Source organism: Chryseobacterium jejuense, assembly GCF_017877355.1.
Classification (GTDB): Bacteria; Bacteroidota; Bacteroidia; order Flavobacteriales; family Weeksellaceae; genus Chryseobacterium; species Chryseobacterium jejuense_A.
Window position 1 is genome coordinate 230,686 of record NZ_JAGIPR010000005.1, and the last position, 54,897, is coordinate 285,582.

Genomic DNA, 54,897 nt, shown 5'->3' on the forward strand with positions numbered 1-54,897 from the left:
AAGTTCGGCTATAGTTCCGCCAGTCAATACCTTTGTGTTTATTGGAGCCTTTATAAGCTTCGGAGTAGATAAAACAGAGGATGTGATTAATAATAACTTATAAAAACATAACTTCGAATAAACAATACACTAACTTTTAAAATTTGATATAATGAAAAAATACATTTTAAGTTTTGCTTTAGTTTTAATGAGCTTAACTGCTTTTGCTCAGACAGATTATGAGAAAATAATGACTGAGAAAGTCGCAAAAATTGAAACCTGCAAAACCCCGGAAGATTTTCAGACACTGTCTAATGACTTCCAGAGAATTGGAAGTAAGGAAAGCTCACAATGGCTTCCGCCATACTATGCTGCCTTGTCTCAGATTCAAAAAGGAAGAATCATGATGAGAAATGGAAACACTCAGGATCTGGATGGAGTTGCCGCACAGGCAGAAAAATATCTGGGAACTGCTCAAAATCTTGCCGGCGCGGATAATGCAGAGATTCATTTGTTGAAAAAAATGGCATATTCACTGAGAATGATGGTTAATCCGCAACAACGTTTTATGACAGACGGAGCGAGAGCATCTGAAGAACTTACTAGAGCTGAAAAGCTGGAGCCTGCCAATCCGAGAATTGCACTTATTAAAGCAGAAGACACTTATTTCACACCTGAACAGTATGGTGGGAGTAAAAGTAAAGGAATAGAAATGTTTAAAGAAGCGCTTTCAAAATTTAATGCTTATAAACCTAAAACAGCATTGGATCCGAATTGGGGCAGAGGAGAAGCTGAATATTTCTTAAGCTTGCCTGCAGAAAAGAAATAATAGAAATTAACCTTCACACAGTGGAGGTTTTTTTATGCTGTTAAACGCCATGATATTAAAAAAGAAAGAGTACCATATAAGAATAGTACTCTTTCAAAGTTTTTATCTTAAAGGCTGAATTTATTCACACAGGCTCCAGTCTTTTGTACAAAATCCTTGTTTGCTTCTGCACATATTCCAGGCACAGCCGTCATCATTTCCTGGTTCTCTAGGAATTGTATCTCCACCTGCAATATTCTTTTGTTCGTTTCTGGAAAGATGTTTTAACCCCCTCAGCTTGATTTGTTTTTTCATGTTTAATTTGTTTTTGATGAAGAATCTACTGAATTGTGTTGTTTTGGTATTGAGTTGTTAATTTTGTATATAATGCCTAAAGGAGACTTCATCCAATCCCATGTACCTATACTGCTCAGTAATAAAAACTAACCCTTCGGTAAGAAATAATTTTTGATACCTTTAATAAAAGCTAATTTTGAATCAAGAAAACGAATCATGAAACGTAAGGATATTATAACAATGTTTTGGATCTCATTCATAGTCTCTATGTTTTTCTTTTTTGCATTTACAGAAGAGAAAAATCTGGAAAACTTTGGATTAACCATACTCATTTCATTGATGTATACTTTTGTATTAGGAGGTGGAAACGGAATGTTGAACAGATTTCTCAATAAAAAATTTCCTTGGTCTGAAGAAACATCCAAAAGAGCGGTAATAAGTATTATTTCCGTTATTATTGTCAATATTATCTTGGTCTATTTTTGTAATTACATCAATTTTGTAATGATCCAAAAAGCGGCAACTACAGGAGAATATTTTTCGGGAAAATATAATTTTGCCAATTGGTTTACCATTAATATCGCATTGCTTATTTCTGCTTTTCTTCATGCAAAGAGTTTTATGCAGGAACTGAAAAAGACTTCCAGAAAAGAAGTAGTAGAGCAGAAACTCATCGCCAAGTCTGCCAATGCACAATTTGAAAGTTTAAAAAACCAGCTGGATCCTCATTTCCTTTTCAATTCTTTAAATGTTCTAAGCTCATTGATTGATGAAAATCCTCATCAGGCACAGAAATTTACCGCTTCAATGTCAAAGATTTACCGTTATGTACTTGAACAGAAAGATAAAGAGCTGGTAACGGTGGAAGATGAAATAGAATTTGCCAAAACCTATTGTGACCTTTTAAAAACAAGGTTCGAAGACAGCGTTGATTTTATTTTTGATGTTACGAAAGAAGACTATCGGAAATTTGTAGTGCCTTTGTCATTACAGCTTCTGTTGGAAAACTGTATCAAACACAATTTTGCCACCTCATCAAAGCCATTGGTCATCAGAATATTTTCAAAAGATGATATCCTTTGTATTGAGAATAATTTGCAGGTAAGAGAACAGCTCAAAGAAAGCTCCGGAATTGGATTGGCGAATATTGTACAACGTTATTCGCTGCTTACAAAAAGGAATGTTTTCATTGAAAAATCTGAAGATTATTTTAAAGTAAAACTTCCGATGCTGGTTAATAAACCTAATATTGTCAGCGAAAAACAGGATGATGATCTTAAAGCTTATAAGAAAGCCCAGAAGAGAATGAAGGAAATCAAAGATTTCTATATTAATCTCATTTCTTACTGTATTGTAATTCCCTTTCTGGTCTTTATCAATCTTTTTACCAAGAGCTCATTTCATTGGTTTTGGTTTCCGGTATTTGGATGGGGAATTGGGGTAGCTTCTCATGCTTTTCAGGTTTTTGGAGTTGGAGAATCCTGGCAGGAAAAGAAGATTCGTGAAATTATGAATAACCACAAAAATAATAACGATGGCAAGATTTAACGAAAATGATATTGAATATCAGAAAGCCAAAAGATATGTAGAGAAGTTAAGAGGTTTTTATGCTCATCTATTTGTCTATATTATTGTGAATGTAATGATTGTTTTTTACAATTATACCCATCTGAAACCTGGTGAAAGCTATTTCGAATTCAAGAATTTCTTTACACTCACATTCTGGGGTATTGGGTTATTGGCTCATGGAGCAACAGTTTTCCTGTCAAAAAGCGGCTACCTGCAGAATTGGGAAGAAAAAAAGATCCGGGAACTCATAGAAAAAGAGAAGAAAGATTTGTAGAATAAAAGAATCGTTAAAGAGAGCTGTTATTCAAAACTGACATTAAATTCCTTTATTTTCTTTGACTTTTTGCTTAAAAACACTTTAAATATCAATCAAAATGAGAACTTTACAGATTTTGTACGTAATATCAATGATTGTGTGGTTTCTCAGTGAGTTTCTTTATAAAAACATGCTGAAATCCGGTAAAGATGATAAAAAAGGGAAGGACAGGTCTACCCTTAATATTTTATGGTTTGCTATTCCTTTTTCAATTGCAGCAGCAGTAATGATTTCCAATCTATCTACGTTGCCCATTACCCATGGAAGGCGGATCATGTATGTGGGGGAATCGCTTATTCTTATTGGTATTATTTTCAGATTTATCACTATCAGGTTCTTGGGGAAATATTTTACGGTGGATGTTACCATTAAAGATGACCACAAGATCGAAAAGGAAGGCTTTTATAAATACTTGAGACATCCATCATATGCTTTTTCTCTGCTTACCTCAGTGGGGCTAGGATTATATCTCAATAACTGGCTGTCTTTGATTTTTGCTTTTGTACCTCCGTTTTTAGCTTTTGCTTATAGAATTAAAATTGAAGAACAGGCTCTTGTAGAACAATTCGGAGAGGAATATCTCGAATACAGAAAAACAACAAAGAAACTGATTCCATTTATCTACTAACTTTCCCTATATACAAGAATTTGCTTTATATAGCTATTCAAGTACAAATACAATTATTCGTGCATGAGTGGCAAAAAATCAGCATCAGGTAGCTGAAAATTTTGAATTTCTTGTGCCTTAAAACGTCACTTTGAGAAATTCTTTGCGTATTCCAACAATTTGTATTCAATTCCATCAAATTCATTACTCCTGTATTTTTACCATTCGGGAAGCATAATCTACCGTTCGGTCATATAAAATTGATTTGAGGGGCTTTTCCGCCATACATTTGATTCAAGAAAAGACAGATTAACCTTTAAAAATTAAAAATATGGAAACTTTTAACAAAGAAACAACCGCTTACGAAAGAGCTTCAAAAAGAGTAAAAGAATTAAAAGAGTTCTATGGAAACCTTACTTCTTACTGTATTGTGATTCCCTTCTTAGCTTTTCTGAATCTTATGACTGCGCCTGGTTATTTATGGTTCTTATGGCCAATGCTGGGATGGGGAATAGGAATTGCATTTCATGCAGTAAATGTATTTGGAATTGGGAAAAACTGGGAAGAGAGGAAGATTAAAGAACTGATGGAAGAAGAAAAAGGAAAAATAAAAACATTATAAGAACCTAAAAACAAGAAATCATGGATTATAACGGTGCATACAACAGAGTTAAGAAGCTGAAAAAATTCTATAAAAACCTGGTGTGGTTTGGAATTATATCAGTGATTATTATCGGGAATGATTGGTTTAATGATGAGCTGCGTTATCGAATTTTTGGAGGGCATTTATTTTTAGGGATTTGGGCATTAATACTGGTGATGAAGGCAACCTCTTTATTTATTTTTAATGATGAATGGGAAAAAGGAATCATCGAAAAAGAAGCTGAAAAAAATAAAAAAACGATAGATTTTTAAATCTGATTATTTTACCTAATTTTATTTCCAAATTTTAAAACTAAAACTACGAGCTCAATGATTAAGACTGTTGTTATCGAAGACGAAAAACCAGCTTCAAGGAAATTAGAGAGGATGTTAAGTAATTTTCCTGATATTGAGGTGGTTGCTAAAATAGAATCTGTAGAAGAGGGAGTCGCTTGGTTTTCTGAAAATGAACATCCACAGTTGATCTTTTCTGACATTGTTCTTGGAGATGGGCTGTCATTCGATATCTTTGAAAAAGTTCCTACCAAAGGATTTATCATTTATACAACAGCATTCGATCAGTATACCCTAAAAGCCTTTAAATTAAATAGTATAGATTATCTGTTGAAACCAATTCTTGAAGAAGATCTTTCAGGCGCTATTGAGAAATTTAAATCTTTTCTACCTTCCAATAATGACATTGGATCGCAGGATATCAAGCAGCTGATAAGAAAAGAAAAATCTATTCTTTCAAGGGTTCTGGTGAAAATAGGGTATAATCTGAAAATTGTTCAGACCCATGAAATAAGTTGTTTTTTCAGTGAGAATAAGATTGTATACCTTCAGACAGATGGTCGTTCTTATCCATCAGATTTTACATTGGATGAACTGGCAGAAATTCTGGACGAAAAAAGATTTTTCCGCGTGAACAGGCAGTTTATTATCAATTCTGATTACATCAAAAACATTCACACCTCACCTTATTACAAAGTAGACCTCGAATTTCAGCCTCAGGAAGAAATTACCGTAAGCCGGGACCGTGTCAAAGACTTTAAAGACTGGCTCGTAAGTTAAACCAGAAAATCATTTTCCACAAAGTCCCACATCCTAAAACTTGTAACTTGCATCCGTAGCTCGCATATCTAACCACCAAAAAAACATAATTATGGACCTCATTTTACTACTTTTCAGACTTCTCCTCTCCATTTTCTCAGCCTGATTACCGGGAATAAAAATCACTGGCAGATTTTGTAAACTGATGAAAAGCTTCCGTTATTTCGGTCTTGTGCTTATGCGTCAGTGGAAAAGGAACCATATGAGAATAATCAAAAGGGAAATCCTTTATTTCAACATCTACATTGATGTTTCTGTAGCCACCCTGTAGGGTATTTAAGGCTTCTATGGGAGGAGCAACGCTATCTTTCTCCAATACATAAGCCTTTATCTGAGACTGAATTTCATGAATTCGCTCCTCTCTTTCCTTTTGGAAATAATTGTAGCGGAGCATCTTTTTGAACCAGCTTTCATGTGGATGTAGTTCATCATCCTGATAATGTTTCAGTCTGTTATCAAATTTAAAGTCAGAACTTAATAACTCCGTAAAAACAGACTGCATTTTAACCGTAGCCTGAGAATCCATAATGTATTTGGAAATCGGAAACATCCTGTCAATGGTCATTCCGCCACAAAAGCAAAAAACTTTAGATTGGGTGAAAAAACCATGTGGATCAGCCATTTTAATAATCATGGAAAGAAATGAACCTATGGAATATCCAAACAGATCAAGGCTTGCATCCGGAGCAATGCTTTTAACCTTATGGGCTTTAATTTCCTTCACTACTTCAATGATATCTGAATAGGTTTGTAATCCTGACCAGAAAATTCGTTGTGGATGAGCTTCCAGCCTGGAACTTGTGGCGGCGTTTACATAAGAAAAATGAGTGTTTTCAGGATATCTTTCCTTTCTGAACTTAACAATTTCCGTCATTTGATGACGGTCGCTCCATATCGCTTCAGCACGATCCATATGAAAGGCAATCGGAAATAACATGACCGCTTTATGGGTTTTCTGAGCTAACTCATAGGCCCACGGAAGATATTTATCCCATTTCTTCTCATTCAATCCATGGAAAAAGATAATACATCCGTCAGCAGTTTCTACATCAGCTCTTTTGAGAATATGATACTCAAATCTTTTATTGCATTCGATATCAAAATCCTTGATATCTATTGAAGGCTGATGATATATCTGATAGGCAGTTTTATTGATTTTTAAGGGTTGATGATGTTTAGGACAATCCATATTATTGGAGCCATAAAGAAGGTCAGAAACCTTAGATTCAAAAGGAACAGACTCAATGGTTACGTTCAAATCCTTGATTTCCACAATCTCTTTTCTGGAATCAAAATGCCTTTTCAAAACTTCATACAATTCATAATATTCCATAGCAAGATCATTGAGGGTTCATATTTAGAACAATGAAATTAGATAATTATTGTAGTAAAGTGTTGGTTTTTAAAGGTTAAAAGTATTTCAGGCATAAGATCAATAAAAATACACCCGAAACAATTCTGCTTCGGGTGGATATGGTGAATAGATGTGGATGTTTTATATTTTCTTTTTTTCATCAGTTTTGGTTCCATACTTCTGAACCATTACCGAAGTAAGTGCTGCCAGAATAATACATATAAAAAGGTCTGATTTTTCCGGATGATAGATTTCCTGGTAAATATTATACCCTAAAAGCATAGAGACAACAAAGATCAAAGCACTGTTGGCTGATGCGTGCTGATTGTTGCAAGCAGAAGTTTTCATAATGATATTTTTTATTGTTGTTTACACAGTATGTATGACAATTCAGAATATGTTACAGAAAAATTTCAAAAAAATAAAAAATATCTTCCCATATCCAAAACCTGTACTTTGCATCCTGTAACTCGCCTTCTGCCTATCTGTAATCAATCCTGTTAGACTCAGTGTCTTCAAGCTGTTTAAGAATAGATTCCGGAATTTCATCACTATCAATAGGGAAGCTGATGGAATCCGAAATAAAACTTTTTCTGTCAGCCTTCCGGAAGATTTCAAACAGGGCAATAGGTTCTTGGTTAAAACTGATACATGTGCTGATAAAGTGAAGTTCATGCAGCTTATAGTCTGGGTTTTTAAGCTTTTCCTTGCTGTCTTTTATTCTGGATATAAAATGCCTTTGCCGGATAAAAGTATTGCTGTTCATGATGATAAAAACATAATCAGAGTAAGCCGTTACTTTTCCGAAATATTTATGATGATCTCCACCACTTCTTTCTATAAAATATTCTCCGGTGGTATCAGACTTGTAGATTTCCATAGCAGAACGCCAGATCCTATCTTCCCGGGCCTGTGTGGGATTTTCTGGGAGATTTCTGTTGTATGAATACCAACAGCCTACAAGACGGTCTAAAAGTGCCGTATTCTGATTCACATTATTCATATCAATCTTAAGATCATTAAAGTTGAAAGATTCCGTATTGGAATTGATAAAATCAATATAATTGGAGTATCCTAAAACCCTGACAATCAAACTTAGTTTCGCAAGATTCGGCCTGCTTACAATTGCATTTTCATTCTGGTTAAATTTTTTAAGTTTATTGATAATCAGATGTTCATAAAGATAATGGGTTCCCAGGAGATCAAGGGCTTTCTTTACTCCTTGTTCCGAATGTTCATTGGTAATAAGTTCATTAAGCTCAGCACAGATGTAAGACCATTCGGTTTTGGTAACATCTTCCCAATGATTTTTCTTTAAAAAATGTCTACTTAGGAAATTCATGAGCTTCTCAAGATGCAGAATATCTTCCTTTTTCATATTTAGATTTTGTAAGACTAATTTAAGATTTTTATCAAACCAAATACGATTTTTGAAAGACTTTTATATTATAGAATCCATTGAAATTTGAGTAGAAAAACAAAAGAAAAACAATGGAAACAAGAATGTTATTAAAAGATGAATCTCTTTGGAACAGAATTCAGGGATTCTCGCTGGATGCTTCCGATGCTGAATTCCCTTTTTCGAAAAAACTGGCCAAAGAAGAAAACTGGAGCCTGGATTTTACCATTAAAGCCATCGAAGAGTATAAAAAATTTGTTTATCTCTGCTGTATCCTTCCCAGTGGAGCTTCCCCAAGTGAAATAGTGGATAAAGTATGGCATCTGCATTTGATTTACACCCAAAATTATTGGGAAGTATTTTGCCCAGATATTTTAAAGAGGCCCTTGCATCACCATCCATCAAGAGGAGGGTTCAGTGAAAAGGTGAAACATCAGCATTGGTTTACAGACACATTAAAAAGCTATCAGGATATTTTCCAGTCTGAGGCCCCTCAGGATATTTGGCTGAATAGAAGTAATACTGAAAAAACAAAAAGTAAGCCGCGAATATGGAAGCTTATCCCATTCCTGATGCTGATCCTGCTGCTTACTTCCTGCCTTGGAGAGGTGATAACAACAATCAGTTCTATCTTCTTCTCCTTCGTAGGAATTATCATTTTTGGAGGAATCATCTCTTCCTTTAAAAAAGGTAAAGACAAGAATAACGGAAACTCCGATTCAAGTTGTGGAGGAAGTAGCTGTAGTGGGGGAAGTAGTTGTGGCGGAAGCTGCGGTGGAGGATGTGGTGGTTGCGGAGGTTGTGGTGGATAAAAATGAATAATCAAAAAAATATTGAATCATGAAAAAGTTATTCATTCATTGTATACCGGTTGTGATAAGTTTTATATGGCTTGTTGCTGAATGTAAGACATTTAATCCGATAATACTGAAAGGACCAGACTTCTTGAAATTCTATTTGATTCTGGTACTTGGATTTTATGTCTCAATCTTTATCGTAAAATCGGCAGGGGAAAGAGTTTCACCAACAATTTTTTATTTTCTAATGGGTATTGGCTGTTTGGGAATTGTCAAACTGATCCGGGGAATCATGTTGGGAAAACCAATTGGCTTCTTAGCTATGATATTAATTGCAGAGTTGGTTATTGCATTTTTATTGATGAGTTGGAAATTCAATGATAAACTCAAACAATAAAAAAACAAACCCGAAACAAAATGCTTCGGGCTTTATATAAGATAGTGGGATTAATTGTTCTCTTTGTCTTTTACTTGCTTATAACCGTATTTTCTGACCATAATGGAGGTAAGAACCACTAAAATAAGGCTAATGGCAATATTCGATTGGTCAGGATGTACAATTGCCTGATAAAGATTGTAGCCGAAAATGGCAGATACCAAAGCGATTAAAATACTGTTGGCAAAAGCATACTGATTTTTTGTAGTTGTTTTCATAATGGTATTTTTTATTGTTATTTACTCAGTAAGTATGACAATTCAAAATACGTTACAGAAAAATTTTAAAATTATTGCTTTTAGAAAAAGAAACCCGAAACAAAAATTGCTTCGGGTTTTATATATCATTAAGTATTGCTCTTAATTTTGTCTGGTTTCTGGTTCAATGAACAGATCAGTATTACGTATCTCACACCTCAAAACCATTACGAAATCACACCACTTCCAATCAGCTCTTCATCCAAATACCATGAAGCAAACTGTCCTTCAGCAATAGCAGACTGCGGCTCTTCAAACTCAACATAAAAAGCGTCTTCAAACTGATAAACAGTTGCTTTCTGTAAAGACTGTCTGTATCTGAATCTGGCCATTACTTCCATAGATTCTCCATTTTGAAGTCTCATATCCTCACGAACCCAGTGAAGCTCGGAATTGTCTATTTTCAAAGCTTTTTTGTAAAGTCCAGGGAAATGATTTCCTTCTCCCACAAAAAGGATATTGTTTTCCATGTCTCTGGATACTATGAAACAGCTTTCTTTATGTCCGCCAATTCCTAATCCTCTACTTTGTCCGATCGTAAAAAATTGAGCCCCTTGGTGCTTCCCGATAACTTTTCCGTCAGTTTTTTTATAATTGATTTTTCTTGATAAGAAGTTAAGTTCTTCCTCCTTATTAGAGAATTCAGGTGTTTCTTCAGCAAATAAAGGCGAGTCTTTGAAAATTTCTACAATTTCTCCTTCGTTTGGTTTAAGTTGTTGCTGTAAAAACTGTGGCAGGCTCACCTTTCCGATAAAACATAATCCCTGAGAATCTTTTTTATCAGCCGTTACCAAGCCAATTTCTTTTGCAATCTCTCTTACCTGAGGTTTGGTAAGCTCTCCGATAGGAAATAAAGCTTTTGATAACTGATCCTGATTTAGCTGGCAAAGGAAATAAGACTGATCTTTATTGTTATCCTTTCCTGCCAAAAGATGGAAAATTTCCTTTCCATTTTCATCAATAGTAGAATGTACTCTTGCATAATGCCCTGTTGCAACTTTATCGGCGCCTAAAGACATGGCAGTCTTCATAAAAACATCGAATTTTACTTCTCTGTTACACAATACATCAGGATTCGGAGTTCTCCCTCTTTGATATTCCTCGAACATATAATCTACAATACGTTCCTTGTAAAGTTCGCTCATATCGATTACCTGAAATGGAATTCCCAGCTTCTGGGCTACCATTAAAGCATCATTACTGTCTTCGATCCACGGACATTCATCTTCCAATGTTACCGAAGCATCATTCCAGTTTCTCATAAACAAAGCCACTACTTCATGACCTTGCTGTTGTAGCAAATATGCTGTAACACTCGAATCTACACCTCCTGAGAGGCCTACTACTATTTTCATTGTATTTCAATTTTACGAAACTCTTAACGGGAGTTCTTAGTTTGACGCGGCAAAAATACAACTAAATAAATTCGTAAAAAAACCATAATTTTAAACATTGATAAAAACGATAGGAATATCAAAGCCGCCAATCATGAAGTTTACAACATCCAAAAGCAGGTTGAATAAGGATGGTTTATAGATTTTAGAACAAAATAAAATATTTAAATATGAAAAAGTTTATTATTTCTACGGTGCTGGTCGTTTCCGGATCTGCATTTTCCCAGGTTTCAATAGGGACGCCAATACAGGAAAATAACAAATGGACCTTTGGGGGAGGAATAGGTCTTGGATTTGGAAGCAACAGTTCATTTTATCTGCAGGCTTCTCCAAGAGTAGGATATCGTCTTACTGAAGATCTTGAAGCGGGGGCTGTGGGAAGTGTTTCCTGGCAAACCTCAGATTATTATAGATCCACGATGTTTGGGATAGGGCCTTTTGCCAACTATTATATTGCCCGCTCATTTTATTTAAGTGCCAACTTTCAGCATTACTTCATCAATTATAAAGATAAATACTATGATTATAAGTACAACAGAGAGGAAAATGCATTATACCTTGGTGGTGGATACATGCAGAGAATTGGCAACAATTCTTTTATGCAGATTGGGTTAATGTATAATGTACTTTGGAAAGAGAATTCAAGTGTATTTTCAAATGGTCTGGTTCCGAATATTGGATTTGTGGTTGGACTTTAGGATCTGTCCAGATCTTTTCAAAAGTATAGGAAAGACTTTTGGGGTGATTCAATAGAAGAGAAGTAGCTTAGATTCTTCCTTCATCAGAATGACATTATGCTGTTTACACATAATCTCGGCAGATTTTCAAGATTACGCAGATGATTTCAAACATCACAATATAAATTCAACAGGGATGGGCTTTAACCAAAACCTATAAAAAGCAAAAAGCACCGGGAAAATCCCAGTGCTTTTTTATTAAAATTAAATTATTTATTTAAGATTGAGGCGAAGATTTTTCAGCCGCTGATTTCTTAGGCTTTGAAGTTTTTCCACCTACTAACCCGTCTTTTGCTTCGTTAAGCTCAAGAACTACAGTTTCACCTTCGTTCAGTTGTTTATTCACAAGCATTTCTGCTAATAAATCCTCAATGTACTTCTGGATGGCTCTCTTCAATGGTCTTGCACCGAAGTCCTTATCCCATCCTTTTTCAGAAATAAAGTCTTTTGCTTCCTCGGTTAATTCCACTTTATAACCTAACTTTTCAAGTCTGCCATAAAGCTTGTTAAGCTCGATATCAATGATTTTCTTGATGTCATCCTGTACAAGAGAGTTGAAGATCACAATGTCATCAATTCTGTTTAAGAATTCCGGAGCAAATGCTTTTTTAAGGGCATTTTCAATGGTACTTCTTGCTCTTGAATCTGTATTGGTTTTTTTAGCTGAAGTTCCGAAACCTACACCATCTCCGAAATCTTTAAGATCTCTTGTTCCAATATTGGACGTAAGAATGATGATTGTATTTCTGAAGTCGATTTTTCGACCTAAACTATCGGTAACGTGACCTTCATCCAGAATTTGCAACAGGATATTGAATACATCCGGGTGAGCTTTTTCAATCTCATCCAAAAGAACCACAGCATAAGGTTTTCTTCTTACCGCTTCAGTCAGCTGACCACCTTCTTCGTATCCAACGTATCCCGGAGGCGCACCTACTAATCTTGAAACAGCGAATTTTTCCATGTATTCACTCATATCAATTCGGATCAAAGACTCATCGGACTCAAAAAGCTCTCTCGCCATTACTTTGGCAAGCTCAGTTTTACCAACCCCTGTTGTTCCAAGGAAGATAAATGTACCAATCGGACGGTTTGGATCTTTAAGGCCTGCTCTGTTTCTTTGAATAGCTTTCACTACCTTTTTCACAGCATCTTCCTGACCGATAACTTTTCCGTTAAGTTTTTCATCCATTTGAGCCAGTTTATCAAGTTCGTTCTTACCAACTTTCGTTACTGGAACCCCACTCATCATAGAAACTACTTCCGCAACATTTTCTTCGCTTACGGTTTCTTTTTTCTCTTTTACATCCTTATCCCATTTGTCCTGGGCAGCATTTAGTTCCATCTGAAGACGTTCTTCTTCATCTTTAAGCTTTCTTGCCTCAAGATAATCCTGAGCTTTCACCGCTTTTTGTTTCAATTCCTTGATCTCTTCAATTTTCTTTTCAAAATCAATGATTTCCGTAGGAACTTTCATGTTCTTGATGTAAACTCTTGACCCTGCCTCATCCATCGCATCAATAGCTTTGTCCGGTAAGAAACGATCTGTAATATATCTCGATGTCAAATTGACACACGCTGTAATGGCTTCAGGCGTATAAATTACATTGTGATGCTCTTCATACTTATCCTTAATCTGGTTCAAAATCTGAATGGTTTCTTCAATAGAAGTAGGTTCCACCATTACTTTTTGGAATCTTCTTTCTAAAGCCCCGTCTTTTTCAATATATTGACGGTATTCATCCAGAGTAGTTGCTCCAATGCATTGAATCTCACCTCTAGCCAACGCGGGTTTGAACATGTTGGATGCATCTAAACTTCCTGTAGAACTTCCTGCACCTACAATGGTGTGAAGCTCATCAATAAATAAGATGACATCTCTGTTTTTTTCCAGCTCAGTCATAATGGCCTTCATTCTTTCTTCAAACTGACCACGATACTTAGTTCCTGCTACTAAACTAGCAAGGTCTAATGTGATAACACGTTTTCCGTAAAGAACTCGGGAAACTTTTTTCTGCTGAATTCTTAAAGCTAACCCTTCCGCAATTGCAGATTTACCAACTCCGGGCTCCCCAATAAGAAGCGGGTTGTTTTTCTTTCTACGGGATAAGATCTGAGATACTCGCTCAATTTCTTTCTCACGTCCGATTACTGGGTCTAATTTTCCATCCCTTGCTAGAGATGTTAAATCTCTACCAAAGTTGTCCAACGTAGGAGTTTTGCTTTTTGCAGAGCCTAGATTTCCTGTAGGCTTTCTCATTTGCTCAAATTCCTCTCTTTCATCATCGTCATCATAAGCACTCATTTGTGGTGACTGCCCGGAATTTTTAAGCATAGTCTGGTACTCTCTTGAAACACCTTCATAGTCGATGTCATAAGCTCCCAAAATATTTGAAGTAGGATCCTCATATTTATATAGAATACCTAAAAGCAGGTGAACGGTATTAATTTCATTGCTTTTGTATTGTCGGCATTCTAACTCCGCACGTTTAATAGCATGATCTGCCATTTTGGTGAAAGAAATATTGGTAACCTCCTCAGAAATAGGATTAAGACTTGCTGTATTTAGAGTTTCAATTTTTCTTCTGATTTGTGTTAAATCCGCATTGAGGTTTTGAAGGATTTCTTTTGCAGAGTTTTCCGTTTTTATAATACCTAAAAGTAGATGTTCTGTATTAAGAAATTCACTTTTCAGCCTCTTAGCTTCGCTTTTGCTTTGTTTGAACACCTGGCTCAAACCTTGTGAAAACTTATAATCCATAATATATCTCATTAGAATAAAAGCAACATTGCCATTTATTCATTATCTAAATTACAAATATTTTACCAAAAATCAATAAATGACTTTATGGCAGAAAAAATTTTATTATCTTATTGAAAATGATTAAGTTTGTTATCATTAAAAAATCTCAATGAATCCTGAAATTATCACTTACGTCGGATACTCAGCCTCAGTTTTTATCGTATTGAGTTTCATACTGAAAGATGTAAGAAAAATCAGAATTGTTAACATGATTGGCTGTGCCTGTTTTGTCATTTATGGTTTCTTTAGCGGACCTTTATGGCCGGTCATCATCCCGAACGGGCTTATTTGCTTTATTCAAATCTATCATTTATTGCTTGGAAAAAAAGCTTAATGAAGAAAAAAATCATCACATCCGCCTTCAGTAATTTGTATACAGACCAGCGTATTGAAAAGGTATGCCGGACTTTACATGAAAATGGGTATGATATTGAATTGATTGGAAATGATTGGAACGGAGCTGAAGAAATGCAGCGCCCTTATCCGTTCTCACGAATTCATTTGGCCTCCAAAAGTCTGAAAACGGCTTACTTTGAATTTAACTGGAAGCTCTACTATGAGCTCAAAAAAAAGGCAGATCAAAATACAATTCTTCATGCCAACGATATTGATGCGTTGTATCCCAACTATCTTATTGCTCAGAAATTAAATATTCCTTTGGTTTTTGACAGTCATGAAATTTTTTCGGAAATGCCTGTTGTTCAGGGCAAAATGTCACAAAAATTGTGGCGGTATGTCGAAAAGACTGTTATTCCAAAGTTGATATGGATGATTACAGCAAGCGGAAGTTACGGAAAATGGTTTGAAAAAAAATATGGCATAAGCCCGGTGATTGTTCAAAATTCGCCCAGAAGATTTGATTTTAATCTTGATATTCCTGAAAATAATCCTAAAATACTTTTGTATCAGGGAGCTATTAACCCTTTCAGGGGAATTGACAAAGTGATCCTTGCCATGCATCATATGGATCATGTACAATTGAAAATTGCAGGCGATGGTCCAAGAAAGAAAGAATATGAAGAGCTTGTAGTGAAAGAAAGCCTTCAGGATAAAGTTCAGTTCCTTGGAAAATTAAAACCCGAAGACTTAAGAAAGGTTACACTAACTGCTGACTGCGGAATGAGTATTGAAGAGAATGGGGGAGACAGTTACCTGTATTCTCTGCCAAATAAGGTTTTAGATTGTATTCAGGCAAGAGTTCCTGTGATTTTGTCAAACCTTCCCGAGCTTCAGAATATTAAAAATCAGTTTGATGTGGGTGAGTTAATTAAAGATCATCAGCCGAAAAACATTGCAGCTGCAGTAAAGAGAGTTTTAGCAAATGGAAGAATTAATTATCAGCCGGAACTGGAAAAAGCATCTAAAGTACTTTGTTGGGAGAATGAAGAAATAAAACTATTGCAGGTTTTTCAGAAAGCTTCTAATTCGTTAGGCTTTAAGCAATAGACTATTTTCATAGCATAATATTCCTGAAATTAGCTTGGGAACTAACACTTTAGGTCTAAAGCATAATTTACTATCTTTGCATAAAGAAATTTGATTTACAATGACCATTAAGGAAAAACAGCAGGAAATTATCGACGAATTTGCGTTTCTTGACGATTGGGAGCAGAAATATGAATACATCATTGATCTTGGAAAAGAACTGAAAGGGCTTTCGGCAGATAAGAAAACAGATGAAAATCTGATTAAAGGCTGCCAGAGTAAAGTTTGGATTGATGCTGAATTTAAAGAAGGTAAACTTTTCTTTGATGCAGATTCAGACGGAATTTTACCAAAAGGTATTGTTTCTCTTTTGGTGAGCATTTACAGTGGGCATTCTACTCAGGAAATTTTAGATTCTGACTTTGAATTTATCTCAGAAATCGGATTACAGGAATTCCTTTCACCATCCAGAGCTAATGGGTTGATGGCCATGACTAAACAAATTAAATTTTACGCAGTAGCTTACCAGCTGAAATCATAATCGTGACCAGAATTTTAGCATATCGTTTTTCTGCATTTGGAGATGTTGCCATGACGGTTCCTGTTTTTAAGGAATTTTTGGAGCAAAATCCCGGTGTGGAGATTGTAATGGTTTCAAGAAAGAACTTTGAAGCATTGTTTGCAGGTGTTCCTAATGTTATATTTAAAGGAATTAATGTAGATGATTATAAAGGGTTCTTTGGACTGAGAAGATTGGGAGATGAATTGATTAAAGAATTCAAACCGGATTATATTGCCAACCTTCATGATGTGATCAGAACCAAAATCTTGGATAAAATCTACAGGAGAAAAGGATTGAAGGTTTTCAAAATAAATAAAGGGAAAGAAGAAAAAGAACATCTTACTGATGTCTGGAATTTGGATAAAGTTCAATTAAAAAAAACAGTTGAACGTTATGCAGATGTTTTCCGTGAAATGGGTTTTAAGGTAGAGCTTTCACAAAAACTCAGACCGGTGTCGGAGCATAAATCAGGAATTGGGTTTGCTCCTTTTGCTCAACACAAAGGAAAAATGCTTCCACTGGAAAAATCATTTGAATTAGCCAGGCTTTTGGCTCAGAAACACACAGTATACTTCTTTGGAGGCGGAAAAAAAGAAACAGAAACCCTTGAATCCTGGGAAAGCAAGATTCCTAATACCAAAAGTCTTTCCGGAAAATTAAGCCTTAACGAAGAACTTCAGAAGATCTCAGAACTGGAAGTAATGATTTCTATGGACTCCGCGAATATGCATTTGGCAAGTCTTATGGGAACTCGATGTGTTTCTATATGGTGCGCAACACATCCTTACGCCGGATTTTTAGGATTCGGACAGAGTGAAGATGATGTGGTGCAGGTAAAAGATCTTTCCTGCAGACCATGCTCCGTTTTTGGAGATAAAGAATGTTATAGGGGAGATTGGGCATGTCTTGAAGAATTCAGTATCCAAAAAGTAGTTGAGAAAATCTGACATCATGAAGCTGTCAATCTGTATTCCTGTCTATAATTTTGATGTCCGTGAATTGGTTTTTGATTTAAAAAAAGAAATTGACAGCCAGGGATTAGACGCAGAAATTATATTGATAGATGATGCGTCTGATGCTGCTTTTAAATCAATCAACAAAGAACTTCAGAGCCAGGTGAAAAAACTGGTTTTCCTGGAAGAAAATATAGGGCGTTCCAGAATCCGTAATCTCTTTCTGCAATATTCTTCGGGGAACTATCTTTTATTCCTTGATTGTGACGTTAAAATAGCTGGGAAAACTTTTCTGTGGAATTATATATCCGAAATAAATAGACAGCCGAATTTAGAGCTTATTTACGGAAGCTTTACAATTGATCCCCAATATGCATCAACTCTTAGAAACAGGTATTCTGTGGAAAGAGAAATTTTTTTTGGCAGTAGGTCCTATGATTTTTCATTATTTAAAACCGTTAATTTTATTATCTCAAAAAAAGTTTTTGCAAAATTCCCTTTTAACGAAACGCTGACAGAATATGGATATGAAGATTTCGTTTTTGCCAAACTCCTTGAGCAAAATAAAATAAAATTCTTGGCTATGGCTAATCCTGTTATTCATGTTGATGATACCAGTAATGCTATTTTTATGGAGAAAGCGGAAATAGGGATGGGGTCTTTATTCAGGCTTTCAAAAAATCCTAAAAACAGTGCTTTTATTAAGGATATTAAGGTGTATAAAGCAGCAGTAATATTGAAACAGTTTGGGTGTATTCCATTGTTTCTCTCCATTTATAAAGTTTTTGAGAATAGGGTAAAAACGAATCTTCTTTCAAAGAGTCCCAATATACGGTATTTTGACTTTTATAAATTGGCTGTGTTGATAAGAAAGATGAAATAAAACGAACTCTCATGAATAGGAGAGAAGTATTAAAAATAAAAAAATCTCCCAGTTTCCTGAGAGATTTTGTGGGCCCTGAGGGATTCGAACCCCCGACCCTCTGGGTGTAAACCAGATGCTCTGAACCAACTGAGCTAAGAGCCCGAATTTTTTGAAAGGTTTCGTTTCCTTTTTTGTGGGTCCTGAGGGATTCGAACCCCCGACCCTCTGGGTGTAAACCAGATGCTCTGAACCAACTGAGCTAAGAACCCTCTAGACTTTGTTATTGTTTCCTCGTTTAGAGTGGTGCAAATATACAACTTATTCTTTAAACTCCAAATTTTTTTCTAAAAAATCTCCAACAACAAAGTTACTTCCGCCAATAAAAATCATTTCTTCGTTTGTACATCGTTCTTTTGCAGATAGATATGCTTCCTGTACGGAATTAAAAATTTTATAAAAAATTTTCGCCTCCTGAAGTAAGTTTTCATAATCCTCGGGGTGTCTTCCCCTGTTGATGGATGGTTTGGCAAAATAAAACTCAGAATTTTCAGGAAGTAAATTCATCACTTCATCTATTTTTTTATCATTTACAAACCCCAAAATGACATGCTTGTGCCTGTCAATTGAATTTAATTGTGAAAAAACATACTCCAAACCAGCCTGATTGTGTCCCGTATCACAAATAGTAAGCGGATTTTTTGAGAACTCAAACCAACGCCCAATGAAGTTTGTGTTTTGATGAACATTCAGTAATCCGTTCTCCAGATCCTTATCAGTAATATTGATGTGTTGTTTTCTTAGCTCTTCAATAATGGCCAAAACTACACGGATGTTCTTTTTCTGATAATTTCCTTTCAAATCAGAAGAAAGATCAGTATGAAGTAGAGTAGCATCTATAAAAGGAGCGTCTTCCTTCATTGCTTTTTCTCTGATGATTGTTTTTACAGTTTCATTTTCATCACCCGAGATAATTGGAGTGTTCATTTTAATGATTCCGGCTTTTTCAGCTGCTATTTCTTCAATAGTATCTCCTAATATATTCTGATGATCAAGTTGAACATTCGTAATAGCAGAAACCAAAGGCTTTATAATATTGGTAGAATCCAGTCTTCCCCCTAAGCCCACTTCAATGATTGCAAAATCTACCTGCTGCTGATAAAAATATTCAAAAGCCATGATGGTGGTAAACTCAAAGAATGATGGTTTGATGTCTTCCGGAATATTTTTAAGCTTCTGAATAAAATCAAAAACAAACTCTTTATGACAGTTTTTACCGTCCACTTTAATACGTTCTGTAAAATCAATAAGATGGGGAGAATTATATAAACCTACTTTGTAACCGGCTTCCTGAAGGACGGATGACAGCATATTACTTGAGGATCCCTTTCCATTGGTACCGCCAACGTGGATGCATTTTATTTTATCCTGTGGGTTTCCAAAGTAAGCACAAAGCTTAATGATATTGTCAAGTCCTGGTTTATAAGCCTTCTGTCCATCTATCTGATAGTTGGGCATCTGTACAAAAAGCCAGTCGATAGCTTCCTGATATTGTTCGTTTGTCATGATACAAAATTCTCAAAAGTTTTATTAAAATGAAACTATTTTTTTCAATCTGTAACTTTTTTATATTTACTTCGTCTAATAGGGAAAAATCTTAATATAAAATCGCTGGGGTTTGCTAGTATAAATACTGATGAAGATGACGCGATTCTATATGACCATTAAAAATAAATAAACATCTACATAATATGAAAAAAGTTTGGATTATCGTTTTTGGATTAAGTTGTCTGGGTTTAAGTGCTCAGAAGAAATGGTCCTTAAAAGAATGTGTAAGCTATGCAGTGGAGCATAATCTTCAGGTTATCCAAAATCAATATACCAAGCAAAACCAGGAATATAATCTTAAAGCAGCCAAAAAAGATTATTTGCCTTCTGTATCGGGGAGTGTGATGAATGGTGTGAGTTTTGGACAAGGATCATTAGGAGCAGGAAGTTATAGAAATGACAGATTCAATAACAGTATTGGGGTAAGTGCTGATGTTTTGGTTTACAATAATGGAAGATTAGAGAAGAATGTAAGAAAGCTTCAGTTTGATGTAGAAGCTAGTCAATATGATATAGAAGCCATCAAAAATGATATCTCTGTACAAATTGCCCAACAATATTTAACAGCTTTGCTGAACAAAGAAATTGTTAAGATTTCTCAAAGTGCTGTAGAAAATGCTAAAAAGCAGCATGACAGAGCGAAGATAACTACTCAGGTTGGCACTACCGCTCAGACTGTTTTAGCAGAAGCAGAAGCGGCATTGGCGAGAGAAAAGCAAAATCTTAAAACAGCAGAGGTTAATGTAGGAAGAGCTTTGTTCGCAATCGCTCAGCTTTTACAGCTTTCAGATTATAAAGATTTTGATGTAGAAAATGTAGATATTCCTGAAGCATTAGATTCACAGTTGGTAACTGCTGACGAGGTTCTTACAAAAGCTTATGATGTACAACCTCAGATAAAAGCTGCCGAAAGCAGAATAAGATCTGCCGAAGCACAAACAGAGGTAAGTAAAACAGCATTCTGGCCTACATTAACAGCTAGTGCTGGTCTTAATACTTTCTACAATAGATCATTTAATGTTCCTCCAGGTATTGTTCAGGGAACTTTTTTTGAACAATATAAAGATCAGTTTGGGCAAAATGTAGGGCTATCTCTTAATATCCCTATTTTCAATAAAGGGAAAACAAAACTACAGGTTGAGCAGTCTAAGCTGAATGAAAGCGTGAGTAAAATTACCCTTGAACAGCAGAAACAGACGGTAAGACAGAATATACAGAAAGCTCAGTTTGATGCTGATGCCAATTATGAATCATACCTTGCCGCATTAGAAGCTGAAAAAAGTTCCAAGTTGGCTCTTGATTTTGCAGATAAAAGCTATGCTGCAGGAAAAACAACCATTTACGACGTTAACGTTGCAAGAAATAATTATGCAAATGCACAGGGATCAGTAGCACAGGCGAAATATAATTATCTTTTCAGCCTTAAATTATTGAATTTCTATGCTGGAATTCCACTAAGTTTGTAAAATGTCTATCCAATCGTTAGAAAAATATTTACCACAAAATACACTTAATTATTTAAGAATTTGGTTTTCAGATTATTATATTCATATAAAAGTCACTAGAAACAGAAATTCTAAACTGGGAGATTACAGAAAACTTCCAGACAATTCTCATGAAATTACGGTAAACTCAACGCTTACCCCACAACTTTTTTTCTTTGTGCTTACCCACGAGCTGGCACACCTCATTGCTTTTGAAAAATACGGACGAAGAATCTCTCCGCATGGAAATGAATGGAAAGAAACCTTCAGAAATATGCTGCTTGAAAGCCTTGAGATTTATGATGAAGAGCTGAAACCTGTCATCGTAAAATTTTCAAAATCGCCCAAAGCTAATTTTATGGCGAGTCCTGATCTGGTTAGATATTTTCATACTGAGAAGCAGGATGATAGTCTCCATTTTATCGAACAGCTTCAAAAGGGTGAATTTTTTATATATCGTAACGAAAAGTATTTATTAGAGGGTCTGATTAAAAAAAACTATCTTTGTAAGAACCTGGCTACTGGAAGGAAGTATTCTTTCAAACCTTTAGCAAGGGTAGAAAAATGTAGCTAAGAATGTTAAAATCAGATAGATATTGTGTGATAATGGCTGGAGGGATCGGTAGCAGATTCTGGCCCATGAGTACACAGAAGTTTCCAAAACAGTTTCAGGATATTTTAGGAACGGGACGTACCATGATTCAGCAAACTTATGACAGAATCAGTAAAGTAATTCCTAAAGAACATATATTCGTTATTACCAATAAAGAATATGTTGCACTTTCCCATCAACAGCTTCCGGAAATTCCTGTAGAGAATATCGTGGGTGAACCTCTGATGAAAAATACAGCAGCCTGTAATCTTTACATGGCTAATAAAATTGCTGAAATCAATCCAAATGCGACTATGATTGTTCTTCCAGCTGATCATTTAATACTGAAAGAAGATGTATTTCTGGAAAAAGTAATACTGGCATTTGACCTTGCTTCTAAACATGACTATCTGGTAACATTGGGAATAACTCCTACAAGACCTGATACAGGATATGGATATATTCAGTTCGTAGAAAAGAAAAATGCAGAATATTTCAAAGTAAAAACATTTACAGAAAAACCGATTTTAGAAATTGCCCAAAGCTTTTTGGAGAGTGGTGACTTCCTTTGGAATGCTGGGATTTTTATATGGAATATCAAAAGTATTCATCATGCATTTGAAATCCACCTTCCTGAGATGACACAGCATTTTATGGCTTGTGAGTATAATTCAGATAAAGAAAATAGCTGTATAGAAACCATTTACCCGAAGGTTCAGAAAATTTCCATTGATAATGGAATTTTAGAGAAAGCTAAAAATGTATATGTTATTCCATCAGATTTAGGTTGGAGTGACCTCGGAACATGGACTTCTGTCTATGAAAATACAGAAAAAGATGAGGATGGAAATGCAGTGAAACTAAAGCATTTACTTGCTTATAATTCAAAAGGAAATATTATCCGGTTAAAAAATAATAACAAGGCGGTTATTATTGATGGCCTTGAAAACTATATTGTGGTAGATACAGACAAGGCTCTTCTTATTTGCCCTAGAGACAACGACCAATTAATTAAGGATTATGTCCTGGATCTGAAAAGTTTCAAGAAAGGAGATAAGTTTATGTAGTATTTGGTATCTTTTATGCTTATTTTAGGCTATGATTAAATTTACACTTCGATTCACGACTTTAGCACTTTTGCTTTTTACCATCCTGGGATATGCTCAGGAAAAGAAAAAGTTTTCAAGTATCCCTAATATGTTACAGAGAATTGAACCTGATGATAAGGTAGATTCTTGGGTTTTGGTTTACAATAGCTATGGAAAAGGAGAGGAGATCAAAATTTCTGGAAGTAAAATGAGCTATACTCCTCAGTTTTCCGGGTTTAATCTATTTCCTAACGAAGACAGTTTTTATTATATAGCCTACTCTTCGGGTGGGAAAATTAATTATATTCTTGATACAGAGGCGTTAAAAGCTTTTGTAGGAAAGGCAGACAATGCCCAGGAAGCCGCAATAATACTGGCTTCTGATGGCTATATGATGGATGAAGAATTCAAGGACCTTGCGGGCAATTATCATGAAGATCAAAAGAATTACTATCTGGACCTTGGAAAATTAACATCAAAAGAATGTCCTTATCAGAAAACACATTACACATTAACGGTTAATAAAACTACCGGGCTTGTAACGAATGTAAAAGATAACGGTACCTATATTGAACTTTACAATAAAAAATGTGCTAATAACCCAAGACTGTTAAAGGTCGAAAAAAAAGAAGAACCAAAGAAAGATGAGCCTCAAAAAACATCAAAGCGCAGATAATACCTATGAAACTGAGCGATTAATACTTCGCCCAATGTCTGCTGAAGACAGAGATTTTATTTTTGAACTTTATAATAGACCTAAATTTATTCAACATATCGGAAACCGAAATGTGAATACCGTTGAAGATGCTGAAAACTATATTCTGAATAGATTTGCTCCACAGATTGAAAGACTGGGATATGGAAACTACCTTTTAGTAACCAAAGATAGTAATGAAAAAATAGGCGCCGTTGGAATCTTTGAAAGAGAAGGTCTTGATGTTGTAGATATCGGATATTCATTATTGGAAGAGTTTGAAGGAAAAGGATATGCTTTTGAAGCTGCTCAAAAGGTGAAATCCATCGGGATGGAAGATTTTGGTTTGTCAAAAATATCTGCCATTATTTCAAAAGATAATGTTTCTTCACAAAAGCTAATTGAAAAGCTAGGGCTGAAGTTTAAAAAATATGTTACACTTCCCGGCGAAACGGAAGAATTAAATTATTACGAAACAGAATAAGATCAAACATTATAATACAAAAAATCCACAAAGACTAATATTTGTGGATTTTTTCTTTTTATCAGTACTGAAAATTACCCTTCTAAGATTTGCTCAGCAGCTGTTTTGGAAGTTACTTTTTCAATAACTCTGGTGCACACTCCATTTTCATCAAAAATAAATGTGGTTCTTACAATTCCCATGTACGTTTTACCAAACGTCTTTTTCTCCTGCCAAACCCCGAATTTTTCAATAATATCACGGTTTTCATCTGCAATAAGATCATAAGGAAAAGCAAATTTACTATGAAAGTTTTTCTGCTTTTTTACAGAATCTCCACTCACTCCCAATAGCTGATATCCTGCTTTTTCAAGTTTGGAATAATTATCACTTAGATTGCAGGCTTCCACAGTACATGTTGGAGTGCTAGCTTGAGGATAAAAGAAAACAACAAGTTTCTTTCCGATTAATTTTGATGAAGATATTGCTTCTCCATCCTGATTTGTTCCTTCAAATTGAGGTAATTTATCTCCAACTTTCAGCATAATGATTTATTTTTGTTCAAATTTAAGGGTAAAATGACAAAAAAGCAAAGAGCCGAGCTCGTTCAGATAGAACTGGATAAATTGTATCCTACAACGCCTATTCCTCTGGATCACACGGATCCTTATACTTTAATGGTTGCTGTTGCCCTTTCTGCGCAGACAACAGATAAAAAAGTAAATGAAGTTACCCCAAACCTTTTCGAGGTAGCCGGAACTCCACAGAGAATGGCAAAGCTGGAAGAGTTCCAGATCAAAGAATTAATTAAAGAAATAGGATTATCCAATACCAAAGCCAGGAACTTAAAAAGAATGGCTGAACTATTACTGGAAAGACACAATGGTATTGTTCCGCAGACTTATGAAGAATTAGAAGCGCTTCCGGGCGTAGGACACAAGACAGCATCTGTAGTGATGAGCCAAGGGTTTGGATTTCCTGCTTTTCCTGTAGATACCCATATTCATCGCTTGATGACACAGTGGAAACTTACTTCCGGTAAAAATGTAGTGGAAACAGAAAAGGATGCAAAGAAATTATTCCCGGAAGAAGTATGGAACAAACTCCATCTTCAAATCATTTTCTATGGTAGAGAATATTCTCCGGCAAGAGGAAAAGGGGAGAAGGACTTTATTACTAAAATGATGTTTGAGAAGTAAAAATCCTGATGTTGTACGAAGCAAAATTCCCCTTCTTTGAAGGGGTGGATTTTTGCTTAGCAAAAAGACGGGATAGTTTAAATGACTAAATATCCAATAACCTTCTATGGTAATTAATCTGTCCCAAATGATAATCCAGATGCGTAATAAGATGAATCAGAAAATAGCCGGTTGTCATGGGTTCCTCAAAAACGATCAGTGGATATTCTTTTTCCATTTCGGTCTCCGGAAGTTGGCTTAAAACTGAATCTATCATAATTGTCATGGATTCAATTTTTTCAATAAGTTCGCTTCTTGGAATGTCCTTTAGTGAAAATTCAAGTTCACGATGCCTTACATAGTCTGTATTTCCCAGCTGCGCTCCAATGAAATGATTAAGATTTCCTATAAGGTGTAAACACAGATTTCCTGCGGAATTGGAAATATTTTTATCAATCTTCCAGAGATTTTCTTCGTTTTGATAAGCTTCGATTTCTGCTTTTAATTTGTTTAGGTCTCTTTGATAAAGAGAGCGTAGAGGTGCTGTGATCATTGTGATTGGATTTAAATTAAAAAATGGGACATTTCTTAACTGTCCTGTTTGTGGATTATTTTTGTTTTTTTGCCCAAAGCTCCATCTTTCTGTTCAGAACATCCAATGGAAGGCATCCCTGACTTAATACTTCATCATGGAAGCTTGCCAGATTAAACTTGTTGCCAAGCTCTTTCTGATATTTTTCTCTCAGTTCACGGATTCTTAAAGACCCGATTTTATATCCTAAAGCCTGTCCCGGCATCGCCATATATCTTTCTACTTCAGCTACTGCAGCTCCTTCATCATAAGAAATATTGCTCAGGAAGTATTTAATAGCTTCTTCTCTGCTCATTTTTCCGGTGTGCAAGCCTGTATCTACTACCAATCTTACAGCTCTCAGCATCTGATCGCTTAAATAACCCATTTTCTGGTAAGGATCTGTATAAAGACCAAACTCAGGGCCTAACGTCTCACAATAGTGTGCCCATCCTTCACCATAGGCACCAAACCATCCAAATCTCATAAATTTCGGAAGCTTTGTATTCTCCTGTTGAAGAGAAACCTGATAATGGTGCCCCGGAATTGCCTCATGTAAAAACAGAGATTCCATTCCTGAAGTAACATTAAATTTAGTAGGATCAGGAAGTGGCACGTAGAAAATACCCGCTCTTTTTCCATCAGGAGTTCCCGGAATATATTCTGCACTTGCACTGGCTTCTCTGAATTTCTCTGTCTGTCTGATCTCAAACTTTGTTTTTGGAGTTACATTGAACATAGTCTTCAACTTGGGTGTAATCTTTGCCAGAATACTGTTGAATCCATCTAAAACCTCTTTAGAAGACTTATAAGTCATAGCTTTTGGATCCGTTTTCACAAAAGTGATAAATTCTTCCAGTGTTCCTGTAAAGCCAACCTGCTGTTTCACTTTTTCCATCTCTGCACGAAGCATAGCCACCTGCTGTTGCCCTATTTTGTTGATCTCTTCAGGAGATTTTTTCGTGGTAGTCCAGCTTTTTACATAATAACCATAAATTTCATTTCCGTTGGGAAGGCTGTTGTATCCATCTGTATCTCTACCTTTTGGTAAATATTCTTTTTCTAGAAATGTTCCCATTTTAGTATAGGCAGGAATAATTTTTTTAGTGATTACATCCTTATAAAGAGCTGAAAACTTATCTTTTTGAGCCTGAGTAAAATTCTTTGGGAAGTTTTTAATGGGACCGTAGAAAATATTCTTTTCCATATCCTGAGTCGTGATTTCCTCCGCTTTCATTTGAGGAATCATTTTAACAATCAGTTTTTTAGGAAGAACCACTTTATTGGTGATCCCATCACGGAAGTTGTCAGCTGCTGCATTCATCCATTCCGGGAATTTTTCCATTCTTTTGAGCCAGTCGCTGTAGTCTTTTTCTGTTTTGAAAGGCTGGCTTCCCTGTCCGCTACCATACAACGGGAAATTTAAAGGAAGGCCTCCAAACTGGGTAAATGGAATATATTCCGGATGATAGGCATGGGCTTCAATTTTATCTTTTAAAGTATAATCCAATACATCATATACTACTTTATCTTCATCAGAAAGAGCCTTGTAATCTACGTTATCCAGCTGCTTTTGTACAGAATTATAAAAAGCAACTTCTCCTGAGATGAAATCTTTATCAATATTAATGGGAAGTTGGTCATTATATCTTAGATCTCCCTGAGCTGTAGCATCTAAAGGATATAGTTTAAGATACTGTTCATAATAATTGGATGCAATAGAATCCAGATTGGTAGGAGTTACCTTCGTAAGGGGAGAATCGGTCTTTTTGCACGAGGCAACGCCGATCATCAACCCCAGTCCCAGAATACTTTTCGATAAAACACTTTTCATTTTCAGAATCTTTATAAAACAAAAGTAAGTATTATTGGGAGATTCAGACCCATTGAATGAATTGATTTTAAAAAATAATATTCAAAATCCTTTTCACATTAAATCAATTTTTTATCTTTGTCTAAAACGTTTAACAATCATATTATTACAGTTCTTTTTTAAGAAAAAATGAAAGGGATTTTAAAAATTTACCATCCGGACGAAACGCTAAAATACAATATTAGAAATACTTATTGTAAAGCAGTTTACAGCAACCAGCAACATTTTTTAGAGGTTGAAATTATTACGGATGACAGTTTGGATCACGTAGATGATGATTCATTACAGTACAACTTTCCGCAGCTTTCACTTGAGGTCTTCGATTTTCCTATCGACTCTGCGGAAATAGAAGGAAAAACATTCAAAATCAATGATTCTGACGAGGACTCCTATACAGAGGTAGATCTTTTCGATGATGAAGATGCCTATGTCTATGACAATGAGCTTCTCTTTGAGAAAAATGAAGAAGGAGAGCTTCAGGTGATATGGAAGGGAACCATTGTTGATTTCTATACCGGATCTGATACTCCGATTCCTTTTAGGCTAAAATGCGAGTTCAAACAGGATGATATAGAAGTAGACGAAGACTAAGCGCTGCTTATCATTCTTTTTAATACCAGATTTCTTTTCAAAATTTCTTTTTGGAAAGAAATTTGCTGTTTATAAATCATAACAAACTTTAAGTTGTTTTTAAGCAATTTTTAAGAGAGCAATTCATAATATTCCACTACATTTGTCGTTGAAACTTTAATAAAATTCATATTTAATGCTGTTAACGGAACTTTCTCAGATTTTATTTGCACAAATCACTACCCCTGCAGTTGCCGCAGACAATTTAGAATTTTCATTCTGGAAAATCATGTTTCATGGAGGAGCCTTCGCTAAAATAGTGATGGCAACTGTATTACTGTTGGGAATATTTTCTTTGTACCTGTTTTTTGAAAGATTTTTCTTTATTAAAAGAGTAACTTCTAAAACAGACTCCAACTTCATGAATAATATAGAAGACTTTATTAAGGAAGGAAAAATAGAAGCTGCCGCAGATTATTGTAAAACGCAGAACTCTCCGGAAGGAAGAATTCTTGAAAAAGGAATTTCAAGATTGGGACGTCCTGTTTCTGATATCGTAAGTGCTATGGAAGCTCAGGCTCAGGTAGAAGTTGCCAATATGGAGAAAAACCTGAATCTCTTAGCTGTAGTACCGAGTATTGCACCTATGTTAGGGCTTTTAGGAACGGTAATCGGGATGATTATTGCCTTTTTTAACTTATCACATGCAACCGGATCTTTCTCTCCGAAAACACTTTCGGAAGGTATTTATACAGCTTTAGGACAAACGGCAGTAGGTCTTGCAGTGGCAATCCCGGCAAACTTCTGTTACAATATTCTTTTGACAAGAATTGACAAGTTTGTACTGAAGGCTCAGAATATGTCCGGAGAATTTTTAGACCTTATCAACAAACCTTTATAAATCTTTCTTAAGATGAAAATTCAGAGAAGAAATAAAGCAAATCCGGAATTCAGTTTAGCCGCGATGACAGACGTTATCCTGTTGATGCTGATATTCTTTATGATTACCTCGTCTGCAGCCAATCAAAGTGCTATAGAGGTGAATCTGCCAAAAGCCGGAGCGGTTGAAGATAATATTCCCAATCCTGTTATCGTAAGTATTAAGCCGGACGGATCTTATTTTGTGGATGATAATCCTGTAAACAGAGGAGAATTGGAGCAGATCATTGCAGATAAACTAAACGGGCAGGCCAATAAATCTTTCACGATCAGGGCTGATGAAAACACGATGCATAAGGATGTTGTTTTTGTAATGGAAATCGCTGAAAAACATAAATTTAACATTGCTATTGCAACCGTTAAAGATAAATAAATGCTAAGAATCATTTTTTAAGATGAGAAGCTACATAGCAAACAAAAACGAGGAGAACCGAGATCGGGTAAAGAGCGCATTGCTTTCTATTCTGATTTGGGCTGCCATTCTGCTTTTTGTTTTTTACTATAAATTAAAGCCCGAACTGGATAAAGAGCCCGAAGTAGTAACCACCATGTTGGTAAACTTCGGAGATAACAGAAACGGAAACGGTGTTGAAGAGCCTGCTGAACAGCCGGGAAGCCTGGCTGCTGAGACAGAAGTTGTAACACCGGAGCCTGTAGAAGTTCCTGTTCCTGAAACAAAAACAGAAGTAAAGCCGGAACCTGTAGTAAAACCTGAGCCGAAGAAAGCTGAAGTGAAGGAAAAAGTTATTACTGGAAATAATTCAAAAAATACGGTTCCTAAAAAAGAGGAATCTAAAAAAGCAGAAAAAAAGGAGGCTACGAGCACAAGTACTGCTAAGAACACTAAAAAATCAGGGACTGCCAAAACCAATTCAAAAACCGGAAACGGTGACGGACAAGGAAATGCCGCGATTGGTAAGTTTCTAGGTGGAAAAGGACAGAAGCCAGGAGGGCAGGGAGACGGAAATGGTCCTGGGAACGCAGGAGATCCTTTAGGTGGAGAAGGAAATGGTGACAGTAAAGTAGGAATTGATAGAAAACTGGTAGGATATATTCCCGGAACTATGGGGAGAGGTGGAGCGCAACCGTCTCACAGCTGTACAGCCAGTGGTTCCATCACGGTTGCCTATACTGTAGATAAAGCCGGAAATGTGGTGTCTGCAAGAAGAGCAGGAGGAATTTCAGATCCTTGTGTATCATCTACATCCGTTGCCTGGGTGAAGAAATATGTAAAAGCGGAAAAAGCCAATGTTTCTTCCAGCGGAACTTATAAAATTACATTCTAAAAATACAAAAGCACTTTATTCAAGTGCTTTTTTTAATTCATTTATTCTGTTGATAATGGGAAGAGCAAAGATTCCGCTGGTCTGTAGATACTGCTCATAGAATGTTTTTGCCTTATCCTGAAAGTCTTTATTCTGATCTTCTCTGCTTTTGAAGTAGAAAAGGTTTCCCAGCATTTCATAATAGTCTTTACGATCTCTTTCCTGTCTTTCATTAACAAGGGCGATCATTTCTTGCTTAGTCATTGAAGATACTTCCGTAAAATTCATTTTGAAGATATCTCTCATCAAAGTATCAAAGTCCAGTTCTTTCTGGAGTAAACTTTCTTCCGGTTTATCCAGAATTAATTTTTCCAGAGCCTGTGTCAGCTGACGGATGAGTCTTAGTGTGAATTCTTTATCTGTAATCATTAGGTGGTTTAAGGTTTTGAGTTTAGTGTTTAAAGTTGTTTGATAAACGGGCAAGTAGTCTTAATTAAGCAAAAAACAAATACGCAAGCGCTATAGAAGTGATAATTCCTACTAAATCAGCCAAAAGCATTGCAATTACCGTATATCTTGTGTTCTTTATGGCTACGGCACCAAAGTAGACTGCAATCACATAAAACGTGGTATCTGAGCTTCCCTGAAGTACGGCTGCTAATTTCCCCTGAAAACTGTCTGCTCCAAAAGTTGCCATAGTATCAACCATCATTCCTCTGGCTCCGGAACCGGATAAAGGTTTGATTAATGCGGTTGGAAGCCCATCCACAAATCTTGGATCAAGATGAGCTACATTGGCTACCCATTTCATTCCGTCAATGATAACATCAAAAACTCCGGAAGTTCTTAATAAGGAAATAGCGATGAGCATTCCAACCAGGTAAGGAATAATCTTTACGCAGGTCGTAAACCCTTCTTTTGCACCTTCAATAAAGGCGTCAAAAACGTTAATCTTTTTATAAACGGCTCCAAGTACAATGGCAAGGAAAATAAAGAGAATAAGCCCATTACTTAATACTTTACTGAAATCATCAAGTTCGTCTTTACTCAATTGCACAAGATAGACAACCAATAACCCGATAATTGCTGAAATTCCGCCAACATAAGCGATAACTACCGGGCGAAGAAGATTGATCTTTTGATATAAAGAAACAATAATCATGGCTGCCAAGGTTGCGGCAAAGGTAGCAATCATACAAGGAAGGAAGATGTCAGTAGGTGTTTTGGATCCCATTGATGCTCTAATGGCAATAATTGATACCGGAATAAGCGTCATTCCTCCTGCGTGGAGGCATAGGAACATGATCTGTGAATTGCTGGCGGTATCTTTATTAGGATTTAAGGTCTGAAGACTCTCCATTGCTTTTAATCCGAACGGAGTGGCTGCATTATCCAGTCCCAGGAGATTGGCACTGAAATTCATCAGCATGTGCCCAAATGCAGGGTGATTTTTAGGGATATCAGGAAATAATTTAGAAAAGAATGGTTGAATAAACCTACTCAAAAGGTTGATTCCACCTGCTTTTTCTGCAATACTCATGAATCCCATAAAAAGAGTCATAATTCCAATCAATCCAATGCAAATTTTTACGGCAGTTTCTGAAGTTCCTATAACTCCATCAGCTTCCTGAACACGGTAAACCTTTACATTCTGCTTTAAAGAATCTGTTTTATAGTGAATTCTGCTGTCTGCAAAATCATTTTTCTTCATCAGGCTGTCCTTCACAATTGGTGAGAGCGTACTCATAGGCTGTGTTGCGATTTTCACAGTATCACCGCCTTTTCCAACCACCATATCATTGAAAATGGTTTTGTAATGACTTGACGAAATGTATTTTATACTGGCAATGGCAATGGCAATGATAATGAATGCCGACCAAATTCTGCTGAGAACCATTAGATTGATTTAATTGTTTAAACTTATCAAAAATACTTTAAACCACAAAAGTTACAAAAGAATTAAACAACTAAGTTTCTATAAAGTTTCTGTTGTAGGGCTGAAAAGGACATTTAAGTTTTTGGAAATCTTGGATTTCAACTTTTCTATGCTGATTTATTTTACCACAATGTTCGCAAAGAATCTTATTGGAAAATTTAAAATTTCCTTTCACAGCAGCGTTAGCACTTAGCAGAGAGTACTAATTAAAGCCCCTCGCTGAATGAAATGCCTTTACGGTCAAAAAATATGCATAATGTTTTATAATCTCTTTGCGTATTCTTTGCGTTTGAAATGAAAAATTACTCTTCCAGATAAACAAGGTGTCCTTCAAAATCGTCATCCAGGTTTTTCAGCACCTTGGCGTCGTCCATTTTTTTGACTAATCCATCAACAAAAAAGCTTTTTTCAAAGAACTGGCGGTGAATTCCTGGTAAAAGCTCCATAAAATAATCCATTCCTAACTTGTTGTTATGAAGATCCATTTTGGTTTCCAAAGGTTGGTTGGGAAACAATTCTTCGTGGAGATCTGTCATTCTTTTACAGAAATCCAGTGCTTTTTCAGGGGAAGAAATTTTGCTGCAATACATCATGATGAAACAACACCAAAGCGCATGTCTGAAGGCGTTTCCTATACCATTGTTAGAAGCCGTTTCAGGGAATTTTGCCTGTGCGATAGTGAATGCCTTAACCGTAGCATGAAAGCTGAGTATGGCAAAAAGAGGATGAGGGAGAATAAGAGCTAATAGACGCATGATCTTTTTAAAACTCATACTCCTGATGGTGTTGAAAAATATCTTAAAAGTCCTCATAAATAAAAATCTCTCCCCAATTAGAGAGAGATTGTATTGTTTTTGTTACAGAAACTATGCTTTTGCAGCTAATAAATTAACGGTTTTAGCAACAGTGTCCTGAATTTCAGTTCTTTTTACAATGAAGTCAACAAATCCTTTTTCCTGTAGGAATTCAGAGGTCTGGAATCCTTCCGGTAAATCTCTACCGATTGTTTCACGGATTACTCTTGGTCCTGCAAAACCGATAAGAGCTTTTGGTTCAGCCATAATGATATCAGCAGTCATTGCAAAAGATGCTGTAATCCCACCAAAAGTTGGGTCACACAGATAAGCGATATATAAAAGGCCTGCTTCTGAAAGCTGAGCCAATTTCGCCTGTACTTTAGCTAACTGCATCAAAGAATAGGTTGCTTCCTGCATTCTTGCTCCTCCGGACTGACAGATAATCATATACGGAAGTTTGTGCTTGATACAGTAGTCTACAGCTCTTCTGATCTTTTCACCCATTACAGAACCTAAAGATCCACCAATAAAAGCAAAATCCATACAAGAAACTACCATTTCAGTTCCTTTTACAGTTCCTACAGCGTTTCTGATAGAGTCTGTAAGTTTTGTTTTCGCTTTTACTTCTTTTAAACGGTCTTTATAGGCCTTTGTATCCTTAAAGTTTAAGATATCAATACTTTCAACATTGGCATCCAGTTCGGTAAATTTACCACCGTCAAAAAGGATGTCAAAAAATTCCGCACTTCCTATTCTTACATGAAACCCGTCTTCAGGAGAAACATAGTTATTTCTCTTTAATTCATCATGTTCCACAACTTTTCCAGATGGAGTCTGATGCCATAGACCTTTGGGAACGTCCTTTTTCTCATCAGTAGAGGTGGTAATGTTTTTTGCTTTTCTTTTAAACCAGTCGAATGCCATTTTTAATTGTATTAATGTATAAATGTAAAATGTATCAATGTAAATACACTCTTTTATGAATGCTTTTTACATTGATACAAATGTACAGTTCTTATTTTAAAGTATTTACGTTATTTAAATCTTCAAATGCTTGTACCAATCTTGTAGAGAAAGTATCCTCACCTTTTCTTACCCAAACTCTTGGGTCATAGAATTTTTTGTTAGGTTTTTCTTCTCCTTCAGGGTTTCCGATTTGAGTTCTTAAATAATCAACATTGTTAACCATATAATCTCTAATGCCTTCTGTATATGCAAACTGAAGGTCAGTATCAATATTCATTTTGATTACTCCATAGTCAATTGCCTCTCTGATTTCTTCCAAAGTAGATCCTGAACCTCCGTGGAATACAAAGTTAATTGGCTTATCAGCAGTTCCGAATTTTTCCTGAACATATTTCTGAGAGTTATCAAGAATTTTTGGAGTAAGAACCACGTTTCCTGGCTTGTAAACTCCATGTACGTTACCGAATGCTGCAGCAATAGTAAAGTTATCAGAAATAGCTTTTAATTTTTCATAAGTAAAAGCTACATCTTCAGGTTGAGTATATAATTTAGAGTTATCAACGTCTGAGTTGTCAACACCATCTTCTTCACCACCAGTTACTCCGATTTCTACTTCAAGAGTCATCTGAAGTTTCGCCATTCTTTCAAAATATTGAGCTGAAATCTCAAGATTTTCTTCTAAAGATTCTTCAGAAAGGTCTAGCATGTGAGATGAGTAAAGAGATTTTCCTGTCTGCTTGAAGAATTCTTCGTTAGCATCCATCAATCCATCAATCCAAGGTAATAATTTCTTTGCACAGTGGTCTGTGTGAAGAATTACTGTTGCTCCGTAAGCTTCTGCAAGAGTGTGAATGTGTTTTGCTCCAGCAATAGCTCCTAAGATGGCAGACTTTTGTCCGTCATTGCTTAATCCTTTCCCTGCATTGAAAGCAGCTCCTCCATTTGAAAACTGGATGATTACAGGAGAGTTTAATTTCGCTGCAGTTTCCATCGTAGCGTTTACGTTGCTGGATCCAATTACGTTTACTGCAGGTAATGCAAATTTGTTTTCTTTAGCATACTGAAAAATATCAGTAACTAACTGACCTGTGGCAACTCCTGCCGGAAAAATTCTGCTCATGTTTTACTTTTTATTATAAATTTATTAGGTGTTTAATTTCGGGTAAAGGTAATCATTTTTAAGCAATCACTAATTTCTTTTGTCGCGTCCCCAAAGTAGCTTCTGACGGATGGTTTCGTAAAAGCTCAAATTGTTGGGCTGTACCAGCAGAAGCTGAAAATCTGCTTTCCTGATGATGATTTCCTTATCGGTTTCAATATGAATCAGTCTGGAGTCTAAAGACAATGAGTATTGTGGTACTCTGCTTTCTACTCTGAACTTGATTTCCACTTTATCATTTACTACTAAAGGCCTTACATTCAGATTGTGAGGAGCAATGGGAGTGATGACAAAGTTTTCGTTATTCGGGGAAATGATAGGTCCACCACAGCTTAAAGAGTAGGCTGTAGATCCGGTAGGAGTGGAGATAATTACCCCATCACCCCAGAATACATTTAAAAATTCGTTATTAATATAAGAATCTACTGTAATCATGGATGTGGTCTCCTTTCTGGAAACGGTTACATCATTCAATGCATATGGGAAGAATCCTTCCAGATTGGGAGAAACTACTTCAATCACCGAACGACGGCTTGTTTTTACATCTCCTTTTAAAATAGAATCGAGTTCTTTAAAAGCTTCTTCTTTGGTGAAAAAGGCAAGAAATCCTAATCTTCCGGTATTTACACCTACTACTGGGATTTCAAGATCTTCAATGAAAGTCAGTGAATTTACAATAGTTCCGTCTCCACCGAAAGTGAAGAAAAGATCTACTTCCTTATCTAAAAGGTCCTGTTTATTGTTGAAAGTTTCGAAAATTTTCGAAAACTGAAGTGCTTCAGCCATTTCATCGTACAGAACAGATTTTACACCTCTGGTTTCAAGTTCAGAAATAAACTTGCTTAAATATAAAAAAGTATCAAGATCTTTTTTCTGAGAATATATGGCTACCTTCATGTTATATTTCTATAAATTTTTGAAAAAAACCGAATCGGTCTTTAAACAGATCGGATTTCTCATCAGAATAGTATTTTTCAACGATTCTGTAGTCGTACCGGTCAAAAGTTGAGTCTATCGAGGCTAGGTTTTCATTGCTGATCTTGATGGTAATGTGAATTACTTCATCAGACATAAAGCTAATGAACCCACCATAAAATTTCGAATTATTGCTTTCTACAATATTGGCAATTTCCGTCATTGAGTATTTTCTGGCAGGGATTTCTACCGTAAGAATAGCTCCTGATTCTGAAAATAATGGATAACGGGAAAGATCCTGAAAAATATCGTCACAGGTAATATAGCCTAAATACTTTTCATTCTTATTAATCACAGGGATTACATTAGAATTAAATGTATAAAACAGACGGATACTATCCATGATATTATTATCATCCAGAATGGCAAATCGTTCGATCTGATGCTCAAGTTCCTTCAAAGTTCCGGCATCTTCTTCGTATAAAAAGTCCTTGGCTAGGGCTCCGTAAAAGTGATGCGATTTTTTGATGAAAACATGAGAATATCCGAAGTCCTCCAATATATTTCTTGCAGACTCTATAGAGTCCGACAAGCTAAAACATGGGAAATCTTTTGAGATATAGTCCTTGATAAACATTGTGCTAATTTATAAAAAATTAAACGAAACTGTTTCTGAAAACACGACTTTTTTTAAGTTAAAACAAAAAAAGTGCCGTTAAAATTTGTTTGTAAAGAAAAAAAAAGTACCTTTGTCGCCTTTCATTTTTACTTTTTATTAGATTTATTTCAAACTGCACTGTCTACTAATGACATATGCAGTTTTTTTATTTTAGGGCTTTTGCAAACTCCCACATCACAATTCCGCCACATACACTTACATTAAGAGAATGCTTGGTTCCAAGCTGTGGAATTTCTAAGAATACGTCAATATTAGGCAGTACCTCATCACCGATTCCTTCTACTTCGTTTCCTAAAATTAAAGCATATTTTTTTGACTTATCAATAGTGAAATCTGTAATCATTTGACTGCCGGTAGTCTGTTCAATTCCTATGATTTCATATCCTTTGTTTTTCAGCTCTGAAATAGCATTGTTGGTATCTTCTTCATGAGACCAGTCTACACTTTCCGTAGCACCTAATGCCGCTTTGTGGATTTCACGGTGAGGCGGTTGCGGGGTAATTCCGCAAAGGATTATTTTTTCAATTAAAAAGGCATCTGCTGTTCTGAAGGCTGCACCTACATTGTGCATACTTCTGATATTATCTAAAATGATGACCAAAGGAATTTTTTCAACGTTCTTAAATGTTTCTACATCTATTCTGTTTAGTTCCTCCAGTTTTAGTTTCTGTACCAATTGTATTATTTTGTTGAGATTAATTTTCCGTCTTTATAGACCTCTGTTTTTTCAATGCTTCCGTCTTCACGGTAATGAACTCTGTTACCATTCCACTTGTCATTGATGAATTCTGTTTCACGTTGTAACTTGCCGGATGGATAAAATGCTTTCCATTTTCCAGTGGCAAGCCCATTTTCATACTGTCCTGTCTGTTTTACAGATTTTCCATCCTCATGAAAAAGTTTGGTTTCTCCGTGCAGTTTTGCAAATTTATAGTTGGAAACTTCTTCTGCAACTCCTTTTGGAGAATAAAAAGTGGCTGTAAAGCTATTGTCATAAACGTTTTTATCGCCGTTTCTATAGAGTTCTTTAGCGGTAAGAGCGCCGTTTTTATCATAGTAAATCCATTCTTTTACTTTGAAGTCTTTCTTGAATTCACCTTTTGCATTTACTTTTCCATTATCATGATAAAAAACAGCATCACCTTCTTTTTTTCCCTTCTTCCATTCAACCATATTTTTTACCTGTCCGTTGTCATAAAATTCTTTACAGCTTCCTTCCTGTAAACCGTCCTTATATCCACAAGGTTTCTGAGCCAGACCTATCATGGAAAAAGAAAAAAACAATAGAAAAATGTATTTCATAGCTATTTTTATTTCAAAAATAGTAAAATACTTATATTTGATTCAAAAATATACTATGAAAAAATTATTTACTTTATTCATACTGATGTTTGCTTTTCTGCATACACAGGCACAGAATACCTACTATCCGCAAGCTTTCTTCGATAAAAAAATGGCTCGTGATATGCTTGCCTTCGGAAACTCAACCATTGAAGGGGTGGCATCTACCAAACAAAAAAATAATTGGGGGATTAAACCGCTGCTTGGACAGAAACATTACGCTCCGAAAGGAACGGTTATCATGCTTTTCCCGGTAACTCCTTATTTTGAAGAGTTTTATAGTATGAGGAAGAAATACGAAAATAAAAAAACAACGGTTTACATGTCTGAAGAAGCTTTTAAATATAGAGTAGAAGCGTTAACGGATGACCACGGAAGATTTAAATTTGAAAAACTGAAGCCCGGTAAATATTATCTTGAAACCATTGTAAACTTTACGGCAACAGGAAGTTACCAGCAACAGACCGGAACAACAGATACTTATAATGGATTGGGAAATTATCTTTACTCATCACCCATTTATTCAACATTCTTTTATGGCTATGATGCTGCCAACAGGGAAAGTAAGTTTGTAGAGATCAAACAGGATGGAGAATTAAAAGAAATCAACCTTTAAAGGGTTGATTTTTTATTTTTTGCTTATAATCTGATGAACATTCTTCTCAATATTCTGGGCTATGGTTTCCATTGGAATATCATTCTCATCATTATTGAAAGGGTCTTCAATCTCTTCGGCAATCAGTTCTAGACTCATCAGTACATAATACACGAACACCGTAAGCGGGATCATGAAAAGTCCGATCGTAATAACGTAAGCAATAGGAAGTGCAAGTACGTAGAGGATAATAAACTTTTTGATAAATGAAGAATAGGAATAAGGAATAGGGGTATTCTTGATCCTTTCACATCCGCCACAGACCTCCAAAAATCCTGAAAGCTGGGGTTCCAGATACAGCATTTCAATCTCTGAAATTTTACCTTCTTTTTTTAGCTGGTTTAGTTTATGACTCAAAAGAATAATAATCTCACTTGGTCCGTGATTTTTTAATGTTTTTTCGATTTCTGAATAATCTTCATCCAATGCCAAACGGGTAGACTCTTTGGAAAGATGTTTGGCTAAAAAGTGTGGAAAATATTTTAAATATCTTGAAATCTGTTCAGCGTCCTGACGGTTATCTCCAAGGATGGTATTGATCTTTATCGCAAAGTTTCTGGTGTCATTCACCAGTTTTCCCCAGAGCTTTCTTCCTTCCCACCATCTGTCATACGCAGTATTGGTTCTGAAAACCAATAGAAGGGAAAGCACAAACCCCAATAAGGAATGAATCATCCCTACATTGCTGATTCCTGATTTTGTAGTAAGATGAAAGTATTCCACTTCTAAATATTGAATTCCCCAGGAGTATAATCCTACTATAATCATACTTGGGAAAAGAATTTTCAGGGTATCACTTTTGTGTAAACTGAAAAGGATCTTAAGGAAATGCTTCGTGTTGTAAACTCTCATAAATTCGCTTAATACCACAAATATAAATTTTTCATCTGAGCTCTGCTAATAAAGTAAGGAAGTCTGAAACTGTAAAAGGGAAGTTATTGATGTTGAAGAGGGAGTTTAAGTTTTCCATAACAACTTTTTATAGAATGACATATAGAGGTTTGCAGACGAATAATAATTTCTGGCATCCCTCTTCCAGCTTCCAGCCTTTTCATCTTAATTTTCGCAGTTTTCAAAAAAACACTATTTTTATTTCGCATTAAATACAAAATACATGATCCTCGAAAAGGTAGATATAGTCAATGATATCAGTAAAGAAGATTTTCAGAAGAATTATTTCAAAAAACAGAAGCCTCTTTTAATCAAGAATTTTGCAAGCCGTTGGGATGCTTTTGACAAATGGAATCTTGCCTATATCCGTGAAAAGGCAGGCGATCAGGATGTTCCCTTGTATGATAATAAGCCTGCTGATGCCGTTAAAAGCTCCGATGCACCGGTAGCCAATATGAAGATGAAGGATTATATTGATACCATAAAAAGTAAGGCTTCAGATCTTAGAATTTTCTTCTATATTATTACAGACAGGCTTCCTGAATTGCTTAAAAATTTCACTTATCCTGATTTGGGGATGAAGTTTTTTAAGAGACTTCCTACTTTGTTCTTTGGAGGGAGTGAAGCCCATGTGTTGATGCATTATGATGTGGATTTGGGTGATTTTATGCACATCCATTTCGAGGGGAAAAAGAGAATTCTGTTATTCGATCAGAAGCAGTCTCCGTTTTTATACAAAGTTCCATTATCCGTTCATACCATCTATGAGGTAGATTATGAGAATCCTGATTATGAAAAGTTTCCGGCATTGAAGTATGCAAAAGGCTACGAAATCTTTATGGAACATGGAGATGCCCTTTTTATTCCAGGAGCATTCTGGCATTTCAACAGGTATCTTGAACCTGGTTTTTCATTGTCATTAAGAGCACTTCCCAATAAGCCGAATGTTTTTGCCAATATGCTGTATCATGTCTTTATCATGAGATATACAGATAAAATTATGCGTAAGCTGTTTAAAGCTAAATGGGTGAATTACAAGCAGAAATGGGCGTATAAGAAAAGCTCAGAGGCTTTGGAAAAGCATTTGGGAAAGGGGGATTAATTTAAGCAAGACGGAACATGGAGACAGGAAGATGGAAGTTATAGATGACGAAAAAGTCAGTTTAAGTCTTCCATAAAAAATATTTGGATTTTATCTTACCCAATATTTTATAGAATGAAGGATAGAAGTTTACACGCAAATAGTAACTTCCAACTTCGTTCTTCTAGCTTCCAGCTTTTATTTATTAATCAGTCCGAAGATTTTAGCATCTACAAACTTTCCTTTTTCAAAAAAATAATCTCTAAGCGTTCCTTCTTCCTGAAAATTTACAGATGTCAGAAGTTTTTCGGAGGAAATATTGGCAGGATCAATAAAGGCATCCACACGATGTAATCTCATAGTCTCAAAACCATATGTAAGAATAGGAAGAATGGCTTCTTTCATATAAGATTGTCCCCAGAAAATAGGATTAAGCTCATATCCGATTTCTGCTCTGAAATGTTCTCTGTACCAGTTATGATAACCGCAGGTACCAATCACTTTACCATCAGATTTTAGCTGTAAAGCCCAGCGGAAGCCTTTTCCCTTCTCAAATTCACTGTTGAAATGCTGAATAATTTTTTGTGCATCTTCAATAGATTGGAAGGCTTCAAGATCATAATACTCCATCACTTCTTCCAGAGAAAAATATTCAAACAGATCTTGGGTATCATCAAGGGTAAGCTGGCGCAGAATAAGTCTTTCAGTTTCTAAAACAGGAAATTTCATGGAGGTGATTTTATGGTGAAAATACAATTAATTCCTGATAGGGAAAAGTTATTCGGGGATAACCATGAAACAATTCTGCAACCCTGGATTTATTTTTTTAAATTTGGGGCTCATTTTTTACTATGGCAAAAACGAAGAAGGAAACCCCGTTAATGACTCAATATAACACCATCAAGGGTAAATACCCTGATGCGCTTTTACTTTTTAGGGTAGGGGACTTTTATGAAACTTTTGGGCAGGATGCCGTGAAGACCTCACAGATATTGGGTATTGTTCTTACGAAAAGGAATAATGGAGAAGGAAGTGTAGAATTGGCCGGATTCCCACATCATTCAATAGATTCTTATCTTCCAAAATTGGTAAGAGCTGGAATGAGGGTTGCCATCTGCGATCAGCTGGAAGATCCTAAAATGGTGAAAGGGATTGTAAAAAGAGGAGTTACAGAACTGGTAACACCCGGGGTAACCTTCAATGATCAGGTTTTAAATTCCAAGAAAAATAACTTCCTGCTTTCTCTACACAAGGAAAAAGAGAAATATGGAATCGCTTTAGTAGACATTTCTACCGGAGAGTTTTTGGTAAGCGAGGGTAACCTTGAAAAGTTGCTGCATATTGTTAATACTTTCGATCCGAGTGAAATCATTTTCCAGAGAAGTGTACAGATTCCGGAGCAGATTAAGAATAAAAATGCCTTTAAACTGGAAGACTGGGCTTTTCAATATAATTTTGCCTACGAAAAATTAACCAGTCATTTTAAAACCAACTCTTTAAAAGGGTTTGGGGTAGAAAACCTTCCGTTAGCGATTACAGCAGCCGGAGCTATTTTTGCCTATCTGGTAGAAGATACTCATCATAACCTGCTTTCCCATATTACAAAACTTCAGATTATTCCACAGGAAGATTATCTGATGATGGATAATTTTACCTTAAGGAATCTGGAGATTGTTTATCCAAGTAACCCACAAGGGAAATCATTGTTGGATATTATTGATAAAACCTCCACTCCAATGGGAGGTAGATTACTGAGAAGAAGAATTATTCTTCCTTTAAAATCGGTAGATGAAATTTCCAGAAGACTTTCCCTGATTGATTTCTTGAACGAAAACGATCATCTTAAATATGAAATAGGACAACTGTTAAGGTCAATTTCTGATCTTGACCGATTGATGGGGAAACTGGCTGCAGAGAAAATATCCCCTAAAGAATTGGGCTATCTGCGTCAGAGTCTGATTAATATTCATAAAATCAAAGCGTTATTACATCCTCATGCAGATGTGTTGGCATGGTTAGAGCCTTTATTTGATCTTGAAGAACTGATTAAATTCTTACAAAATCATCTTAATGAAGAGCTTCCGGTAAGCATTGCCAAAGGAAATGTTATTAAGAATGGAGTTTCTGAAGAACTGGACAGACTGAGAAATCTTCAGAGCAAAGGCCGTGGATTCCTGGATGAAATGTGCCAGAGAGAAATCGAAAGAACAGGTATTACAAGCCTGAAAATTGATTTTAATAACGTTTTCGGATACTATATTGAAGTCCGAAATACCCATAAAGATAAAGTTCCGGATGAATGGGTGAGAAAACAGACCCTTGTGAATGCCGAGCGATATATCACGGAAGAATTAAAGGAATATGAAAACCAGATTCTGGGCGCTGAAGAAAAGATAAGTGTTCTGGAAACTCAGCTGTACAGAAATGTATGTGCTGAAACCATGGTGTATATTGATCAGATTCAGGGAAATTCCAATATTATTGCGCAGATTGATGTTGCTGCCGGATTATCTGAACTGGCCGTTTCAGAAAGCTATACCAGGCCTATTCTTAATGATGGTTATGCTATTGATCTGAAAGAAGCAAGGCACCCGATCATTGAAAATGCGCTTCCACTAGGAGAAAAATATATTCCGAATGATATATTCCTGGATAAAGATTCCCAGCAGATTATTATGGTGACAGGGCCTAACATGGCTGGTAAATCGGCAATTCTGCGTCAGACGGCTATTGTATGCCTTTTGGCTCAGATTGGAAGTTTTGTGCCTGCTAAACATGCGGAAATTGGACTGTTGGATAAAATCTTTACAAGGGTAGGAGCAACGGATAATATTTCTGCAGGAGAATCTACTTTCATGGTGGAAATGAATGAAGCTGCCAATATCCTGAATAATATCTCAGAACGAAGCCTTATCCTTCTGGATGAAATTGGACGTGGAACTTCTACGTATGACGGGGTTTCCATTGCATGGGCTATTGCCGAATATCTTCACCAGCATGCTACACAGGCGAAGACTTTATTTGCTACGCATTATCATGAACTGAATGAGATGACCGTGAATTTTGAAAGAGTGAAAAACTTCCACGTTTCCATTCAGGAAAATAAAGGAAATATTATCTTCATGAGAAAATTGGTTCCTGGTGGAAGTGAACATAGCTTCGGTATTCATGTGGCGAAACTGGCTGGTATGCCTGCTAAAGTAATTAACAGAGCCAATGAGATCCTTAAAACGCTTGAGGCAAGCAGAACTCAGGATGGAGGAACTTCGGAGAATATTAAAAGGGTAACTGAAGAAAACATGCAGCTTTCCTTTTTCCAGCTGGATGATCCGGTGCTGGAGAATATCAGGGAAGAGCTTACCAAAATAGATATCAATACCTTAACACCCATTGAGGCTTTAATGAAGCTCAACGCCATAAAAAAAATGATTGGAGGATAGTCCAATCATTTTTTCTTTTATAAGATTAAGAATTAACAGCAATATCCGTCCCTGCCTCTTGGCCCGATGATCATGAAATGGCTGCTTACTCCTCTAAGTTTACATAGATCTTCTGCACAGTTGGCTATAGCACCACCGCTGATCTCTTTAAGCTCAGCTTTGGTAAGCTTCTTTTTGTGAGTGACTGATTTTTTCATATTTTTTAATTTGTTTGGTTTTGATTAGTGGGTTTAATTCTGAATCGTATTAACAGCAAGGTCCATCCTGAATTCCATAAACTCCATATTGTTCTTCTCCGGTATTTCGGTTAAAACAACTGAATACCAGCGGGCAGACAGGTCCTGCACCGTTAATCGTTTTCATTTCTCTCTTAGTAAGCTTCTTCTTTTGAATGTTTGATTTTTTCATAATAATTTAGTTTGGTTGTATTCAAATATACAAAATTATCTAAATAAATCTACGGATTGTGAAAAAATGCTTTTATGTAAGATCATAAAAAAGAGAGTCTTAAGATTTCTGATTTCCAATTATTTATTACATTTGGATATGAAAAATATACTAAGAATCCTGATTGTTTTTCTCTTTTGTACACTATATAAAGCTCAGCAGGCAAATGTTTCTGTTCTGAAATACGAAGACCTGGAAAAGAAAATCAAATCAGAGAAAGATAAGTTTCTGGTTGTTAATTTTTGGGCTACCACCTGTGCTCCCTGTGTGAAAGAACTGCCTCACTTTATGGAAATCAATAATCAATATGCCGGTAACTCCAAGTTTAAGATGATTCTGGTTTCATTAGACAGACTGGTGGATAAAGAAAGGGTTTTAAAATTCATTAAAAATAAAAATCTGACTGCTGAAGTTGTGCTTTTAGATGATATTAAAAGAATGAATACCTGGATTCCAAGATTTGAAAAAGAATGGGACGGAAATATTCCGGTAACGATTTTTTATAAAAACGGAGCGAAATTACATTTTAATGATGGAGAAATGAGCAAGGAAGATTTGGAAACGACAATTACTGAAAATTTACAATAAATTATTGATTATGAAAAATATAAAAACTTTAATAGCAGCTTTCATTGCTGGACTAGGTTTGTTAAGTTTCACGGCTATGAACCATGATAAAAATGAGCCTCAAAAAGAGACCGTTTCAGCAGTAAAAGGTTATGAAGTGGGAGAAGCGGCCACGGATTTTAAACTTAAAAATATTGATGGGAAAATGGTTTCCCTGAGCGATTTTAAAACGGCCAAGGGATTCATCGTTATCTTTACATGTAATCATTGCCCATATGCCAAGAAATATGAAGACAGAATTATTGAGCTGGATAAGAAATATAAAAGTCAGGGATATCCGGTAATAGCCATTAATCCGAACGATCCGAATGTACAACCTGAAGATGGTTATCAGCAGATGATAGAAAGAGCAAAACAGAAAGGTTTTACTTTTCCGTATTTAGTGGATGAGGGGCAAAAAATTTATCCGCAATATGGGGCAACAAAAACACCACATGTTTTTATACTGCAAAAGGAAAACGGTAAGAACATTGTAAAATATATTGGAGCTATTGATAACAATTATGATAATCCGAGCGATGTTTCGGAATACTATGTTCAGGATGCTGTAAATGCTTTGTTAAAAGGAGAATCGGTAAAAATGGTAAAAACTGTTGCGATTGGGTGTACAATCAAAGTGAAGAAATAATATATTTGCCAGAATAAAGATCGGGGTTCTTTTGAATGCCGATTTTTTATGCCTAAACTTTAAAAAATATCAACATGAAATTCCAATTTAGCCTGAAATATCTTCTGATCTCCATTTTTATTTTCCTTATTGAGGTGCTGATCGCTACGAAACTGAAGGAGATTTTCTTTGTAAGAGCTTATCTTGGAGATGTTATTGTTGTCATACTTCTCTGTACCTTAGTAAAAAGCTTCTTCAGGGTAAACAATGAAAAACTTATTTTGGGAATTTTAGTCTTCTCCTGCTTTATAGAAGTTGCTCAGTATTTCAATATTGCAGAAAAACTAGGCTTCCGTCCTGGAAGCCTGATGTATATTGTGATTGGAAACTCTTTCTCGTGGATTGATATTCTGTGCTATGCCGTAGGTTGTTTATTACTCTATCTGTTTGTAAAGGTGACAAAAGAGGAAAGTTTAACCTCAACATCTAATTCCTAGCCCCTAACCCCGGCTATCTTCCAAAGCTGTCATACTTATCTTCAGCATATTTAATGAATCGGTTCAGTAGGGCTACATTATCCTTTTCCATAGGAGAAAGATCGTTATCTACATTATTGGAAACTGGAATATACCAATTTGTTTGCTCGAAAAAGTCTCGGTACGTTTCTTTTTTAAAGGAATAGCCATGTCTTGCAAATACTGAGTTTTTGATAATCTCCATATCCAGTTTTCTTAAATTCTTAAGGTCTTTTTCGTTGAGCTTTTGCTTAGAAGCGTTCAGTTTAAAGATTGCATCAGAAGCCACCCGGTTTTTGGATGTAGTGTAGCTTTCCGTTTTTCCATCGTCATCCGTATACTTCTCAACAAAATCTTTAGGATTGTTCCAGTCTACCAGATTGGAATCCGGATCAAGCATAAAGTTAGGGTTATAAACAAAGTCTTTTTTGATGAGTTTAAGAGATTTTAGAGGGGCTTTTACTGCTTTTTTATTAAAGGCATTCCATTTTCCGGTTAAACTGTCTCCGCTCAGCTTCACTTCAAATCTGCCATCTGTTTTATCGTTTCCGGGTTCATCCAGAACAAAAGACTTTGAGGTCTCATTAAAAACGCCTCTTACGGGACGTTGATTTCCGTTTACAATGCTTTGGCCATAAACACTGTCTTTGGTAATTCTGTTGATTTTTATAGAGATTTTTTTGTAGACATTCTCATCATATTCAGAGCCGTCTACATCATCAACTATTTTTTCCATGCCTGCAAAATCACCTGTGTAAACGCCATAATATTCTTTATGAACTTCAGGTATAACAACAGAATCTTTTTTTGCGGTTAGGGAATCTTTGTTTGATTCATTCGTTTTTCCGTCTTTTTTACAACTTAGCAGGGAAATTGTAAGCAGTGACATCAGTGTGTAATGTAAAGTTTTCATATCTGTTTTTTTGTAATTAAGTATTCAATGATAAGGATGTTGGGAATCCAGCCCAGCCATGCAATGATTTGGTAAACGTCCATAGGATTGGGATGAAATAAATATACAATAATAACTTTCCACATTCGCAATGTGATGGCTGATAATGTAAAAGCAAAACTCCGCCACATCCATTGCTTGTGCTCTTTAAATTTTTTTTGCCTGGCTAGCTGATAAGCTTTGAAAGTAGAAAACCACCATAAAAAGCCCAGCATAACAAATGAAACCTTTGAAAATAGACCTCCGTTGGCAAAAAATCCCATATAAAGACCTGAAGGTGCAGCCAAAAGTAAAATGAGAAAAATATATACCTTCCCTATATTTCTGTGGAAGTTTTTCAGCCTGAAGTCTTTCCGGATGATGGCTAGAAACCCTGAAAGAAGGACAAAAATACTGGTGTACACATGAGTGTAGAAAAAGTAGAGATATTCCGGCCTGTCTTCCACTTCAGTCTGTTTAATCATCAGGAAACTGATGTTGGGATCCAAGGGAATATACTCCATCGTTATTTTGAGCATCAGCCAAAAGAAATATACAAATCCTATAATGAGAAGGATTTTAACCAACGTGATATTTCTTTTGACTGATAGCATTTTGTTAATTAAAGTTGACAACCACGGGAACTCTATACCACGTTTCTACAGGAGTACCATTTTGTTCTCCGGGAATCCATTTTGTTTTCATAGATTTCAGTACTCTTTCCACTTCACTATTTAGATCTTGATTGTCTCCGGTTACTTCCACCTTTGCTATTTTACCATCAAGGCCTACTATGAATTTAGCATTGGACCGTATTTGTCCACTTCTCGCTCCTCTTATACGGCCTGTTTTAATTTCTTTGGAAATATCTTTTATTAACGTTCCAATTCCTCCAGGATATTCCGCGGCTTTACGTTCTTTTTTTTCCTGGAAAATACCGTGGGTAGGGAGAGGATCTTTTATTTTTATCTGAGAAAAAGCATAGGAGGATCCTAAAAGTAAGACTAATAATGATAATTTTTTCATAAAATAGATGCTGTTGATTAAAAAAATAAATCTACAATAATTAAGAGTGCCAAAAATATTTTAGCGATTCATTGTCATCGGAATTTGGTATGTTGATTTAATTGATTGCCCGTTTTTAGTTGCAGGTATCCATTTTGTCTTTAAAGATTTCATAACACGATCCATTTCTTTATTTAGAGTCCTACTATTTCCTGTTGTTGAAATAGAACTTATGCTTCCATCAGGGTTGACATCAAATTTTGTCATTGATTTGAATATTCCTGATGAATATTCAAATTTTGAAGAATCAAATAATTGGCTAATATCCTTTCTAAGGGCATTCATTCCACCAGGATAGTCAGCAGGAGTATCTGGAGTTTCACCTGGTTTAGATTCACTTTGATAGATTTCTGCTGATGGGTTAGGGCTTTGTTGATTTTCTTTTTGTCCAGTTTGAGAAAAAGCAAATTGAGCTGTAAATAGTAAAATTAGTAGTATTAGTTTTTTCATGGATTATAGTTTTTTATATTCTACAAGTTATTCAAATTCTGTGCAATCAGCCAGCCTTCACTCCAGCATGCCTGAAAATTAAAACCTCCTGTCACTGCATCTATGTTTAAAACCTCTCCGGCAATATAAAAATCAGGAAGGACTTTTGAGGACATGTTTTTGAAGTTAATTTCCTTTAAATCAATACCCCCTGCTGTTACGAACTCATCTTTAAATGTAGATTTTCCTGTCACCTGAAGCTTTTTCTTACAAAGGTTTTCAAGAATTTTTTGCATTTCTTTTCCTGAAATATTGGCAACCTGTTTGTTGAGGTCTACTTTTGAAATGTCCAGAATTTTCTGCCAGAACCTGTTCGTAATATCAAAGATTTTCGATTGGCCGATGGTCTTTTTAGGATTGCTTTGTTTGAATTTGTTGAAAATTTCTTCTGCATCTTCCAGTTCTATGGAAACAAAATTCACTTCAATTTCAAAATTGTATTTAAGTTTCGCAAGACTGATGGCTTCCCATGCTGAAATTTTCAGAACAGCAGGTCCGGAAAGTCCCCAATGAGTAATCAAAAGCGGCCCACTTTCCTCAGTTTTTAATTTAGGAATTGAAATCCCGGCATTTTCAAAACTGGTTCCCGGAAGATCTTTTAAAAGATCATCTTTAATATTAAACGTAAAAAGAGAAGGAACAAGGTCTATAATCTTATGTCCCAGATTTTCAATAATTTTCAACGATTTTGGAGAGCTTCCGGTAGTATAGACAATATAATCTGCCTCAAAATCCCCGGAATTGGTTTTTACAAGATATTTTTCATCCTGTTTTTCAATCTCTTTTACACTGCATTTTGTTTGTACCACCACGTTTTTCTTCTGAACCTCATTCAAAAAAGTGTTGATGATGGTTTGTGAAGAATTACTTTCAGGGAAAGTCCTGTTGTCATTTTCTATTTTCAATGGAACATTACGTTGATCGAACCATTCCATTGTGTCTCCCGGCTGGAATTTGGTGAAGACACTCAATAATTCCTTGTTTCCACGGGGATAGAATTGCACCAGCTCTCTTGGATCAAAGCAGGCGTGGGTAACATTGCATCGTCCGCCTCCGGAAATTTTAACTTTCTGAAGGACATCCGAGTTCTGTTCTAAAATCGTAATTTTGTATTTCTTTTCGTCAAGGTTGGATGCGCAGAAAAAGCCTGCAGCACCGCCTCCGATAATAATGATCTGTTTCATGTATGTGTAATCCTATGCTGAAGATTATTTTTTCAAAAGTACAATTTTTATAAACCATCTTATTTGAGTATTTTTGAAGATTATAATTTTAATTATACCCAAAACGATTTCAGTATGATTTTCTACCATAAATTTGAAGTGCGTTGGAGCGATCTTGATGCCAACAAACACTTAGCCAATTCATCATATGTACAATATTGTGCGCAAGCCAGAATGGCTTTTATGACCAAGGAAAAAATGGGGGTTACCCAATTAAGCAGATGGGGAATAGGTCCTGTTATTCTGCACGAAAGATATTCTTTCTTTAAAGAGATCTATGCAGATCAGATTGTGATTGTAAGTGTAGAAATTGACGGATGTTCTGATGATTCCTCTATCTACCGTTTCGTTCACAAATTCTATACTCCGGATGGTGTTCATTGTGCTACTTCTGAAGCAACAGGAGTTTGGATCGATATGATGCTGAGAAAAATGACCACTCCACCAGATGATGTAGTGGAAGCCATGAATAAATACAAAAGCCCGGAAACAGTGGTGTTATCAAAAGAAGACTTTAAAAAGCTTCCTTTCCATCCACACAATATTGATCCGGCAGAAATTAATATATAAATGATGGATGATGATTGATGTTCTGAGTAGTGTTAGAAATAAGGGTATCAATTATCACCTATCAGTTATCATTGATAAATAAAATTTTATGTTTGAAGATAAATCACAGGAGCTGACGCCCATTTCAAAATTAGGAGAATTCGGTCTTATTAAGCATTTGACTGAGCATTTTCCTCTATCCAATGAATCTTCGGAGCTTGGAGTAGGAGATGATGCGGCAGTGATTAATCCTGACAATAAAAAAGTAGTTCTTACCACAGATGTTCTGGCAGAAGGAGTACACTTTAATCTAGGCTATGTTCCGTTGAAGCATTTAGGCTATAAAGCGGTGGTCGTAAATCTAAGTGATATTGCAGCCATGAATGCTGTTCCTACACAAATTTTGGTTTCTTTAGCAGTTTCCAACCGTTTTCCGGTAGAAGCTTTGGAAGAAATTTATGCAGGAATTCAGGCTGCATGTACAAGATATAAAGTAGACCTGATTGGTGGAGACACCACAAGTTCTAACTCAGGCTTAGTAATGAGCATTACGGCTGTAGGGATTGAAGCTGATGAAAATATAGTCAAAAGAAGTGGTGCAAAACCCAATGATCTTCTTGTAGTAACAGGAGATTTAGGAGGAGCATATATGGGACTACAGGTTCTGGAAAGAGAACATGCTGTTTATCTTGCTGATCCGAATATGCAGCCGGAAATGGAAGGTTACGATTATATCCTGGAAAGACAGCTGAAACCGGAAGCAAGAACAGACGTTAAAAAGATTTTGGAGGAGCTGGATATTAAACCAACTTCCATGATTGATATTTCAGACGGTCTGGCTTCTGAAATTCTTCACCTTTCCGATCAGTCTAAGGTAGGATTCAGGCTATATGAAGAAAAGGTACCTATGGACAATCTTACCATTTCTACTGCGGATGAAATGAACTTAAACCCTGTAATGACAGCCTTAAGCGGTGGTGAAGACTATGAATTACTGTTCACAATTTCACCAAATGATTTTGATAAAATTAAAAATCATCCTGACTTTACCATTATAGGACATGCAGTTGAGAAAGAAGAAGGAAACTTTATGGTAGCAAGAGGTTCAAACCAGTTGGTAGCTCTTACTGCTCAGGGATGGGATGCCTTTTTAGGAAGCCAGAACGGATAAGATTTAATTTAATTTTAAATATTGTAGAAAACCGCAGCACTTTTTTTGCTGTGGTTTTTGTTTGTAATCTAATTATTTTTAAAATGCAGTGATGAATATACCAGAAAAAGAAATCCCGGTTCACCATCTTACTTCTGAAGAATTTCAAATGAGTACGTTGAGTGCAGCCGGTCCGGAGAATTTCCATGACGTACACCGGCACAACTTTTTTGAAATTATCTGGTTCAGAGAAGTGTATGAATACAGCCGTTTAGAATTGGATTTTGAAAGCCACAAGCTTGAGAACAATCAAATCTGTATTATAGCACCGGGACAGGCTTTCAATATGAAAATAGAAGGAGAGGAAGGATATGCAATGGCGATAAGCCGGGAAATTTTCAACGAAGCCTGTGATATAGAATCGGTACTCACGGGAGGAGAACTTCCGTTTTTTTTAGATCCTAAAAATGAAAAAACCTGCAGTACCATCCTATCATTAATTGAGCAAGAATATAAAGCAACAGCAAGAACTGAACTCTTAAAGGCATATCTGAAAGCATTTTGTATTATCATTGGAGAACAGATTAAACCTCAGGGGCCATTACTGAATGACCGTCAACGAGTTCAGGAACTGGTGGGACTCATTGAGAAGCACTATATAGTACAGAAAGAAACAAGCTTCTACGCTGAAAAGTTAAAGATAAGTACCCATCACCTTAATGATATTGTACGCCTTTTGAGGGGAACAACAGTAAAAAAAATGATTTTCCAACGTCTGATTCTGGAAGCCAAAAGAGAACTTAGCTTTGGAGCACTCACGGTAAAGGAGATTGCTTTCAAACTCGGCTTTAACGATGCTTCATATTTTTCCAGGTTTTTCAAGAAACATACCGGGCAAACCCCTGATTGTTTTAAGAATAATGAAAAAAGATAATCTTCAATATTTACAATCAAGATAGATTTAAATTGACCTTTTTTATTTGTATTCTTATTTAAATCTTCAATTTGTCCTATACTTCCTTCAGTTCTTTTATTGTAATCTGATGCTTTTTAAGGCAATTTTGCACCCTGAAAAAAATCGCCTGTGAAGGCTTACAATTTATGAAGAAGTTAAGTATTGTAGTGTTTATTTTAGCGCTACTCAACACGTTGGAATCTCTAAGTATAGATCTTTATCTTCCTGCTTTTCCGAGCATGGCTGAAATTTTTAAAACCGATATCGGGCACATCCAGATCTCTATCTCAGTTTTCTTTGCCGGATTTGCTTTCGGACAATTATTATGGGGACCTTTATCAGACAAGACAGGTCGTAAACCTATGCTGTATTGCGGTCTTCTCCTTTTTATCATAGGAGCAACGGCTATCTATTTTACCTCAGATATTCATGTTTTATGGGCGATGCGTTTCTTACAGGCATTTGGAGGAAGTGCAGGGATTGTAATAGGAAGAGCCATTATTATTGATCTTTATGATAAGCAGAAATCCGTAACCATTTTCGCACAGCAATCACAGATCAGTGGTATTGCGCCTATTGTAGCGCCTTTGATGGGAAGCATATTTCTGAAATATTGGGGTTGGAACAGTTCATTTGCTTTTCTGTGTATTATGGGACTGATTACATTCTTCATGGTATACAAATACGTTCCGGAAACCAATACGAGAATCAGTCAGCCCGATACTGTACCAATGGATGAAAAAGGATTAAAGGATCAACTGAAAATGATTATTTCCAACAAGGAATTCATCAACAGTACAATGGTTGGAAGTATTGCATTTGCCTCTTTGATTATCTACATTTCAAATGCTCCGTTCTTATTTATGGAAATTCATGGGTTTTCCAGTGAGACTTTCAGTTTTATATTTGCATTCAATTCATTAGCTTTAATTACAGCAGCTTATATTACGCCGAGACTAATCAGGAGAATAAGCAATTCAGCTCTTTTATTTGCTGCAACTTTAATGCTGTTAATAGTATGTACCCTTCATGTTTTTATAGCCGCGGGAAACCTTTCTATGGTATTAGAAATAGCCATGCTGTATTTATCATTGCTGGCCATCGGAATTCTGTTTCCTATTACCTCGGCTCATGCTTTATCTCCTTTTAAAGAAGGAAGAGGTACAGCTGCAGCACTATTGGGATTCATGCAGTTGATGGTAACCTTTTTAATATCAGGATTACTAGGTTTCTTAGAAGCAGATTCCATTATGCCTATGGTGGTGACCCGTTCCGGAATGGCTTTGGTGGCTGTATGGTTTGGATATCAGATCTTTAAGTGCAGAAAACCTGTACTGCAGGAATCTGTTGTGTAAATTGTAAGGAAGCCAGAAACTGGAGAAGGGAAGTTCTTAAAAGTTGAGGAACAAATAATGCTTAAAATTGTTAACCTAAGTATTATCTAAACTATAAGTTATTAAAACAGTCTAATAGTAACTTCCATCTCCCAGCCTCCATCTTCCATCTACTTTATCCTTCCATTGTTTCTATTGGTCATACCATTCGGACACTTAATCAAGTAATTTTTGTAAAAAATAATCAAAAGGTTCTCTTTGCATAAAATTTAGAATATGAAAAGAAACCTTTTGACGGCTTTTTGCTGTCTGCTGCCGTTAGGATATTGGGTAAACGCCCAAACGGGAATCTCTGCTGAACTTAAAACAGAGTATATTCCGGCCTCTAATTATATCCGTCCGGAAGACAGTACAAAAACCAATTCCAAAAGTGATTTTAAAAGAGTAGACCTTACGCTGAGTATTCCATTATCTGTAAAAAAAGATAAAGAAGGTAAGGTAAAAGCATGG

General features: G+C 35.9%; 66 protein-coding genes and 2 tRNA genes (2 of these 68 cut by a window edge). 37 read left to right on the top strand and 31 right to left on the bottom strand.

The window, feature by feature from the left end; all coding sequences use genetic code 11:
* Positions 1-103 carry the 3' portion of a TonB-dependent receptor gene (locus J2772_RS12085; RefSeq protein ID WP_209916965.1) on the top strand. 2,144 nt of this gene lie to the left of the window's left edge, so only the last 103 of its 2,247 coding nucleotides appear in the window; the start codon falls outside the window, past its left edge; the stop codon is at positions 101-103.
* 48 nt (positions 104-151) lie between these two features.
* On the top strand, positions 152-808 hold the full coding sequence (locus J2772_RS12090; protein WP_209916967.1) for a hypothetical protein: 657 nt from the start codon (positions 152-154) through the stop codon (positions 806-808).
* A 120-nt stretch (positions 809-928) separates the two neighbouring features.
* Here J2772_RS12090 and J2772_RS12095 read toward each other — a convergent pair whose 3' ends face one another.
* Positions 929-1,102 (bottom strand): hypothetical protein, encoded by a 174-nt coding sequence (locus J2772_RS12095; protein ID WP_209916968.1) that lies wholly within the window; start codon positions 1,100-1,102, stop codon positions 929-931.
* Between the two features lie 198 nt (positions 1,103-1,300).
* Between J2772_RS12095 and J2772_RS12100 the strand changes: the two genes are divergently transcribed.
* The 6 genes from J2772_RS12100 (at position 1,301) to J2772_RS12125 (ending at position 5,292) form a co-directional block, all read left to right on the top strand.
* The gene (locus J2772_RS12100) at positions 1,301-2,632 is read left to right on the top strand and encodes a 2TM domain-containing protein (protein WP_209916969.1); all 1,332 of its coding nucleotides are present in this window, start codon (positions 1,301-1,303) and stop codon (positions 2,630-2,632) included.
* Positions 2,619-2,927 (top strand): 2TM domain-containing protein, encoded by a 309-nt coding sequence (locus tag J2772_RS12105; RefSeq protein ID WP_209916971.1) that lies wholly within the window; start codon positions 2,619-2,621, stop codon positions 2,925-2,927. The genes J2772_RS12100 and J2772_RS12105 overlap by 14 nt, the downstream gene beginning before the upstream one ends.
* 100 nt (positions 2,928-3,027) lie before the next feature.
* Entirely contained in the window at positions 3,028-3,597 is a 570-nt protein-coding gene (locus J2772_RS12110) for a methyltransferase family protein (RefSeq protein ID WP_209916973.1), read from the top strand.
* Positions 3,598-3,907: 310 nt separating this feature from the next.
* The gene (locus tag J2772_RS12115; RefSeq protein WP_209916974.1) at positions 3,908-4,198 is read left to right on the top strand and encodes a 2TM domain-containing protein; all 291 of its coding nucleotides are present in this window, start codon (positions 3,908-3,910) and stop codon (positions 4,196-4,198) included.
* Between the two features lie 20 nt (positions 4,199-4,218).
* Entirely contained in the window at positions 4,219-4,491 is a 273-nt protein-coding gene (locus tag J2772_RS12120) for a 2TM domain-containing protein (RefSeq protein WP_209916976.1), read from the top strand.
* 57 nt (positions 4,492-4,548) lie between these two features.
* The gene (locus J2772_RS12125) at positions 4,549-5,292 is read left to right on the top strand and encodes a LytR/AlgR family response regulator transcription factor (RefSeq protein ID WP_209916977.1); all 744 of its coding nucleotides are present in this window, start codon (positions 4,549-4,551) and stop codon (positions 5,290-5,292) included.
* Positions 5,293-5,437: 145 nt separating this feature from the next.
* Here the strand turns inward: J2772_RS12125 and J2772_RS12130 are convergent, their stop codons facing one another.
* The 3 genes from J2772_RS12130 to J2772_RS12140 all read right to left on the bottom strand — a co-directional run bounded on the left by J2772_RS12130 (position 5,438) and on the right by J2772_RS12140 (position 8,063).
* Complete coding sequence (locus J2772_RS12130) at positions 5,438-6,664, bottom strand: DUF6051 family protein (protein ID WP_209916979.1); 1,227 nt, start codon at positions 6,662-6,664, stop codon at positions 5,438-5,440.
* Positions 6,665-6,826: 162 nt separating this feature from the next.
* The gene (locus tag J2772_RS12135; protein ID WP_209916980.1) at positions 6,827-7,033 is read right to left on the bottom strand and encodes a hypothetical protein; all 207 of its coding nucleotides are present in this window, start codon (positions 7,031-7,033) and stop codon (positions 6,827-6,829) included.
* Between the two features lie 133 nt (positions 7,034-7,166).
* Positions 7,167-8,063, bottom strand: coding sequence for a hypothetical protein (locus tag J2772_RS12140; protein WP_209916982.1), 897 nt, complete (start codon positions 8,061-8,063; stop codon positions 7,167-7,169).
* A 113-nt stretch (positions 8,064-8,176) separates the two neighbouring features.
* On the opposite strand from J2772_RS12140, the gene J2772_RS12145 reads away from it, so the two are divergent.
* The gene (locus tag J2772_RS12145) at positions 8,177-8,896 is read left to right on the top strand and encodes a glycine-rich domain-containing protein (RefSeq protein ID WP_209916983.1); all 720 of its coding nucleotides are present in this window, start codon (positions 8,177-8,179) and stop codon (positions 8,894-8,896) included.
* Between the two features lie 28 nt (positions 8,897-8,924).
* A complete protein-coding gene (locus J2772_RS12150; protein WP_209916985.1) occupies positions 8,925-9,278 on the top strand; it encodes a hypothetical protein in 354 nt (117 codons plus the stop codon).
* Between the two features lie 50 nt (positions 9,279-9,328).
* Here the strand turns inward: J2772_RS12150 and J2772_RS12155 are convergent, their stop codons facing one another.
* The gene (locus J2772_RS12155) at positions 9,329-9,535 is read right to left on the bottom strand and encodes a hypothetical protein (RefSeq protein ID WP_209916986.1); all 207 of its coding nucleotides are present in this window, start codon (positions 9,533-9,535) and stop codon (positions 9,329-9,331) included.
* 206 nt (positions 9,536-9,741) lie between these two features.
* Complete coding sequence (gene mnmA, locus J2772_RS12160; RefSeq protein ID WP_209916988.1) at positions 9,742-10,929, bottom strand: tRNA 2-thiouridine(34) synthase MnmA; 1,188 nt, start codon at positions 10,927-10,929, stop codon at positions 9,742-9,744.
* 209 nt (positions 10,930-11,138) lie between these two features.
* Here mnmA and J2772_RS12165 point away from each other — a divergent pair, with 209 nt between their 5' ends.
* A complete protein-coding gene (locus J2772_RS12165) occupies positions 11,139-11,666 on the top strand; it encodes a hypothetical protein (protein ID WP_209916990.1) in 528 nt (175 codons plus the stop codon).
* A 256-nt stretch (positions 11,667-11,922) separates the two neighbouring features.
* Here the strand turns inward: J2772_RS12165 and J2772_RS12170 are convergent, their stop codons facing one another.
* Positions 11,923-14,466 carry an ATP-dependent Clp protease ATP-binding subunit gene (locus tag J2772_RS12170; protein ID WP_209916992.1) on the bottom strand — a complete coding sequence of 848 codons (2,544 nt, stop codon included), beginning with the start codon at positions 14,464-14,466 and terminating at the stop codon, positions 11,923-11,925.
* A gap of 151 nt (positions 14,467-14,617) precedes the next feature.
* On the opposite strand from J2772_RS12170, the gene J2772_RS12175 reads away from it, so the two are divergent.
* From J2772_RS12175 to J2772_RS12195, 5 genes are all read left to right on the top strand, one after another.
* Entirely contained in the window at positions 14,618-14,842 is a 225-nt protein-coding gene (locus J2772_RS12175; protein ID WP_068941119.1) for a uroporphyrinogen decarboxylase, read from the top strand.
* On the top strand, positions 14,842-15,954 hold the full coding sequence (locus tag J2772_RS12180; protein WP_209916994.1) for a glycosyltransferase family 4 protein: 1,113 nt from the start codon (positions 14,842-14,844) through the stop codon (positions 15,952-15,954). The genes J2772_RS12175 and J2772_RS12180 overlap by 1 nt, the downstream gene beginning before the upstream one ends.
* Positions 15,955-16,054: 100 nt before the next feature.
* Entirely contained in the window at positions 16,055-16,474 is a 420-nt protein-coding gene (locus tag J2772_RS12185) for a SufE family protein (RefSeq protein ID WP_209916996.1), read from the top strand.
* Between the two features lie 2 nt (positions 16,475-16,476).
* Entirely contained in the window at positions 16,477-17,442 is a 966-nt protein-coding gene (locus J2772_RS12190; RefSeq protein WP_317194504.1) for a glycosyltransferase family 9 protein, read from the top strand.
* A gap of 4 nt (positions 17,443-17,446) precedes the next feature.
* Positions 17,447-18,331, top strand: coding sequence for a glycosyltransferase family 2 protein (locus J2772_RS12195; protein ID WP_209916998.1), 885 nt, complete (start codon positions 17,447-17,449; stop codon positions 18,329-18,331).
* Between the two features lie 69 nt (positions 18,332-18,400).
* Here J2772_RS12195 and J2772_RS12200 read toward each other — a convergent pair.
* The 3 genes from J2772_RS12200 to J2772_RS12210 all read right to left on the bottom strand — a co-directional run bounded on the left by J2772_RS12200 (position 18,401) and on the right by J2772_RS12210 (position 19,876).
* Positions 18,401-18,475 (bottom strand) — tRNA-Val (locus J2772_RS12200).
* A gap of 32 nt (positions 18,476-18,507) precedes the next feature.
* Positions 18,508-18,582: transfer RNA gene (locus tag J2772_RS12205), tRNA-Val, on the bottom strand.
* A 49-nt stretch (positions 18,583-18,631) separates the two neighbouring features.
* On the bottom strand, positions 18,632-19,876 hold the full coding sequence (locus J2772_RS12210) for a bifunctional folylpolyglutamate synthase/dihydrofolate synthase (protein WP_209917000.1): 1,245 nt from the start codon (positions 19,874-19,876) through the stop codon (positions 18,632-18,634).
* Between the two features lie 185 nt (positions 19,877-20,061).
* Here J2772_RS12210 and J2772_RS12215 point away from each other — a divergent pair, with 185 nt between their 5' ends.
* Genes J2772_RS12215 through J2772_RS12235 form a run of 5 tightly spaced genes read left to right on the top strand, consistent with a single transcriptional unit; the run spans position 20,062 to position 24,260 of the window.
* Positions 20,062-21,384 (top strand): TolC family protein, encoded by a 1,323-nt coding sequence (locus J2772_RS12215; RefSeq protein ID WP_209917002.1) that lies wholly within the window; start codon positions 20,062-20,064, stop codon positions 21,382-21,384.
* A gap of 1 nt (position 21,385) precedes the next feature.
* Positions 21,386-21,976 carry a SprT-like domain-containing protein gene (locus J2772_RS12220; protein WP_089735322.1) on the top strand — a complete coding sequence of 197 codons (591 nt, stop codon included), beginning with the start codon at positions 21,386-21,388 and terminating at the stop codon, positions 21,974-21,976.
* A 2-nt stretch (positions 21,977-21,978) separates the two neighbouring features.
* Positions 21,979-23,061, top strand: coding sequence for a mannose-1-phosphate guanylyltransferase (locus tag J2772_RS12225; RefSeq protein ID WP_245365212.1), 1,083 nt, complete (start codon positions 21,979-21,981; stop codon positions 23,059-23,061).
* A 31-nt stretch (positions 23,062-23,092) separates the two neighbouring features.
* On the top strand, positions 23,093-23,758 hold the full coding sequence (locus J2772_RS12230) for a hypothetical protein (protein WP_209917004.1): 666 nt from the start codon (positions 23,093-23,095) through the stop codon (positions 23,756-23,758).
* Positions 23,727-24,260, top strand: a complete 534-nt coding sequence (locus tag J2772_RS12235; protein WP_209917006.1) for a GNAT family N-acetyltransferase — start codon at positions 23,727-23,729, stop codon at positions 24,258-24,260. Before J2772_RS12230 ends, J2772_RS12235 begins: the two co-directional genes overlap by 32 nt.
* 74 nt (positions 24,261-24,334) lie before the next feature.
* Here J2772_RS12235 and bcp read toward each other — a convergent pair whose 3' ends face one another.
* Entirely contained in the window at positions 24,335-24,784 is a 450-nt protein-coding gene (gene bcp, locus J2772_RS12240; protein ID WP_209917008.1) for a thioredoxin-dependent thiol peroxidase, read from the bottom strand.
* Positions 24,785-24,817: 33 nt separating this feature from the next.
* Here bcp and J2772_RS12245 point away from each other — a divergent pair, with 33 nt between their 5' ends.
* Entirely contained in the window at positions 24,818-25,438 is a 621-nt protein-coding gene (locus J2772_RS12245) for an endonuclease III domain-containing protein (RefSeq protein ID WP_209917010.1), read from the top strand.
* An 85-nt stretch (positions 25,439-25,523) separates the two neighbouring features.
* On the opposite strand, the gene J2772_RS12250 is transcribed toward J2772_RS12245, so the two are convergent.
* Together J2772_RS12250 and J2772_RS12255 are read right to left on the bottom strand one after the other, a co-directional pair.
* Positions 25,524-25,970 (bottom strand): DinB family protein, encoded by a 447-nt coding sequence (locus J2772_RS12250; RefSeq protein WP_209917012.1) that lies wholly within the window; start codon positions 25,968-25,970, stop codon positions 25,524-25,526.
* A 55-nt stretch (positions 25,971-26,025) separates the two neighbouring features.
* Positions 26,026-27,822 carry a DUF885 domain-containing protein gene (locus J2772_RS12255; RefSeq protein ID WP_209917014.1) on the bottom strand — a complete coding sequence of 599 codons (1,797 nt, stop codon included), beginning with the start codon at positions 27,820-27,822 and terminating at the stop codon, positions 26,026-26,028.
* Positions 27,823-27,990: 168 nt separating this feature from the next.
* On the opposite strand from J2772_RS12255, the gene J2772_RS12260 reads away from it, so the two are divergent.
* From J2772_RS12260 to J2772_RS12275, 4 genes are all read left to right on the top strand, one after another.
* Complete coding sequence (locus tag J2772_RS12260; protein ID WP_209917016.1) at positions 27,991-28,452, top strand: hypothetical protein; 462 nt, start codon at positions 27,991-27,993, stop codon at positions 28,450-28,452.
* A 175-nt stretch (positions 28,453-28,627) separates the two neighbouring features.
* Positions 28,628-29,332 carry a MotA/TolQ/ExbB proton channel family protein gene (locus tag J2772_RS12265; protein WP_209917018.1) on the top strand — a complete coding sequence of 235 codons (705 nt, stop codon included), beginning with the start codon at positions 28,628-28,630 and terminating at the stop codon, positions 29,330-29,332.
* A gap of 12 nt (positions 29,333-29,344) precedes the next feature.
* A complete protein-coding gene (locus tag J2772_RS12270) occupies positions 29,345-29,743 on the top strand; it encodes an ExbD/TolR family protein (RefSeq protein ID WP_209917020.1) in 399 nt (132 codons plus the stop codon).
* A 22-nt stretch (positions 29,744-29,765) separates the two neighbouring features.
* A complete protein-coding gene (locus J2772_RS12275) occupies positions 29,766-30,656 on the top strand; it encodes a ferric siderophore ABC transporter substrate-binding protein (RefSeq protein WP_209917022.1) in 891 nt (296 codons plus the stop codon).
* A gap of 15 nt (positions 30,657-30,671) precedes the next feature.
* Here the strand turns inward: J2772_RS12275 and J2772_RS12280 are convergent, their stop codons facing one another.
* The 9 genes from J2772_RS12280 to J2772_RS12320 form a co-directional block, all read right to left on the bottom strand.
* Positions 30,672-31,064 (bottom strand): hypothetical protein, encoded by a 393-nt coding sequence (locus J2772_RS12280; RefSeq protein ID WP_209917023.1) that lies wholly within the window; start codon positions 31,062-31,064, stop codon positions 30,672-30,674.
* A gap of 64 nt (positions 31,065-31,128) precedes the next feature.
* The gene (locus J2772_RS12285; protein ID WP_209917025.1) at positions 31,129-32,532 is read right to left on the bottom strand and encodes a nucleoside recognition domain-containing protein; all 1,404 of its coding nucleotides are present in this window, start codon (positions 32,530-32,532) and stop codon (positions 31,129-31,131) included.
* Between the two features lie 341 nt (positions 32,533-32,873).
* Positions 32,874-33,383, bottom strand: a complete 510-nt coding sequence (locus J2772_RS12290) for a DUF6973 domain-containing protein (protein WP_209917027.1) — start codon at positions 33,381-33,383, stop codon at positions 32,874-32,876.
* 54 nt (positions 33,384-33,437) lie between these two features.
* The gene (gene accD / locus J2772_RS12295) at positions 33,438-34,292 is read right to left on the bottom strand and encodes an acetyl-CoA carboxylase, carboxyltransferase subunit beta (protein WP_209917029.1); all 855 of its coding nucleotides are present in this window, start codon (positions 34,290-34,292) and stop codon (positions 33,438-33,440) included.
* A 91-nt stretch (positions 34,293-34,383) separates the two neighbouring features.
* Positions 34,384-35,454 (bottom strand): class II fructose-bisphosphate aldolase, encoded by a 1,071-nt coding sequence (gene fbaA, locus J2772_RS12300; protein ID WP_209917032.1) that lies wholly within the window; start codon positions 35,452-35,454, stop codon positions 34,384-34,386.
* 69 nt (positions 35,455-35,523) lie between these two features.
* Positions 35,524-36,390 carry an NAD kinase gene (locus J2772_RS12305; RefSeq protein WP_209917034.1) on the bottom strand — a complete coding sequence of 289 codons (867 nt, stop codon included), beginning with the start codon at positions 36,388-36,390 and terminating at the stop codon, positions 35,524-35,526.
* Between the two features lies 1 nt (position 36,391).
* Positions 36,392-37,045, bottom strand: coding sequence for a CBS domain-containing protein (locus J2772_RS12310; protein WP_209917039.1), 654 nt, complete (start codon positions 37,043-37,045; stop codon positions 36,392-36,394).
* Positions 37,046-37,232: 187 nt separating this feature from the next.
* Complete coding sequence (locus J2772_RS12315) at positions 37,233-37,763, bottom strand: RNA methyltransferase (RefSeq protein WP_209917040.1); 531 nt, start codon at positions 37,761-37,763, stop codon at positions 37,233-37,235.
* A gap of 5 nt (positions 37,764-37,768) precedes the next feature.
* The gene (locus J2772_RS12320) at positions 37,769-38,389 is read right to left on the bottom strand and encodes a toxin-antitoxin system YwqK family antitoxin (protein WP_209917041.1); all 621 of its coding nucleotides are present in this window, start codon (positions 38,387-38,389) and stop codon (positions 37,769-37,771) included.
* 55 nt (positions 38,390-38,444) lie between these two features.
* On the opposite strand from J2772_RS12320, the gene J2772_RS12325 reads away from it, so the two are divergent.
* Entirely contained in the window at positions 38,445-39,044 is a 600-nt protein-coding gene (locus J2772_RS12325; RefSeq protein WP_245365213.1) for a hypothetical protein, read from the top strand.
* 12 nt (positions 39,045-39,056) lie between these two features.
* Here the strand turns inward: J2772_RS12325 and J2772_RS12330 are convergent, their stop codons facing one another.
* On the bottom strand, positions 39,057-39,935 hold the full coding sequence (locus J2772_RS12330) for a bestrophin family protein (RefSeq protein WP_209917044.1): 879 nt from the start codon (positions 39,933-39,935) through the stop codon (positions 39,057-39,059).
* A 262-nt stretch (positions 39,936-40,197) separates the two neighbouring features.
* Here J2772_RS12330 and J2772_RS12335 point away from each other — a divergent pair, with 262 nt between their 5' ends.
* Positions 40,198-41,076 (top strand): cupin-like domain-containing protein, encoded by an 879-nt coding sequence (locus J2772_RS12335; protein WP_209917047.1) that lies wholly within the window; start codon positions 40,198-40,200, stop codon positions 41,074-41,076.
* A 177-nt stretch (positions 41,077-41,253) separates the two neighbouring features.
* Here the strand turns inward: J2772_RS12335 and J2772_RS12340 are convergent, their stop codons facing one another.
* Entirely contained in the window at positions 41,254-41,784 is a 531-nt protein-coding gene (locus tag J2772_RS12340; RefSeq protein ID WP_209917048.1) for a GNAT family N-acetyltransferase, read from the bottom strand.
* A gap of 122 nt (positions 41,785-41,906) precedes the next feature.
* On the opposite strand from J2772_RS12340, the gene mutS reads away from it, so the two are divergent.
* Positions 41,907-44,495, top strand: coding sequence for a DNA mismatch repair protein MutS (mutS, locus tag J2772_RS12345; protein ID WP_209917049.1), 2,589 nt, complete (start codon positions 41,907-41,909; stop codon positions 44,493-44,495).
* A gap of 32 nt (positions 44,496-44,527) precedes the next feature.
* Here mutS and J2772_RS12350 read toward each other — a convergent pair whose 3' ends face one another.
* Positions 44,528-44,692, bottom strand: a complete 165-nt coding sequence (locus J2772_RS12350) for a bacteriocin (protein ID WP_209917051.1) — start codon at positions 44,690-44,692, stop codon at positions 44,528-44,530.
* A gap of 49 nt (positions 44,693-44,741) precedes the next feature.
* Complete coding sequence (locus tag J2772_RS12355) at positions 44,742-44,903, bottom strand: hypothetical protein (protein WP_209917053.1); 162 nt, start codon at positions 44,901-44,903, stop codon at positions 44,742-44,744.
* A 138-nt stretch (positions 44,904-45,041) separates the two neighbouring features.
* Here J2772_RS12355 and J2772_RS12360 point away from each other — a divergent pair, with 138 nt between their 5' ends.
* The 3 genes from J2772_RS12360 to J2772_RS12370 all read left to right on the top strand — a co-directional run bounded on the left by J2772_RS12360 (position 45,042) and on the right by J2772_RS12370 (position 46,673).
* Positions 45,042-45,530: a TlpA family protein disulfide reductase gene (locus J2772_RS12360; protein ID WP_209917055.1), complete on the top strand. Its 489-nt coding sequence runs from the start codon at positions 45,042-45,044 to the stop codon at positions 45,528-45,530.
* A gap of 10 nt (positions 45,531-45,540) precedes the next feature.
* On the top strand, positions 45,541-46,197 hold the full coding sequence (locus J2772_RS12365; protein WP_209917057.1) for a thioredoxin family protein: 657 nt from the start codon (positions 45,541-45,543) through the stop codon (positions 46,195-46,197).
* A 74-nt stretch (positions 46,198-46,271) separates the two neighbouring features.
* The gene (locus J2772_RS12370; RefSeq protein ID WP_209917059.1) at positions 46,272-46,673 is read left to right on the top strand and encodes a DUF2809 domain-containing protein; all 402 of its coding nucleotides are present in this window, start codon (positions 46,272-46,274) and stop codon (positions 46,671-46,673) included.
* 13 nt (positions 46,674-46,686) lie between these two features.
* Here the strand turns inward: J2772_RS12370 and J2772_RS12375 are convergent, their stop codons facing one another.
* From J2772_RS12375 to J2772_RS12395, 5 genes are read right to left on the bottom strand one after another with little or no spacing between them, the layout of a single operon-like run.
* Positions 46,687-47,604: a YARHG domain-containing protein gene (locus J2772_RS12375; protein ID WP_209917061.1), complete on the bottom strand. Its 918-nt coding sequence runs from the start codon at positions 47,602-47,604 to the stop codon at positions 46,687-46,689.
* Entirely contained in the window at positions 47,601-48,236 is a 636-nt protein-coding gene (locus tag J2772_RS12380) for a DUF2306 domain-containing protein (protein WP_209917063.1), read from the bottom strand. Before J2772_RS12380 ends, J2772_RS12375 begins: the two co-directional genes overlap by 4 nt.
* Positions 48,237-48,240: 4 nt before the next feature.
* On the bottom strand, positions 48,241-48,648 hold the full coding sequence (locus J2772_RS12385) for an energy transducer TonB (protein WP_209917065.1): 408 nt from the start codon (positions 48,646-48,648) through the stop codon (positions 48,241-48,243).
* 60 nt (positions 48,649-48,708) lie between these two features.
* Positions 48,709-49,137, bottom strand: a complete 429-nt coding sequence (locus tag J2772_RS12390) for a hypothetical protein (protein WP_209917066.1) — start codon at positions 49,135-49,137, stop codon at positions 48,709-48,711.
* Between the two features lie 20 nt (positions 49,138-49,157).
* The gene (locus J2772_RS12395) at positions 49,158-50,360 is read right to left on the bottom strand and encodes an NAD(P)/FAD-dependent oxidoreductase (RefSeq protein WP_209917068.1); all 1,203 of its coding nucleotides are present in this window, start codon (positions 50,358-50,360) and stop codon (positions 49,158-49,160) included.
* 114 nt (positions 50,361-50,474) lie between these two features.
* Between J2772_RS12395 and J2772_RS12400 the strand changes: the two genes are divergently transcribed.
* From J2772_RS12400 to J2772_RS12420, 5 genes are all read left to right on the top strand, one after another.
* Positions 50,475-50,969, top strand: coding sequence for an acyl-CoA thioesterase (locus tag J2772_RS12400; protein WP_209917333.1), 495 nt, complete (start codon positions 50,475-50,477; stop codon positions 50,967-50,969).
* A gap of 88 nt (positions 50,970-51,057) precedes the next feature.
* A complete protein-coding gene (gene thiL, locus J2772_RS12405) occupies positions 51,058-52,119 on the top strand; it encodes a thiamine-phosphate kinase (protein WP_209917070.1) in 1,062 nt (353 codons plus the stop codon).
* Positions 52,120-52,210: 91 nt separating this feature from the next.
* The gene (locus tag J2772_RS12410; protein WP_209917072.1) at positions 52,211-53,032 is read left to right on the top strand and encodes a helix-turn-helix domain-containing protein; all 822 of its coding nucleotides are present in this window, start codon (positions 52,211-52,213) and stop codon (positions 53,030-53,032) included.
* Between the two features lie 167 nt (positions 53,033-53,199).
* Positions 53,200-54,408, top strand: a complete 1,209-nt coding sequence (locus J2772_RS12415; protein ID WP_209917074.1) for a multidrug effflux MFS transporter — start codon at positions 53,200-53,202, stop codon at positions 54,406-54,408.
* 255 nt (positions 54,409-54,663) lie between these two features.
* On the top strand, positions 54,664-54,897 hold the 5' end (the start) of the coding sequence (locus J2772_RS12420) for a DUF6268 family outer membrane beta-barrel protein (protein WP_209917076.1). The gene runs 675 nt beyond the window's last position; the window shows 234 of its 909 coding nt (coding positions 1-234); it begins with the start codon at positions 54,664-54,666; its stop codon lies off the right edge, out of view.

Excerpts from the sequence above, each read along its gene's own strand:
- J2772_RS12245 (WP_209917010.1), top strand. The coding sequence starts at position 24,818 with ATGACAAAAAAGCAAAGAGCCGAGCTCGTTCAGATAGAACTGGATAAA.
- J2772_RS12280 (WP_209917023.1), bottom strand. The coding sequence starts at position 31,064 with ATGATTACAGATAAAGAATTCACACTAAGACTCATCCGTCAGCTGACA.
- J2772_RS12400 (WP_209917333.1), top strand. The coding sequence starts at position 50,475 with ATGATTTTCTACCATAAATTTGAAGTGCGTTGGAGCGATCTTGATGCC.
- J2772_RS12225 (WP_245365212.1), top strand. The coding sequence starts at position 21,979 with ATGTTAAAATCAGATAGATATTGTGTGATAATGGCTGGAGGGATCGGT.
- J2772_RS12340 (WP_209917048.1), bottom strand. The coding sequence starts at position 41,784 with ATGAAATTTCCTGTTTTAGAAACTGAAAGACTTATTCTGCGCCAGCTT.
- J2772_RS12210 (WP_209917000.1), bottom strand. The coding sequence starts at position 19,876 with ATGACAAACGAACAATATCAGGAAGCTATCGACTGGCTTTTTGTACAG.
- J2772_RS12220 (WP_089735322.1), top strand. The coding sequence starts at position 21,386 with ATGTCTATCCAATCGTTAGAAAAATATTTACCACAAAATACACTTAAT.
- J2772_RS12380 (WP_209917063.1), bottom strand. The coding sequence starts at position 48,236 with ATGCTATCAGTCAAAAGAAATATCACGTTGGTTAAAATCCTTCTCATT.
- J2772_RS12305 (WP_209917034.1), bottom strand. The coding sequence starts at position 36,390 with ATGAAGGTAGCCATATATTCTCAGAAAAAAGATCTTGATACTTTTTTA.
- J2772_RS12320 (WP_209917041.1), bottom strand. The coding sequence starts at position 38,389 with ATGAAATACATTTTTCTATTGTTTTTTTCTTTTTCCATGATAGGTCTG.
- accD (WP_209917029.1), bottom strand. The coding sequence starts at position 34,292 with ATGGCATTCGACTGGTTTAAAAGAAAAGCAAAAAACATTACCACCTCT.
- J2772_RS12110 (WP_209916973.1), top strand. The coding sequence starts at position 3,028 with ATGAGAACTTTACAGATTTTGTACGTAATATCAATGATTGTGTGGTTT.
- J2772_RS12180 (WP_209916994.1), top strand. The coding sequence starts at position 14,842 with ATGAAGAAAAAAATCATCACATCCGCCTTCAGTAATTTGTATACAGAC.
- J2772_RS12230 (WP_209917004.1), top strand. The coding sequence starts at position 23,093 with ATGATTAAATTTACACTTCGATTCACGACTTTAGCACTTTTGCTTTTT.
- J2772_RS12370 (WP_209917059.1), top strand. The coding sequence starts at position 46,272 with ATGAAATTCCAATTTAGCCTGAAATATCTTCTGATCTCCATTTTTATT.
- J2772_RS12140 (WP_209916982.1), bottom strand. The coding sequence starts at position 8,063 with ATGAAAAAGGAAGATATTCTGCATCTTGAGAAGCTCATGAATTTCCTA.
- J2772_RS12145 (WP_209916983.1), top strand. The coding sequence starts at position 8,177 with ATGGAAACAAGAATGTTATTAAAAGATGAATCTCTTTGGAACAGAATT.
- J2772_RS12310 (WP_209917039.1), bottom strand. The coding sequence starts at position 37,045 with ATGTTTATCAAGGACTATATCTCAAAAGATTTCCCATGTTTTAGCTTG.
- J2772_RS12165 (WP_209916990.1), top strand. The coding sequence starts at position 11,139 with ATGAAAAAGTTTATTATTTCTACGGTGCTGGTCGTTTCCGGATCTGCA.
- J2772_RS12235 (WP_209917006.1), top strand. The coding sequence starts at position 23,727 with ATGAGCCTCAAAAAACATCAAAGCGCAGATAATACCTATGAAACTGAG.
- J2772_RS12095 (WP_209916968.1), bottom strand. The coding sequence starts at position 1,102 with ATGAAAAAACAAATCAAGCTGAGGGGGTTAAAACATCTTTCCAGAAAC.
- J2772_RS12100 (WP_209916969.1), top strand. The coding sequence starts at position 1,301 with ATGAAACGTAAGGATATTATAACAATGTTTTGGATCTCATTCATAGTC.
- thiL (WP_209917070.1), top strand. The coding sequence starts at position 51,058 with ATGTTTGAAGATAAATCACAGGAGCTGACGCCCATTTCAAAATTAGGA.
- J2772_RS12170 (WP_209916992.1), bottom strand. The coding sequence starts at position 14,466 with ATGGATTATAAGTTTTCACAAGGTTTGAGCCAGGTGTTCAAACAAAGC.
- J2772_RS12360 (WP_209917055.1), top strand. The coding sequence starts at position 45,042 with ATGAAAAATATACTAAGAATCCTGATTGTTTTTCTCTTTTGTACACTA.
- J2772_RS12410 (WP_209917072.1), top strand. The coding sequence starts at position 52,211 with ATGAATATACCAGAAAAAGAAATCCCGGTTCACCATCTTACTTCTGAA.
- J2772_RS12155 (WP_209916986.1), bottom strand. The coding sequence starts at position 9,535 with ATGAAAACAACTACAAAAAATCAGTATGCTTTTGCCAACAGTATTTTA.
- J2772_RS12090 (WP_209916967.1), top strand. The coding sequence starts at position 152 with ATGAAAAAATACATTTTAAGTTTTGCTTTAGTTTTAATGAGCTTAACT.
- J2772_RS12350 (WP_209917051.1), bottom strand. The coding sequence starts at position 44,692 with ATGAAAAAATCAGTCACTCACAAAAAGAAGCTTACCAAAGCTGAGCTT.
- J2772_RS12250 (WP_209917012.1), bottom strand. The coding sequence starts at position 25,970 with ATGATCACAGCACCTCTACGCTCTCTTTATCAAAGAGACCTAAACAAA.
- J2772_RS12105 (WP_209916971.1), top strand. The coding sequence starts at position 2,619 with ATGGCAAGATTTAACGAAAATGATATTGAATATCAGAAAGCCAAAAGA.
- J2772_RS12115 (WP_209916974.1), top strand. The coding sequence starts at position 3,908 with ATGGAAACTTTTAACAAAGAAACAACCGCTTACGAAAGAGCTTCAAAA.
- J2772_RS12120 (WP_209916976.1), top strand. The coding sequence starts at position 4,219 with ATGGATTATAACGGTGCATACAACAGAGTTAAGAAGCTGAAAAAATTC.
- J2772_RS12215 (WP_209917002.1), top strand. The coding sequence starts at position 20,062 with ATGAAAAAAGTTTGGATTATCGTTTTTGGATTAAGTTGTCTGGGTTTA.
- J2772_RS12390 (WP_209917066.1), bottom strand. The coding sequence starts at position 49,137 with ATGAAAAAACTAATACTACTAATTTTACTATTTACAGCTCAATTTGCT.
- J2772_RS12195 (WP_209916998.1), top strand. The coding sequence starts at position 17,447 with ATGAAGCTGTCAATCTGTATTCCTGTCTATAATTTTGATGTCCGTGAA.
- J2772_RS12395 (WP_209917068.1), bottom strand. The coding sequence starts at position 50,360 with ATGAAACAGATCATTATTATCGGAGGCGGTGCTGCAGGCTTTTTCTGC.
- mutS (WP_209917049.1), top strand. The coding sequence starts at position 41,907 with ATGGCAAAAACGAAGAAGGAAACCCCGTTAATGACTCAATATAACACC.
- J2772_RS12275 (WP_209917022.1), top strand. The coding sequence starts at position 29,766 with ATGAGAAGCTACATAGCAAACAAAAACGAGGAGAACCGAGATCGGGTA.
- J2772_RS12355 (WP_209917053.1), bottom strand. The coding sequence starts at position 44,903 with ATGAAAAAATCAAACATTCAAAAGAAGAAGCTTACTAAGAGAGAAATG.
- J2772_RS12325 (WP_245365213.1), top strand. The coding sequence starts at position 38,445 with ATGAAAAAATTATTTACTTTATTCATACTGATGTTTGCTTTTCTGCAT.
- bcp (WP_209917008.1), bottom strand. The coding sequence starts at position 24,784 with ATGCTGAAAGTTGGAGATAAATTACCTCAATTTGAAGGAACAAATCAG.
- fbaA (WP_209917032.1), bottom strand. The coding sequence starts at position 35,454 with ATGAGCAGAATTTTTCCGGCAGGAGTTGCCACAGGTCAGTTAGTTACT.
- J2772_RS12285 (WP_209917025.1), bottom strand. The coding sequence starts at position 32,532 with ATGGTTCTCAGCAGAATTTGGTCGGCATTCATTATCATTGCCATTGCC.
- J2772_RS12125 (WP_209916977.1), top strand. The coding sequence starts at position 4,549 with ATGATTAAGACTGTTGTTATCGAAGACGAAAAACCAGCTTCAAGGAAA.
- J2772_RS12150 (WP_209916985.1), top strand. The coding sequence starts at position 8,925 with ATGAAAAAGTTATTCATTCATTGTATACCGGTTGTGATAAGTTTTATA.
- J2772_RS12130 (WP_209916979.1), bottom strand. The coding sequence starts at position 6,664 with ATGGAATATTATGAATTGTATGAAGTTTTGAAAAGGCATTTTGATTCC.
- J2772_RS12385 (WP_209917065.1), bottom strand. The coding sequence starts at position 48,648 with ATGAAAAAATTATCATTATTAGTCTTACTTTTAGGATCCTCCTATGCT.
- J2772_RS12265 (WP_209917018.1), top strand. The coding sequence starts at position 28,628 with ATGCTGTTAACGGAACTTTCTCAGATTTTATTTGCACAAATCACTACC.
- J2772_RS12330 (WP_209917044.1), bottom strand. The coding sequence starts at position 39,935 with ATGAGAGTTTACAACACGAAGCATTTCCTTAAGATCCTTTTCAGTTTA.
- J2772_RS12135 (WP_209916980.1), bottom strand. The coding sequence starts at position 7,033 with ATGAAAACTTCTGCTTGCAACAATCAGCACGCATCAGCCAACAGTGCT.
- mnmA (WP_209916988.1), bottom strand. The coding sequence starts at position 10,929 with ATGAAAATAGTAGTAGGCCTCTCAGGAGGTGTAGATTCGAGTGTTACA.
- J2772_RS12255 (WP_209917014.1), bottom strand. The coding sequence starts at position 27,822 with ATGAAAAGTGTTTTATCGAAAAGTATTCTGGGACTGGGGTTGATGATC.
- J2772_RS12270 (WP_209917020.1), top strand. The coding sequence starts at position 29,345 with ATGAAAATTCAGAGAAGAAATAAAGCAAATCCGGAATTCAGTTTAGCC.
- J2772_RS12365 (WP_209917057.1), top strand. The coding sequence starts at position 45,541 with ATGAAAAATATAAAAACTTTAATAGCAGCTTTCATTGCTGGACTAGGT.
- J2772_RS12290 (WP_209917027.1), bottom strand. The coding sequence starts at position 33,383 with ATGAGGACTTTTAAGATATTTTTCAACACCATCAGGAGTATGAGTTTT.
- J2772_RS12260 (WP_209917016.1), top strand. The coding sequence starts at position 27,991 with ATGAAAGGGATTTTAAAAATTTACCATCCGGACGAAACGCTAAAATAC.
- J2772_RS12415 (WP_209917074.1), top strand. The coding sequence starts at position 53,200 with ATGAAGAAGTTAAGTATTGTAGTGTTTATTTTAGCGCTACTCAACACG.
- J2772_RS12185 (WP_209916996.1), top strand. The coding sequence starts at position 16,055 with ATGACCATTAAGGAAAAACAGCAGGAAATTATCGACGAATTTGCGTTT.
- J2772_RS12175 (WP_068941119.1), top strand. The coding sequence starts at position 14,618 with ATGAATCCTGAAATTATCACTTACGTCGGATACTCAGCCTCAGTTTTT.
- J2772_RS12375 (WP_209917061.1), bottom strand. The coding sequence starts at position 47,604 with ATGAAAACTTTACATTACACACTGATGTCACTGCTTACAATTTCCCTG.
- J2772_RS12335 (WP_209917047.1), top strand. The coding sequence starts at position 40,198 with ATGATCCTCGAAAAGGTAGATATAGTCAATGATATCAGTAAAGAAGAT.